This window comes from Achromobacter sp. 2789STDY5608621, assembly GCF_001299375.1.
Lineage (GTDB): Bacteria > Pseudomonadota > Gammaproteobacteria > Burkholderiales > Burkholderiaceae_B > Achromobacter > Achromobacter insuavis.
In genome coordinates this window covers 60,508-110,405 of record NZ_CYTU01000012.1, presented here as the reverse complement: position 1 = coordinate 110,405, position 49,898 = coordinate 60,508, and the positions used below count along the sequence as shown (strand labels likewise).

The window sequence follows — 49,898 nt, the reverse complement described above, 5'->3', positions numbered from 1 at the left end:
TGCCTGACCCTCCCACCACGCCAAGGATTTCCCCGCGCCGCACGTCCAGGTCTAGGTCCTGATGGACCTGCTGGGTTCCAAACCTGTTGTCCAGGCCGCGCACTTCAATAGCGTGTCGCACACCGTTGTCGGTGTCTTGCTTCACCGCGCTCACCAGCCCATCTCCATGAAGAACAGTGCAGCGATGGCGTCTATCAGGATCACCATGAAGATTGATTGCACGACACTAGACGTCGTGTGGTCGCCTACCGACTCAGCGCTACCGGCGACCTTGAACCCTTCATGGCAGCCGATAGCGGCGATCATCACCGCGAAGAGCGGGGACTTGCTCATTCCGACAAGAAAATGGCGCACCTCGATTTTTTCCTGCACGATGGCAAGGAACTGTGCGGGAGGAATTTCCAAGCTCAGTGCGCATACGGTGGCGCCGCCCGCAATGCCAGCCAAGATGCCTACTAAGGTGAGCAGTGGCAAGGACACAAGAAGCGCCAGCACGCGTGGCAGCACCAGTAACTCGATGGGGTCGAGCGCGTTGGAGCGAAGCGCATCGATCTCTTCATTTGCCTTCATCGAACCGATTTGGGCGGTGTACGCGCTTGCGGTACGGCCTGCAATCAATATGGCCGGGAGCAGCACTCCGAACTCGCGCATGAACGAGAAGGCGACCAGATGCACCGAGAAGATGCTCGCACCGAAGTTGGCCAGCACCGTTGCTCCCAGGAACGCCACCACCATTCCTACCATGAAGCTCAGTAGCGCCACGATGGGAATGGCGTCCACCGCTGATCGCTGGATTTGAGCGATCACCGAGGTCGCGCGCCAGCGACGCGGGTGACGAACGGTACGGCTCCATGTTTCGATGATCTGGCCCACGAACCCGGCCAGACCAAGACACGCACGACAGCCCTGTTCCAAGGTCAGGCCTATGCGTCCCAGACCGCGGAGCAGAGGATTCCCGCTCACCGCTGCTTTCTCCGTCTTCTGCTGATCGGTAGCAGCGGCGGCCAGCGCTCTCATTAGGGCGAGGCGATCCGAGGACAGATTTGGAGCTGCCTCCGGCCGGTCGAGTATCGAGTCTGGCCCGAGAATTTCCACCAGCAGAGCCGCGCCGGCGGTGTCCAGTCTCTGGACTTGCGTCCAGTCGAGTAAGGGAGTGGCGTACCCCTCGGCATGACTGATGCGGGCGGCGGACACGGATTTTGCCAGACTGGCGTAGTGCTCTATCGTCCAGTCGCCACCCGCCAGCCATTTGTGATCACCGCCGACCATGGCATCCTGCCGGAGCCAAGCCTGTGAAGCGTTGCTCATGGCTGCGTGTCCCGCCAAGCGCTGTCGATGCGCTCGATGCAGTTCGTGATCGCCGCTTTGGCATGACCCAGCAATGTGTACGAACCGGCGAACTCTTTAATGACGTTGCCGCGCTCGAAGCAACTGGCGGCAGCAACCCGGCGTCCCGTCCTTAAATCGACTGCTTCGAACTCTAGGCTGGCACCACCCGTCGTCACGGGTCCAACCAGCAGGGTCGTCATTGCATTGACTGCCCGATTCGGTGTCTGCAGTTCGGTGACCGCTACACGCACCCGAACCTGTCCCGCGCCACCTGGGGGGGCGGGACTTTTGCCTTCCTGGCGTTTCAGTTCGCTCGTCACATGGTCTAGCACTTCGCGCTGCTGCGCGTCATCGAGCCCATCGATGCGACCCGAGGCGGTCTTGATCTGCGCTTCTTCCACCACGACAGCGGCATAACGCTTGGGCTCGAATCCCGCTGCGCGGTACATCAGTACGTTCTCGTATCGTGTCGGCGATAACTTCTCGTAGTCGCCGAGAAATCCGGAGCGCGTCATGCTGTTGGTCGCGCATCCAGAGAGCGCGCCTGCTACGCAAAAAAAGATGCCGCCGCGGATCAATGCAGTTTTGCTCTTCATAATGGGTCTCCTTGATCAAACGAAACTAAGACAGGCAATGCCTGCTGCGATGAGGGCGGTGCCAGACCAGCGCGTTACCGATGCGACATCGCCTAGTAGGAGGGCGCCGACGCCCAAGTTTCCAAGTAGCCCGATTCCTGCCCAGGCTGCAGAGGCCGCGCTGATCGGAATCCGCTTGAGCGCGAACCACAAAAGTGCGCCGCTGGCCGCCATGCACGTCACTGCCACACAGAGGCCGACCCAGCGCATCGGACCGCCCGCCGTGATGGCCCGCAGGCCCAGTGGATAGCCCGCTCCTAGAACCCCTGCGGCAATGACAATCGACCAGGATTTCCAGATCAGCGGATGGGTGCTGAATCGCATAAGCCTAGCGAGACATACGCATGAAGCGTGGGTGCATACGAATTCTGAGAATGCGCAGCACGCGGCGGCTCGCAAGAGACTCATGAGCGATCTCCATGCGCGGTGGCGACACTCAGGTTCCACGGCCCAATTCGCTTGATTCCAAACAGGACTTCGTAAAGCAGCGGAATCAAGCCCAACGTCACCAGCGTTCCGAGTGCCAGCCCACCGATCATCGCGATCGCCATCCCTTTCCATAATGGTCCGGAGAAGAGCATGAGTGGCACCAGTCCCGAAATGCAGGTGACCTTGGTCATCACGATTGGACGAAGCCGTTGTATCGCGGCCCCAACCAAGGCTTCATGGCGTGGCAGGCCTTCCGCTAGCCCCTGGTCGATGCGTTCCAGCAAGAGCACGGCGTTGTTGACAATGATCCCGAACAGGGCCAGTACGCCGAAGGTCGCCATGAAGCTGAAAGGTGTGCCGGTCAGCTTCAGAGCCAATACCACGCCGATAAGCGTGAAAGGGATCGTCGCGAGGATCACACCGAGCTTGCGGAAAGAATTGAACTGCCATACGAACAGCATCAGCATCGCCAGAAATGCGAGGGGCATGTAGGTCGACAGCGCGGCGTTCGATTCGGCGGCTTCCTCGATCTCGCCGCCAAGTTCAACCGAGTAGCCCGCGGGCAGGTCCAGGGCAGCGACGCTAGGCGCCAGGCGGTTGATGATCTCCTGGGCGGTGTAAGAGGTGTTCTGTCCTTGCACGGTGATCGTGCGGATGAGATTGCGCCGTTGGATGACCGAGGGCTCGCTCGCGAGCGATACGTCTGCGACCTGAGCCAGCGTCACCGCTGGACCGCCGTTGGTGGGATAGATGAGCGTCGCGCCTACGTCTGCCGTGCTGCGACGCTCGCTTACGATACTGCGCAGGACGATCGGGACGGAGGTGTCACCGTCGCGAATAACCGAGATCGATCTGCCGCTGTAGCGGACATCCAGCCCGCCAGCGATGTCTTCAGTCGTCACGCCCGCCCGACGCGCGCGGTCCTGGTCGACCCGTACGTCGATGCGGCCAACGCGCGTATCCCAATCGTTCTTGACGTTGATGGTGCCGGGCAGCTTGCGCAGCGCTGCTTCGATTTTGGACGCGGCCCCCAACAATACCTCCTCATCCGGACCGCTGACGCGATAAATGGCAGTCCCTGACTCGGTCGCACCGAGCGAGAAACGCTTGGGCTCGGCGCGCACGTCGCCATGTGCTTGCGCAAAGTAGCTGCGGGTGCGGGCGAGGACGGCGTCGATGTCGCTCTTCGGCTTCAATGTGACAACGAAGTACGCGATGTTCGATGCCGGCAGTGGTGGATTCAGGCTAAGGATGAAGCGCGGGCCACCATCGGCGACGTAGCCGATGTGATCGGAGACTTCTGGATTGATGTTCGTGTCGCCCAGCCAACCACTGATCTGCTTCACGCGGGCGAGCGTTTCGCGCGAGTCGGTACCGGGGGCGAGCTGCACCGGAATCTGGAACTGAAGCCGGTCGGACTTGGGCATGAAATCGTACGGCAGGGTGGTGAAGCCATACAGCGCAATGGCAAGCGCCGCGATCATCGACGCTACATAGACCGCCTTATGGTGGAGCACCCACTCCAGTACGCGCCGGTAGCCACGGTAGAAGCGGGTGTCATAGGCGTCGCCCTGCTCCTGCTTGTGATGGGGTTTGGCGAAGTGGTAGCACAATAGGGGCGTGACAGTCAGGCACAGCAGCCACGAAGCGAACAACGTCAGTGCCAGCACGACCACGAGATTGTGCAGATACTCGCTCGTGGCGTTCTGGCCAAAAAAGAACGGCGAGAACACGATCACGATCACGAGCGAGGACGTGAGCAGCGGAATGGCGAGCGTGCGGCCCGCCTCGAGGCAGGCATGCTTACGATCTTCGCCACCGGCCAGGCGGCGTTCGATGTCTTCGGCAATCACAATGCCGTTGTCCACCAACAAGCCGAGCGCAATGATGATGGCGCCCATCGAGACGTTCTGAAGCTCGATGTTCATCGCGCGCATGACGATGAGTGCACTGAGGATCGTCAACGGCACGATCATGCCCACGATGATCCCGGTGCGCCAACCGAGAAATAGCACGACGACACCGAGGACGACGATGATCGTCTCCATCATGACGTGGTTCATTTTGCCCATCTCGTGCTTGACGACATCGGCCTGGAAAGTGACGTATGACAGATCGAAACCCGCCGGCAGCAGCTTCTCCTGGTCTGCAACCCGTGCTTTGAGCGCTTTTCCGAACTGCTCCACGTTCTGACCGGAGGCCATCGAAACCGCCATGACGACAGCGGGCTGGCCTTTGTAGATGGCAGCAGATTCCGGCGGATCGGCTGGCCGCACACTCACCTGCGCCAGTTCACCCAATGCGATCGTCGGCACGGGCGCCGTACTACTTTGCGGTCGTGGCAGCGCGATCGGCATTGCTCGCAGGGAGGGAGCGTCACGCACTTCGCCACTGACCGCCAAGGTTGCATTGATGCCGCCGACAACAATTTGTCCACCCGAAGCGACGACGTTCTGTTTGACGAGTTGGTCGATCACCCCCTGTGGTGTCAGCTCCAATCGCGCGAGCCTAGGCCGATCGAATTCGAGATAGACGCGCTCTTCCTGCAGGCCGTAGAAAGTGATGCGCTCAATACCAGGCACGGTGTACAGGCGGTCGCGCATCTGCTTGAGCGCGACGCGCATCTCGCTCATGGAGTAACCTGGTGCAGTGACCGCAATCGAGGCAACCGCGACGCGGCCGAAGTCTTCGTCGACGAAAGGCCCCATCGTGCTCTGTGGTAAGGCATCCTTCGAATCGGCGACCTTGGCCCGGACGCGCTGCCAGATCGGTGCCAAGTCGGTGTAGCGGTCCCAGATCGTGACCTGGATCATGGCGCTGCCTGCGCGCACGGTGCTCGTCACGCGCTTGACCTCTGCCAGTTCGCGCAAGCGCTCCTCGATCGGCCGGGCAATGAGTTGCTCAACGCGTTCGGCGGGCAGCCCCGGGTTCAACGCCGTGACCATCGCATCGCGGACCGTGACAGTCGGCTCCTCCTGAGAAGGAAAATTCAGGAAGGTCGCGATGCCGGCGACGAAAATGATGAGCGCTACAAAGTAGGTAAGTCGACTGGCGCGCAGCGCCATCTCGGTGATCTTCATGATGAAGTAACCTGGTGGATCGCGTTAGCGCTTGGTCAATTGAGTGGTGGCTTCCAGTGGTGTCACTGGCTGTCCATCGGTGAGCCATCCTCCTCCGGCGGCAACCACCGTCTCGCCGGGCTTGAGTCCAGCGAGGACGCGCGCGCTGTCTCCTTCCTGTACCGGCGTGAAGCGCACCGCGCGACGGTGCACCTTCTTATCTTCAGGGGTGTAGACGAAGACGGAAGCCTCGCCCGGCTTCGTGCCGAGCACCAGCGAGGCATAAGGTATGGATACAGTCTCGGGCCGAGAGGTCTTGGAGGTTGCCGCAGGTGCGTCGAGCACGACCTGTACGGGAATACCTGGCCGAAGTGCGCGCGCTTGCGCGTTATCTTCAGGCACTAGCACCACGGGTAGGAGCGAGCCATTTTCGGCGCGCAGACCGACACGACGTACCACCGCTCGGATTGGTTGTTCGGCTCCGCTCCAGCTCAGTTCTGCGCGTTGGCCGACATCTATGTGAGGTGCCTGTGTAGTAGACGCGTTCGCGATGATCTCAGTGCCACTGCGCACGCCGTCGACCTGAAATACCGGCGCACCAGCAGCAATGTCGGTGAACGCCAAAGCCAGCTTTTCCGCCACGACACCATCGAAAGGAGCGACGATCATCGTGCCACGTTGTGCTCGTTCGGCCAGGCCAAGCGCCGCCTTGGCAGTGCGCGCTTGACCCTCTGCGACCGCTAGCTGCGCCTTCGCGCTCTCGAACGCAGCAGGGGAGATGACTTCGCTTTCGAGCAACCGGCGCTGTTGATCTGTCTGTACACGTCGATCCATCAGGCCGGCTTCGGCGGCCGCCAGGGATGCTTGCGCTTGTGTCACGCGAAGCCGGTCAGGTTGCGCATCAAGTTCTGCCAGGACTTGGCCGCGGGAGAACCGTTCACCCACGTCGACGTTCAACTTGGCGATCCGTCCTCCTGTTTCAAATCCTAGGATGCTGCGCTCGGTTGCTCGCGCCGAGCCAGTCAATTCGATGCGAGAGCTATGCGGGAGATCCGACTGCGCGGCGGCGAGCTTCACTGCGCGCGGAGGCTCGGATACGGTGGATTGCGAGTTTCCGCACCCTGAGAGCAGAGTCGAAATGGATAGTGTGCAAGCAACCGCCAAGGAGCGCGGTGCGCACGCGGTCATGACACCGCTACGGACGCGACTCATGTGCGTCCTTTTGCCGGGACAAGTTCGAGATGGCCCGAGGCGAGATCCTGGAGCGCCCGAAAGAAATGCCGCCGCTCTGCGGGTGCGAGTATTGGCAAACCCAGAAGATCGGCGAACAGGGCGCCATCCAATGCCAGCATGATGAGTGCCGCGGTCTCGGTGCCACGCGGGGATCGACGCACGCGTTCGTACTGCACGCGGTACCACTCGCGCAGTGGGTCGAGAAGTGTTGGATCTTCCGCAGCTGCCGCGAGCAGCGCTGCGCCCATCTTCTGCATCTCGTCGTCGGGCATCGCTTCCACCTGGCTCGACAGCCAGGGGTCCGGATCTCCGGCAAACCTGCGCTCGTGATTGGCTTGTACCGCGTCGAACGCCCGGATCATCTCGTCGATCAGTGTCACGAACAAATCGCGTTTGGTCTTGAAGTGATAGAGAAACGCCCCTTTGCTCAACCCGGCCCGCACAACGACGGCGTCCAGTGTCAAGCGACTGGCACCTTCCTCCAGCACCAGTTCGCGGGCGGCCTGCAGGATGCGGTCGCGAGTTCGCTGGGCTCCTTGCTGGAGGCCGGGCTGCGCATCGGCGCTGCTATGGGCAGTGGACGGGGGGGGCAACTTTGTTTTCGCGCGGGGCGGCATGGTCGTGCTCCAAAAAAGCTTGAGTCATATACAGTCCAGACGGTATAGTAGAAGCCATACAACAGTCCGTCAAGACTTTTTCGGAACGCAAGGAGCTGCCATGTCTCAAATTCTTGAACGCTATCGCCTCATTGCCATGATTTCTCCGCTACTGCTTCTTGCGGCCTGCAGCCATGCCCCGCACTCTGCCGATCCACCTCGCCTGGATGTACCGGCCCATTTCTCAAATGAAGAGGGAGGTGAAGGCATCTTGGACAAATCGTCCCGCCGTACTCTTCCCGTCGATTGGTGGACGGCCTACGGCGATCCGCACCTCAATGCCTTGGTCCGGGCGGCGCTGGAGCGCAATACCGAACTGACGATTGCGCGAGCGCGCGTGGACGAGGCATCGGCCGCCACGCGGCGAGCACGGGCCTCCCTGCTCCCCTCGTTGTCCGCGGGCACGCAGGCAACTCGAGGACGCGACTATTCAGAGAACGTTGCAATCGGCAATGATGGCCGCGCCACGTTGTCCGCATCGTGGGAGGCAGACCTGTCGGGACGGCTTTCGCAGGCAGCAGAAGGTGCGCGCCTGGATGCGGTGGCAGCCGAACAAGCGTGGGTTGCCACGCGGTGGCAGGTCGCGTTTGAAACAGTGTCGGCGGCTGTGCAGCAGCGCCAAGCCAGTGAGCTCGAAGCGCTAGCCGCGGCGCGGCTGGCATCCGCAGAACGACTCGTCTTGCTGATGCAACGGAAGTTCGAGGCCGGACAAGCTACCGGCTTCGACATCGAGCGTACCCGCGCCGGCGTCGTCGCACTGCGCGTGGAGCAAGAGCAACTGCGGCGTGCGCGCGGCGAGGCGACGCATGCACTCGATGTACTAGTGGGACAAACGCCCGGAGCGCCTGCAGCTTCCCCAACTCTTGCGTCGCTCGCCGTCCCGGACTGGACACCGACACGCATACCTGCGGACCTGCTGAGTGAGCGGCCCGACGTGCGCGCCGCCGAAGCGAAGTTCGCCGCCGAAACCGCGCGCTGGAACGCAGCCGAAGGCGAACGCTTCCCCAGGCTGGTGTTGGACCTGAGCGGCGGACGGCAGCGCGTAGAGAGTGTGGGAACCCGCATCACTGGAAACATTTTTTCACTTGGGGCCGGGGTGTCGTTGCCGATCTTCGATGGTGGCGCGATCCGTGCCGGCATCGAGACCGGAGAGGCGCGCAGCCGAGCTGCCCGTGCGGAGTTCGAGCGCACTTTGTTGAGTGCTTTGCAGGACGTAGAGAACGCATATCTCGGTTGGCATACGCAGCACGCAGCACTGGAGCATCAGGCCGAGGGTGTCGCAGTCGCGGAGCGTCAGCTCGATCGCAGCCGACGTCTGTTCGAGGCGGGACAAGTGGACGCCACGGTGGTGGCCGAGGCTGAGGCCGGGGTGCTGTCAGCGCAGGCTTCGCTGATCCGCACGCGGGCCGAGACAGCCATGCAATGGGGCGTCCTGGCAAAAGCATTATCCGGCTCTCCTGTTTGATCGCAGAAACATGCTGGAGCAGCTTGCGAAGGCTAGCTAAATAGCGTGACGCAAGGCGAAGGTGGTGAGGCCTGAGTGATGAGGAATGCGAACATGGAAATTCGACACCTGCGCTACTTTCTGGCGGTGGCAGAGGAGCTGCACTTTGCCCGAGCCGCAGAGCGCCTCCACATAGAGACATCGCCGCTGTCGCGCGCCATCAAGGAACTTGAGGAAGAGTTGGGCGTAGCGCTATTTGCGAGAACCACTCGGAGCACCCGCTTGACTCGTGCGGGCAGGCTCTTCTTTGAGAGCGTGCCGCGTGTCTTCGCAGCTTTGCAGCAGGCGCGCGACAGTGTGAACGCCGCAGCCAATGGCTTTCATTGCCAGCTCCGTATTGCATTGTCTGATGGAATCACGCCATCGCGCCTGCCTGCGTTGTTGGCGCTCTGCCGGCAGGAAGAGCCGGAAGTGGAAGTTCGCTTCTTCGAGGTGCCTTTGGCACAGCAAATCAAGGGATTGTGTGGCGAACTGTACGATCTCGGCTTCGCTCAATCGGATGAAGTCGGCGAAGGCATCATCGCCGTGCCGGTGTGGAGTGACCCTCTGATGGTAGCTGTGCCCGCACGGCACCCCTTGCTATCCCACAAACAGATTCCCCTAGAAGAGCTGTTGCGGTATCCGCTGGTGCTCTGCGACGCGGTGGCGTGTGAGGGCCATGCTCGGCAAGTTGAACGGGTGCTACGTCGCGTGGACATAGAGCCACTGATTGCCGAACGCGTGACTTCCAGCGATCTAATGATGGTCCTGGTTTCGGCGGGACTTGCACTAGGCCTCACAGGAGGCGCGCATATCACAGCCAGCAGGGAACAGGGGGTGGTCGCACGGCCGCTGACTGGACGTTCGCCAATGCTCACGACCTATCTACTACGGCCGGCCAGCGAGCCGTCAGAAATGCTGACTCGCTTCATGGAACGCGTTCATTCGATCAAATCTCCAGATGCCAAAGGTCGGCGGTAAACCATCACACAATCTCCCAAAGAAAATTAACCATGAAGAAGATTGCTCTCATATTGCTTTCCTCGACATTGGCAGCCTGCAGCCCATCTGGGAAACCAGATAAAGCCAACCTTCCGACAGTCGATGAATTAGCGCTCAATCCTGAGCGTCTGAAAGAGTTGCGCAAGCAATGCAAGTTGGATCGACCAATGCTGGGCGACCAACTATGTAACCGGGTTGCCGAGGCTACGCGAAAGCGCTTTTACGAAGATGGCGATGTGCCCCACACCACGCCTAAAGAGCCGCCGAAGTTCTAAGCTGGTGGTCATGCCGGAGTATGTATGCCGGATATGAAAAATTTGAAGGAGAATCGCAATGGGTTGGATCTATCTTGTTTTGGCTGGATTGTTTGAAATCGGATGGCCGGTCGGGCTGAAAATGGCGCAAGAGCCAACATCGCGTTGGAGTGGGGTCGCAGTAGCCGTCTCTTTCATGACAATTAGCGGCGCCTTCCTATGGCTTGCTCAGCGTCAGATACCGATTGGGACTGCTTATGCGGTGTGGACGGGTATCGGAGCGGCGGGAACTTTCTTAGTCGGAATTCATTTCTATGGCGACCCAACCTCCCTGATGCGATACCTTGGCGTGGCGTTGATCATCCTGGGCGTTATCACGCTCAAGTTATCGAGTTGATCGCTAGCTCCATTGGTAGCGTAGTCGCTAGGCGACCCAGCTCCCAGAGTGGATCGGGCGCTGGGAACTCGTACGGTCACCTCCTCTCTCTAGTCGCTATGTGACGAGCTTGCCGGCGCCTCGGGAGAGTTCGAGCCAGTGCGCGTAAGGCGGTGGGAGCACCCATTCCGGGTGGCTCCACCTTCAGTGCCTGCGCCAAGGTGACCTGAGTACGAACTTTGTAGCCAGTCAGGCAGTGAGTTCGGAGGGGATGCTATCGGATTGGATCCAGTTGCGCCGGATCGTCGCCGGCGGTTTGTAAGCATGCGCGCTATGCGGCCGCTGCTCGTTGTAGAACTGTCGCCAACGTTCGATCAGCACCTTCGCTTCGGTCCGACTGCGGAACCATTCGCGGTTGAGCAGTTCGTCGCCCATCGTTGCCTGCGAAGTCAGGACCAGCAGAATCCTGAGGGGAGTTCTCATCATGGTTTTCTCCGTTCAGACGCTTGGGATCAAGCGGCCGGAGACCACTACGCCTGCTTGGCTTTGCGCGCTGCCTCGACCAAGCTGTCGAGCCAGTCCTGATGGCCGTTGATCATCGGGTTGGGTTTGGCGTTGTGCAGCTCCTCGGCCGGTTTGCCCTTCTGAGTTTCCTGCGTGAGGATGCGCACGCGCCTGCCGTCCAGGTTCTCAACCAGCCAGGCGTGATGCACATCCAGGCGCGTATCTGTGCCTTCCTCGCCGGACCAGCCGTGCCAGGCCACGCGGCCGGGTTGCCCATCCGCAGGTGGCACGTATTCGTTGCACTGCCCCTCTACCGGGAAGCCGAAGGTCTCGAAGTAAAACCGATCGCCGTCGGCCAGTACCGGGCCTTTGCCGTCATGAAAGCACACGTTAGCCGAGTTGGCGTAGTAGCTTGGCCACAGCGATGGTGTGACGAGTAGAGGCCATACGTCGGCCGCGCTCAAGCCGGCGGCGATGATCTCATTGGAGGCGAAATTCTCAGTAAAGCCCGGCGTGTAGCCTTCGGGCCAGAGGATGGCGTTCTGTTGCTTGCTCATATCGAAGCTCCTTCACAAAATGTCGATGACGCAACAGGGGTGGCTGCGTCATTCAAGTGGTCATGGAGCAAATCATGAGCCTCCATCTGCAATAAGTGAAATCCTAAGTTTCTATTTTTGATATCATAAAATATGATATCAAGGCCTAGGTTCTGCCATCCACCGACTAGGCTATCTCGCAGCGGCGCTACGAAAGGGCGCGTCTCCAATTGAGCCGACTGATTGCTTATTTGTAGTGCGAGGTAGAGTTGTGCTGAGCATGACGATAGGAGCGATCTTGCCTACTTGTTGTTAGCACAGGAAGTGAACAGCAGTGCTCGTATCCAGCGATGTGCTGGATCGTGATGGGTGCGTTCGTGCCAAGCAGCCGTCTTGGTGAACCCCGGTATCTTCACCGGCGGCAGGGAGATAGCCAGCTTGTCCATACCGGCGACCAAGCGGCTCGGCAAGATCGCAACCATGTCACTGGCACGCAGGATGTCTGGCAAGATCAGAAAGCTCTTGACCGACAGTGTGACGCTGCGTCGTTTGCCCAACTGTTCTAGCGCATCGTCGGTGACGCCGCGGAAACCTCCACCATCGTAGGAAACAAGCGCATGGTCGAGAGCACAGAACTGTTTAACGGTCAGCTTGCGCCCCATAGCCGCAGGATGGTCTTCCCGCAGGACACACACATAGTGTTCCTTGAACAGCTCTCGGGCATGCAGATTTGGCGGAGTGATCTCTGGCGTCAGGAGGGCTAAATCGATCTGACCGCGCTCAAGCTGGTTCTGTAGCTGCCCGCTCTCGACTGGCACTAATGAGACTCGTACACGCGGTGCGTGCCGTTTAAGTGCCGATAGAAATGGGACAGCAACGGCACGCAGCGCATAGTCCGTCGCGGCGATGGAGAAGGTCAGTTGTGCGGTGGCCGGATTGAAGGAAGGTGGCTGGAGCAGCGCGTCGATTTCGGCGAGCACCTGCTTGACAGGCATCCCTAGATCCAGCGCCCGCTGCGTTGGAACGATACCCCGCTGCGAGCGCGCGAAAAGCGGGTCACCGAAGCTCTCGCGCAACCGCGTCAGCATGCCACTCAAGGCCGGCTGGGTTAGTCCCAGACGGGCCGCCGCCCGTGTCACATTGCGTTCGTCTAACAATGCGTCCAGCGCCTTGAGCAAGTTGAGATCCATACTCTTGATATTTTTCATTTTTATTCCAATCTTAAATATCATCGTTTTTCATGATATCTAAATATTGCCTATGAGTGGAAGCAAGGCCCATTGACGGCTTTTTTTGGGTAACTTGCTTGGAACTCTGTATGCGCCGCAGTGCGCTTTCGCTTGCGGCGCTTTTCTTTGACTCGCCACCGCGCTCATTCTTTCTTTTCCCTCGACCATTGTGCTGCGAACGGTCTTTGACCGGCACTAGCCCAGAACCGATCCTGACGCCTGCGACACCCCCTGTGCAACGCTTTCAATGAGACACCAGCGCAGGAGAAATCGGAGGACAGGTCATGCAAGGGACGAACGTTCTGTTCGGCCAGATCGCTGTGGTAATCGGCATCGTGATCGCCGGCGTCTGGGGCGCCACACAATGGACAGCAGCGACCCTTGGCTATCAAGTACGCCTCGGATCGCCCTGGTTCGATCTTCTAGGTGTACCGGTTTATCACCCGTGGCGCTTGTTCGAATGGTGGTTCTTCTTTGATGCCTACGCGCCGCACGTCTTCGACACAGGCGGTGCGATTGCGGGTGGTAGCGGTTTGTTCGCTTTACTCGTCGCCATCGCCATGTCGGTATGGCGTTCTCGGCAGTCGCGGCTGGTTACGACTTATGGTTCGGCACGCTGGGCCGATGCCGTCGACATCCGCAAAGCTGGACTGACCCTCCCGGCGGGCGTCTTCCTCGGCCAACACGACGACCAATACCTCCGACATGAGGGGCCGGAACATGTCCTGAGCTTCGCACCCACGCGCTCGGGCAAGGGCGTGGGCTTGGTGGTGCCTACGTTGCTTTCGTGGCCGGCGTCCGCCGTCATTCACGACATTAAGGGAGAGAACTGGAAGATCACGGCGGGCTGGCGTTCGCGCTTTTCGCACTGCCTGCTTTTCAACCCCACCGATAGGCAGTCGGCCGCCTACAACCCGCTGCTTGAAGTCCGGCGCGGCGCACATGAAGTGCGCGACGTGCAGAACATCGCCGACATTCTGGTTGACCCTGAAGGTGCGTTAGAGAAGCGCAATCATTGGGAGAAGACCAGCCACGCGCTACTGGTCGGTGCAATCTTGCATGTTCTGTACGCAGGCGAGGACAAGACGCTGCGCGGCGTCGCCAACTTCCTCAGCGACCCGGCGTGTCCGTTCGAGCTGACGCTGCACCGGATGATGACGACGAAGCACCTGGGCGATGCGCCTCACCCGGTTGTCGCATCCGCTGCCCGCGAAGTGCTCAACAAGTCGGACAACGAGCGATCGGGCGTGCTCTCCACCGCCATGTCGTTTCTCGGCCTGTACCGCGACCCGACCGTGGCCGAAGTCACATCGCGCTGCGATTGGCGCATCGCCGACCTGATTTCCGCCGAGCACCCGGTATCGCTCTATCTGGTGGTGCCGCCCTCCGACATAAGCCGCACCAAGCCGCTGATCCGGCTCATCTTGAACCAGATCGGGCGGCGGCTGACCGAATCGCTCGACGGCAGCGATGGCATCGCGCGCCGGCACAAGCTGCTGCTGATGCTGGACGAGTTTCCGGCGCTGGGTCGCCTCGATTTTTTCGAGTCCGCGCTTGCCTTCATGGCCGGCTACGGCATCCGCAGCTTTCTCATCGCTCAAAGCCTGAACCAGATCGACAAGGCGTATGGGCAGAACCATTCCATCCTCGACAACTGCCATGTCCGGGTGACTTTCGCCACCAACGACGAAAGGACGGCGAAAAGGATTTCCGAAACCCTCGGCACCGCCACCGAGCTTCGCGCGCAGCGCAACTACGCGGGCCACCGCCTCGCTCCGTGGCTGGGGCACCTGATGGTGTCGCGTCAGGAAACTGCACGTCCGCTGCTGACGCCCGGCGAGGTGATGCAGCTTCCACCTGAGGACGCCGTAGTCATGGTGTCCAGCGTTGCCCCGATCCGCGCGAAGAAGCTGCGTTACTACGTCGACGCCAATTTCAAGGATCGCGTCCTGCCACCGCCCGTGCTCGCAGTCGGGAGGTACGCCGACGCGCCGCCAGCCCGCCCCGACGACTGGAGCGGCTTGGCGATCCCGGCCGTACCTACGGCGCCGACCTCGGTATCCGCCGATGGTCCGGGCGGCACCGATGACGGCGGCCCGCGCCGCCAGCTCGAACTCTCCGAAACCGTCGCCTACGAGCCCGAGTTGGACGCGTGTGCGAACGACCTGGAGCTGCTCGATGACGACGACCTGGCGCTCCCGCTTCCCGGCCAGCTCGACCCGGCCATGCAGCGCACGGCCCGGCTGGCTTCTCTCGACCCCAACGACGGAATCGACCTATGAGCCAATACCGCCTCAATCTTTTCATCCAGCCCGAGCACGCCAAGCGCCTGGATGAACTTGCCGCCAAGAAAGGCGTGTCCAAGTCCTCCATCGTCGCAGCGGCCTTGGCGTCCTGGCTGTCACCCGATGCGGGCGACCAGCGTGAGGCCGCCATTGCCAAGCGGCTGGATCGACTGTCGCGGCAGACCGAACGCATGGAGCGCGACCAGAACATCCAGATCGAAACGCTGGCGCTGTTCATCCGCTATTTCTTGACCATCAGCACGCCGGTGCCAGAAGCCCACAAGGACGCGGCCCGCGCCCAGGGCAAAGCGCGCTTCGAGCAGTTCGTCGAGCAGTTGGGTCGCCACCTGCTGCGTGGCCGCAGTCTGGTGCGCGACGTGGTGGAGGAACTGCACCCCGATCCGATGCGGATGGATGACGCAGCAGCGATGGCGTCCGCCGATGAGCGAGCTGCAGAGCGTGCGTCATGAGTGCCGTTCCGCAGATTCCGCCTGAATCTCGCTCATCCGCCGCGGCGTCCCAGGATCGCCGCATCCAGATGCTGCGCACGGCGATGGGGCCGCTGATCGCCGCTGCGCTCGAAGATCCGGATGTTGTGGAAATCATGCTCAACCCCGATCGCACCCTGTGGGTGGATCGGCTGTCGTCGGGTCGCTCGCCGCTGGGCGTGGAGATGCCCGAGGCCGATGGTGAACGCATCATCCGCCTGGTCGCCGCGCATGTCGGCGCGGAGGTGCATCGCGGCCAGCCGCTCTTGACCGCCGAGTTGCCGGAAACCGGCGAGCGTTTCGAGGGCATCCTGCCTCCGGCCGCCCCGGGGCCAGCCTTCGCGCTACGCAAGCGGGCCGTGAGCATCATCGGCCTGGATCGCTACGTGGCCGACGGCATCCTGACCGCCGGGCAGGCCGAGTTCCTGCGCCGCGCCGTGCGCGAGCGGCAGAACATCCTGATCGCCGGCGGCACCAGCACCGGCAAGACCACGCTGGCGAACGCGCTGCTGGCCGAGATCGCCGCCACAGGCGACCGCGTGCTGGTGCTCGAAGACACCATCGAGCTGCAATGCGCGGCCCGCGACCATGTGCCGCTGCGCACCCGCGCCGGCGTCGTCACAATGACCGAGCTGGTGCGGGCCACGATGCGCCTGCGGCCTGACCGCGTGATCGTCGGCGAAGTGCGTGGCGGCGAAGCCCTGGACTTGGTGAAGGTCTGGGGCACCGGCCACCCCGGCGGCATTGCCACCATCCATGCCGGCTCCGCCTTGGGCGCACTGCTGCGTCTGGAGCAACTGATCCTCGAAGTGGCAGTGAATCCGCCCCGCGCCCTGATCGCCGAGGCGGTCAACGTGGTGATTCACATCGCAGGCCGTGGCCGCAAACGTCACGTCGAAACCATCTCCCGTGTCGTCGGCTTCGACGGTGCGGGCTATCGCCTGACAGATGCGCTGGAAACGCCGTTTCCCGAGCTGCCGCCGGTTCCTCTTGCAGCCGCTGCCGCTGCGCCTTCCTCGACCCCTGACCAACCTGGAGAACTGCCATGACGCACGTTGATGCTTTCCGTCTTTCCGTAAATCCTATTTCTCGCCTGTCCAGCATGGCGCGGCTGCGCCACCTGGCCCGTCCCGCAGGGCAAGGGCTGCTGCTGGCCGCGCTGATGCTGTTGCTGGCGGGCACGGCGCAGGCCGCCGGTTCCTCGATGCCGTGGGAAGGGCCGCTGACCTCCATCCTCGAATCCATCCAAGGGCCAGTCGCCCGGATCGTGGCGGTGATCATCATCATCTCGACGGGGCTTGCGCTGGCGTTCGGTGATACCAGCGGCGGCTTTCGCAAGCTGATCCAGATCGTGTTCGGCCTGTCCATCGCGTTCGCCGCGTCCTCGTTCTTCCTGTCGTTCTTCAGCTTCTCCGGAGGGGCCGTCGTATGAGTAAGGCCACCGATCTTCCGGGCTTTGAAGTGCCGCTGCATCGCTCGCTGACCGAGCCGATCCTGCTGGGCGGTGCGCCGCGCACCGTGGCGATTGCCAACGGCACGCTAGCCGCCGCCGTCGGGCTGGGCCTGCAACTGTGGATTCCCGGCGTGGTGCTCTGGATCGTCGGCCACTCGCTGGCCGTATGGGGTGCGCGCGTCGATCCGCAGTTCATGCAGGTCTTCGCGCGGCATATCAAACACCGCCCGCTTCTGGACGTGTGAGGGGAGGACGCCATGCTGAACCTTGCCGAATATCGTCAGCGCCCGGCCTTGCTTGCCGACTGGCTGCCCTGGGCCGGGCTGGTCGCGCCGGGCGTTGTGCTGAACAAAGATGGTTCGTTTCAACGCACGTTCCAGTTTCGCGGCCCCGACTTGGACAGTGCGACACAGGGCGAGCTGATTGCCACGTCGGCGCGGCAGAACAACGCGCTTCGCCGTACCGGGTCTGGCTGGGCCTTCTATATCGAGGCCGAGCGGATGCGGGCATCGAGCTATCCGCAATCCTCCTTTCCCGAACCACTGTCCTGGCTGGTGGATGAGGAGCGACGCGCGGCGTTCGAGGAGTCGGATGGCCATTTCGAGAGCGTCTATCACTTCACGTTGCAACACCTACCGCCGCAAGAGTCTCGCGCCCGTGCGGCTGGGATGCTGTACGAGAACCGGCCCACTGAGGGTGTGGACTGGCGTGGTCGGCTTGATTCCTTCGTGGCAGAGACCGATCGCGTGTTCGACCTGCTCGATGGTGTGATGCCGGAGATTGCCTGGCTGGACGATAGCCAGACGCTGACCTACCTGCATGCCACAGTCTCCACGCGGCGCTATCGCGTCGGCGTGCCCGACGTGCCGTTCCATATCGACGCACTGCTGGCCGATGCCGCGCTGGTCGGCGGCCTGGCGCCCATGCTGGGCGATCAGCACCTGCGCGTGGTGTCGGTACGAGGCTTCCCGACCTCGACCTGGCCGGGGATCTTGGACGACCTCAACCGCCTGGGCTTTGCGTATCGCTGGAGTACGCGCTTCCTGTGCCTGGACAAAGCCGAGGCGGAACGGGAATTGGGGCGCTTGCGGCGCCAATGGTTCGCCAAGCGCAAGAACGTCATCGCGCTGCTGCGCGAAACGATCTTTCAGCAGGAAAGCCCGCTGGTCGATACCGATGCCAGCAACAAGGCCGCCGACGCCGATGCCGCCTTGCAGGAGCTGGGCAGCGATCAAGTCGCCTTCGGCTACCTCACCGCCACGGTGACGGTGCTCGACGCCGACCCGGCCGTGGCCGACGAGAAGCTGCGCATGGTGGAGCGCGTCATCCAGGGCCGGGGTTTCGTGACCATCCCCGAAACCCTCAACGCAGTCGATGCCTGGCTGTCGTCCGTCCCCGGCAACGCATACGCGAACGTGCGTCAGCCCATCGTTTCGACGCTGAACCTGGCGCACATGATGCCGATGTCAGCGGTATGGGCTGGGCCGGAGAAGAACGAACACCTCGATGGCCCGCCGCTGATCGTCACCCGCACCGATGGCGCGACGCCGTTCCGGCTGGTGACGCACATCGGCGACGTGGGGCACACCCTTGTCGCCGGGCCGACCGGCATGGGCAAGTCGGTGCTGCTCGCCATATTGGCCATGCAGTTCCGGCGCTACTTCGGCTCGCGGATCTTCGCCTTCGACATGGGGCGCTCGATGCGCGCCACCATCCTCGGCCTTGGCGGTGAGCACTACGACCTCGGTGCCGATGGCGGCATCGCCTTCCAGCCACTCGCGCGAATAGCCCACGAGGGCTACCGCACCTGGGCCGCCGAATGGGTGGAGGGCCGGCTGCTGCACGAAGGCGTGACGGTCGGCCCGGACGAGAAGGCTGCCATTTGGTCGGCGCTGCGAAGCCTTGCCGGTGCGCCAGTGGAGCAGCGCACCATGACCGGCTTGTCGGTGTTATTGCAGTCCAACGCGCTGCGCCAAGCGCTCGCGCCCTATGTGTTGGGCGGCGCCCACGGCAAGCTGCTGGACGCTGACCACGACCGGCTGGGCATGGCCGACGTGCAGGGCTTTGAGATGGAAGAACTGATGCACAGCCCCGCCGCCGTGCAAGCAGTGCTGCGCTACCTGTTCGCCCGCTTCGACGAACGTTTTGACGGCGCGCCCACGCTGCTGATCCTCGATGAAGCGTGGCTGTTCCTCGATGAGCCGTCCTTCGCGGCCCGCATCCGGCAATGGCTCAAGACGCTCAGAAAAAAGAACGTCAGCGTCATCTTTGCCACGCAGTCGCTGGCCGACATCAAGGACTCGACCATCGCGCCAGCCATCATCGAAAGCTGCGCGAGCAGGATCTTCTTACCTAACCCGCAGGCCACCGAGCCGCAGATTCGCACGATCTACGAAGGCTTCGGCTTGAACAGCCGCCAGATTGAGATCGTGGCGACCGCACAGCCCAAGCGCGATTACTACTACCAGTCGCGCCTCGGCAATCGCCTGTTCGACCTCGACCTGGGGCCTGTCGCGCTCGCATTCGCGGGCGCATCCACCCCTCAAGACCAACGCGATATTGACCGCGTGCTGACGCAGGCCGGCGCTCCCGGCTTCGCCGGCGCGTGGCTGCGCCATCGCGGCCTCGGCTGGGCCGCCGACCTGCTGCCGTCCGCTCCGGCGGCAGCTTCCTTTCTCGCTTCTCAACCGCTGGAGGTTTCACCATGAAGACCAAGCCCCGTTTGCTCTCTGTCTCACTCGCTGCCGTGCTGTCGGTATCGCTGCTGGCCGTGCAGCCCGCATCCGCGCTGACGGTGTTCGACCCGTCCAACTTCGTGCAGAACACGCTGACCGCCGTGCGCACGCTGGAACAGATCAACAACCAGATCAACCAGCTTCAGAACGAGGCGCAGATGTTGATGAACCAGGCCAGGAACCTGGCAAATCTCGACTTCAACATCGTCAACCGCCTGCGCTCGACGCTCGCCACCACCGAGCGCCTGATCGCCGAGGCGCGCGGCTTGGCCTACGACGTGCAGAGCATGGATGCCACGTTCGCCCGCCTGTACCCGGAACAGTACGCCGCCACCATCAGCGGCGACCGCATGGCACAGGACGCCCGCGAACGCTGGCAGAACACCTTGAACGGCTTGCACACCGCGATGCGGATGCAGGCGCAGGTGTCGCAGAACCTCGCCCAAGACGAAAGCGCGCTGGCCGATCTCGTGAGCCAGAGCCAGTCGGCCACCGGCGCGCTGCAAGCGATGCAGGCGACGAACCAGCTCCTGGCTTTGCAGGCCAAGCAGTCGATCCAGGCGCAGCAGCTCCAGATCACGCAAGACCGGGCCGCTTCACTGGAACTGGCGCGGCAAGCGGCGGCTATGGAGCGCGCCCGCGAAGTGCGGCGGCGCTTTCTGGGCACCGGCACGCCGTACACGCCGCAGTCCGTCAACTTCTATAACAACTGACCGGAGGCGGCCATGCGATGCGCTTCCGTCCTGATGGCCGTGCTGCTGACCGCGTGCGGCCAGCAGCCGGCCGAGAACCTGGCCGACGCCCTGGCCGCAGATCCGGTGCGGCTCAAGGCGTTGCGCGGGCAATGCGCGGCCGACCGGCAGGCCGTGGGCGAGGATGCCTGCCGCGCCGCCGCTGAAGCCTTCCGGCGGCGCTTCTTCGCCGGCCATACCGGGCCGGATGAATACAACTCGCTGGCTGAACTCCCGCCGATTCCGCCGAGCTTCGATACGCCCGCAGATGAATTGCCAGAGGGCGCCGTTCCGCTCACTCCGCCCGAGGATTCGCCATGAACGACGTGACCATCATCGACCGTTTCCTCGATACGTTCTCGCGCTACATCGACTCGGGCTTCGGCTTATTGCAGGGCGAAGTGGCATTTCTCACCGCCACGCTCATCGTCATCGACATGACGATCGCTGGCCTGTATTGGGCCATGAGCCACGCCACCGGCCAGGGCGACGACGTGATCGCCAAGCTGCTGCGCAAGGTGCTCTGTGTCGGCGCGTTCGCCTACATCATCGGCAACTTCAACTGGCTGGCGAGCATCGTGTTCCGCTCGTTCGCCGGCTTGGGAATTACCGCTACCGGCTCGGCCATCACGATGGAGAACTTCCTTCAGCCGGGCCGGCTGGCGAAGACCGGCATCGACGCAGCCGCGCCGATTCTGGAACAGATCGGGGACATGGCTGGGTTCCCCGAGGTGTTCGTGAACATCGACCCTATCGTGGTTCTGTTCATCGCCTGGCTGGTGGTGATCCTCTGCTTCTTCGTGCTGGCCGTACAGCTTTTCATCACGCTGATCGAGTTCAAACTGACTACGCTCGCCGGCTTCGTCTTGATCCCGTTTGCACTCTGGAACAAGACCTCGTTCCTCGCGGAAAAGGTGCTAGGCAACGTGGTGTCGTCAGGCATCAAGGTCTTGGTGCTGGCCGTCATCGTCGGCATCGGTTCAGGCCTGTTCGCCGAGTTCCAGGTGCATCCCGACGAACCATCCATCGACCACGCGCTGGTCGTGATGCTGGCCTCGCTCGCGCTGCTGGCGCTGGGCATTTTCGGCCCCGGTATCGCCACCGGCCTGGTGTCCGGTGCGCCACAGCTTGGTGCGGGCGCGATGGCTGGTGCTGCGGTCGGGGCTGTCGGCACCGGCGTTGCCATCGGCGCCGCCGTAACGGGCGTGGGCGGCGCCGTCATGGCCGGGGCACGAATGGCCCCGGCGGCCGCAAAGCTGGCCGGTGCCGGTGCGCGTGCCGCGACTTCGGCGGCCGGCAGTGCCCGATCGGCGTTCCAGGCCGGTTCCGCTGCGGCCGGCGGCGGTGCCAAGGGCGCGGCGGCTGGCCTCGGCAATGTCGCCAAGACTGGCGCACAAGCCGCAGGCCGCAGCGTCACCTCTGGTGCTTCCGCTGTTGGGCAGAAGGTGGCCGACTCCTTCCGCGCTGGCTGGAACGGCACAGAAGCCGGCAGCGACGGTGCTGGCCCCGGCCAGACCGCAGACGGCACCGCAGGCTCGCAGAAGCAAGAGCAACCGGCCTGGGCCAAGCGGATGCACCGCCGCCAGCAGGCTACCCATGCCGCGACCACTGCCGCCCACACGCTGCGCGGCGGCGACGGCGGCGGCTCCGGGCAAGGCCCGAGCCTGCGGGATTCCGATACCTAACCTTCAAGGAGAACACCCATGCGATTCAAACGACCGCAGGTGCGCTACGCCGATACGCCGCAGCCTGCCACCCCGTATCAAGCCGCCGCCCAGGTGTGGGACGACCGTATCGGCTCCGCCCGCGTGCAGGCGAAGAATTGGCGCCTGATGGCCTTCGGCTGCCTAGTGCTCGCGCTGTTGATGGCCGGCGGCCTGGTGTGGCGCTCGGCGCAGTCCATCGTGACGCCCTATGTCATCGAGGTCGATCAAGCCGGGCAGGTGCGCGCCGTGGGAGAGGCCGCCACGCCGTACCGGCCCGGCGACGCGCAGATCGCGCACCACCTGGCGCGCTTCGTGACGCTGGTTCGCTCGCTGTCCATCGACCCCATCGTGGTGCGGCAGAACTGGCTCGATGCCTACGACTACACCACCGACAAGGGCGCGGCGGTGCTCAACGACTACGCCCGCACCAATGACCCATTCGCCCGCATCGGCAAGGAATCGGTAACGGTGCAAATCACCAGCGTGGTTCGCGCGAGCGACACGTCTTTCAACGTGCGCTGGACAGAGCAGCGCTATGTCAACGGTGCGCCCGCCGGCACCGAACGCTGGAACGCCGTGCTTTCGACCGTCCTGCAAACCCCGCGTACTGAACAGCGCCTGCTCAAGAACCCATTGGGTATCTACGTCAACGGCCTGTCATGGAGCCGCGAACTGGATTCTTCCGAAGGAGCCAAACCATGAAACTTCGTTTCCGCCTTTACGTTGTTCCTTTGACGCTGCTGGCCCTCGCGGGCTGCGCCTCGCAGGGGAAGCCGCCGCCATCCATCTCGCTCGACGAGACGGTGCTGGCCCAGCCGTTGCCCGAACCGCCCAAGCCCGTCGAAGTCGTCGCCGTCCCTGAACCGCTGGCGCTGCCGGCGCAGTTGAAGCCCCTGCCGGAACTCGATGAGGCCCCCGTTGCGCCGGAGCCGGCCGACGAAAAGGTGCGCGTTTCCCGTGCCAATGCAGAAGCGCGTATCGCGCCTACCCGTGAGGGCTACGTCAACGCGATTCAGGTGTGGCCGTTCACCGATGGCGCGCTTTATCAGGTCTATGCGTCGCCGGGGCGCGTGACGGTGGTTTCGCTTCAACCGGGCGAGGAACTGGTAACGGTCGCCGCCGGCGATACCGTGCGCTGGATCGTGGGCGACACGTCCAGCGGCGGCGGGGCCGATCTGCGCGTCAATGTGCTGGTCAAGCCTATCCGCTCCGGTCTGAAAACCAATCTCGTCATCACCACCAGTCGGCGCACCTACCTGCTGGAGCTGACCTCGACCGAGAGGGCATGGATGGCGTCGGTGTCCTGGGACTATCCGAAAGACCGAATGCTCGCGTTGCAGCGCCAGGCGCAGGCAGCGCAGGCAACAACGCCTGTCGATACGGGCCTGTCGCTGGACAAGATCCGCTTCCGCTACGCGGTATCGGGCAGCAACCCGCCGTGGAAGCCTCTGCGCGCCTTCGATGATGGAGAGAAGGTCTATATCCAGTTCCCGCCGGGCATCGCCCAGGGCGAGCTGCCGCCGCTGTTTGTCATCGGCGCGCAGGGCGACGGGCAACTGGTGAACTACCGTTTTCGCTCGCCGTACTACGTCGTGGATCGCCTGTTCGGCGCGGCCGAACTGCGGCTGGGCGGCGATGGCGGCGACGTGGTGCGGATCGAGCGCACCGATGGTGTTGCACGGAGGAACTGACCATGAGCCAGGATGACACTCCCGACCTTGCCGCGCCGCAGGCGGACAAGGTGGCGCCGGAGGCAGTGGCGCTGCGCGCCCAGCCGCGTCCAGTCACACGCCTGAACCGGCGCTCGCTGGCCATCCTTGCCGGCGTCCTAGCGGTCGCCGTGCTCGGCGCGCTGATGTGGTCGCTGCAACCTCATCGACGCAGCACAGGCGAGCAGACCGAGCTTTACAACGTCGATCGCGTGTCAAAGTCGGAAGGACTGGATGCGCTGCCGACGGACTATTCCAAGCTGCCGCCGGCGTTGCTGCCTGCCGTTCCCGAACTAGGGCCACCGCTGCCGGGCGATCTTGGCCCGGCTATCGTGAAGTCGCAGCAACCGGCGACGGCTGCCTACGCGGCCCCCGGTCACGACCCGAACGATGCCCTGCGAAAAGAAGCCGAGGCGGCCGCGGCCTCGTCCGTGTTCTTCCGCTCGGGTGGGCAGAATGCGGCGCCGGTAGCGCAGACACAGGTGGCCGCTGCGCCGGGCTTCGCCGCCAATGCGGCGTTTGACCCGCTGGCGGCCGGGCCGGCCTCCACGGCGGCCCAACCTGCTGACCCGACAGCGGTGCAAAACCGGCAAGACCAGAAAGAGGCTTTCATGAAAGCTGGCCCCACTGAAACCCGTAATTCCGGCAATCTGACTCTGCCAATTTCGCCGTATCAGGTTATGGCCGGAACAGTGGTCGCAGGTGCCTTGGTGACGGGCATCAAGTCGGACTTGCCCGGCGACGTGATCGCCACGGTGACGGAGCCGGTCTATGACACAGCCACCGGGCGCTTCCTGCTGATTCCGCAGGGTTCGCGCATCCTGGGCAAATACAACAGCCAGGTCAGCTACGGGCAGAGCCGCGTTCAAGTCGTCTGGAACCGGATCATCCTGCCGGACACGTCTTCGCTCACGCTCGACAACCTGGCCGGCACCGACCCAGCCGGCTATGCCGGGCTGGAGGACGATGTGGACTACCACTGGGGCCGCATCTTTGCCGGTGCGGCACTCACCACGCTGCTGGGCGTCGGTGCCGAGCTGGCCGCGCCGGAGAACCGGCAGGATGGTGATCGCGTCATCATCGCTGGGCGCGACAGCGCGCAGGACAGCATCAATCAGGTCGGCCAGGAGATGACCCGGCGCAACCTCAACATCCAGCCGACCTTAACGCAACGGCCGGGCCTGCCGGTTCGCATCATCGTCAACCGGGATCTGGTGCTGCGGCCGTACCAGCCGCTGTTCTTCAACCGGGGGACTTCACGATGAGCACGACCAAGAAGCTGCGGCTCGGCCCGCTGCCGAAGACCGAGAGCACCAAGCTGACTTTCGTTTGCCCGACCAGCTTGAAAGTCGACCTCGACCGCTACGCCGCGCTACACGCGCAGGCGTATGGCGAGGCCGTTGATGCGGCGACGCTGATCCCGCATATGCTGGAAGCGTTCATGGCGGGGGATCGAGGATTCAGGAAGGGCACGGCGACCCGCAGCACACCACCGAAGCCGCCATGATTGCACCGCATGCTATTCAACGGCATCCATCGAACGCGCAGCCCAGGCTGCGCGTTCTTCATTCTGGATGCCGCCGAGCCTGTTGGGCTATGATGATGCGACAGGCCCGCCGTTCCTCGGCAATCCAGCACTACACAGTGCGATGCGGCTTTCTCTCCCAACGCTCCTATGTCGCTCCTAGCCGACAACGCCGCTCTTCTTCTAAGCGGCCCCGAAAGGAGCTAACCTACTGTCCCATATACGGTTTCAAGTCCTTCTTGATTTGCGCGAAAGAATTGACACCGGCACTTTTTTGTTGGCCCGCCCATTGGTCTTTTCCAGAGGCAGTCCATGCAATCGAACGCGTCTTCCGTGTCATCCCCCGCCGAACCGGTGCTGCATTTCCTGTGCGGCAAGATAGGCGCCGGCAAGTCCACCCTGGCGGCGCAACTGGCGTCGCGACCGCGCACCGTGCTGATCAGCGAGGATGCCTGGCTGGCGGCGTTGTATCCGGGCGAGATCCGCGAGGTGGCCGACTATGCCCGCTGCGCCGGCCGCCTGCGTCAGGCGATGGGCGGCCACGTCGCCGCGCTGGCGGCGGCGGGGCTGTCTGTAGTGCTGGATTTTCCGGCCAATACCCGCGCCAGCCGGGCCTGGCTGCGCGAGGCGGCGCAGGCCGCCGGCTGCCGCCATCAGCTGCATTTCCTGGACCTGCCCGACGCGGTCTGCAAGGCGCGGCTGCGCGCGCGCAACGAATCCGGCACGCATCCCTTCACGACCAGCGAGGCGCAGTACGACGCGATCACGGCGTATTTCGTGGCGCCGCAGGACGATGAGGGGTTCGAGATCGTGCGTCACGCATAGGTATAAGCCGAGGGGGGCGGCAGGCGAGTCGGCCTGCTATGATTACTGGATAAATACCCAGTCATTCGTTCCGGCCGATGTTGCCCCCGCACCGTTACTACTACCTGCACAATTTCCAGCGCGCCCTGGCGTGGGTCGGCGAACGCTACGCCGACCTGCTGGATGACCGCGAACGCCGTTTCATGGCGGACTTCGCGGCCTTGCCGCAAGCTTCGCAGGCGTTGCTGGTGCGCATGCTGATGCGCCGCGGGCCGTGGTTCCGCGCCAGCCGGCTGGTCTACGAGGAAATCCCCGACACGGCCGAGGCCGCCGCGCCGCTGCTGGCGCTGGGCTGGCTGGACGCCGACGCGCCGATGACGCTGGACGAACTGTTCGGGCTGCATACGCGGCCCGAACTCGACCGGCTGTTCGCCGCCGCCCGCCCCAAGGGCGTGGCGCGCAAGGCCGATCTGCTGGCGGGCCTGCGGGCCAGCCAGCCCGAGGCGCAGCCCTATGCGGGCTGGAATCCCGCCGCTGCTCCCGGCGGCGCAGGCTTGGATGGCGCGCCCGCGCTTGTGGCTGGCCGCGGCGCCGCCGGGCCCTCCGATCCGGCCTGGCGCGTCGCGGTGGCCGACCTGTGCGAGCGCCTGCGCCTGATGTTCTTCGGCAACCTGCACCAGGACTGGTCAGAGTTCGTCCTGGCCGACCTGGGCGTGTTCCAGTACGAGGCGGTGCCATTCGAGCCTTCCTCGCGGGCCTTCCAGGCGCGGGCAGACGTCGACCGCTACCTGGCCCTGCACGCCTGCCGCCAGGCGCTGGACGACGGCCCCGATGTCGATGCGCTGCTGCAGGCAGTGGCCGACTGCGCCAGCGGCAATGCCTGGCTCGAAAAGCGCCGCGCCAAGGTGCTGCTGCGCCTGGGCCAGGCCTGCGAGCGGGCCCAGGATTGGGAGGCCGCGCAGCGGGTGTACACGCTCTGCGCCTACCCCGGCGCGCGTCATCGCCGCATCCGCGTGTACGAACGCATGGCGCGCTTCGACGCGGCGCTGGCGCTGGCCCTGCAGGCCGAGGCCCGGCCCGAAAGCGAGGAAGAATCCCAGCGCCTGGCGCGCATGCTGCCGCGCCTGCGCCGCAAGCTGGGGCAGGGCGCGCCGCGCGGCGCGGCCGCCCCGGTCACGCGTTTCGACCTGGCGCTCGAGCGGCCCGCGCCGCCGGCGCCGGTCGAGTTCGCCGCGCGCGATCACCTGCACCGCGACGACGCGCCGGTCCATTACGTCGAGAACACGCTGATCAATTCGCTGTTCGGCCTGCTGTGCTGGCCGGCCGTATTCGCGCCGCTGCCGGGCGCGTTTTTCCATCCGTTCCAGCGCGGGCCGGCCGACCTGGACGCGCCCGATTTCCACGCGCGGCGCGAGGCGCTGTTCGCCGCCTGCCTGGCGCAGCTGGACACGGGCGAATACCGCGCCACCATCCGCCAGCGCTACGCCGACAAACAGGGCGTGCAGTCGCCGTTCGTCTTCTGGGGCGCGCTGGACGAACCGCTGCTGGAGCGGGCGCTGGACCATCTGCCGGCGGCGCACCTGAAGCTGTTCTTCCTGCGGCTGCTGCGCGACGTCAAGGCCAACCGCTCGGGCCTGCCCGACCTGATCCGCTTCCAGCCGGACGCGCCTGGCTATGAACTCATCGAGATCAAGGGGCCGGGCGACAAGCTGCAGGACAACCAGATTCGCTGGCTGGCGTACTGCGCCGAACACGGCATGCCGGTGCGCGTCTGCCATGTCAGCTGGCGCGAGCCGGCGTCCGCGCAGCCGCCGCCGGCCCCGGCGCCGCGCGCGGCCTCGAGCGAGCCGGCGCCATGAGCTACGCCGTGGCGGTGCGCGCGCTCTGCGAATTCACGGCCCGCGCGGGCGACCTGGACTTGCGCTTCACGCCCGCGCCCAGCGGCCTGGAAGGCATGGCCGGCCACGCCGCCGTGACGGGCCGGCGCGGGCCCGCCTACGAAACCGAGGTGGCGCTCTCCGGGCAATACGACAACCTGCTGGTGCGCGGCCGCGCCGACGGCTACGACCCGGTCGCCAACCAGCTCGAAGAGATCAAGACCTACCGCGGCCGGCTCGACAGCGTGCGCGACAACCACCGCGCCGCCCATTGGGCCCAGGCGCGGGTCTACGGCCACCTGCTGTGCCAGGCGCGCGGCCTGGCGCAGATCCGCGTGGCGCTGGTGTACTTCAACGTCGCCACCGAAGAGGAAACCGTGCTGGCCGAGACCCGCGACGCGGCCTGGCTGGCGGCCTTCTTCCATGAACAGTGCGACCGCTTCCTGGCGTGGTCGCGCACCGAACTGGCGCACCGCCAGGCGCGCGACGCGGCGCTGGAACAGCTGGCGTTTCCGCATGGCGAGTTCCGCAGCGGCCAGCGTGAGCTGGCGGTGTCGGTGTACCGCACGGCACGCGATGGCCGCTGCCTGATGGCGCAGGCGCCCACCGGCATCGGCAAGACGCTGGGCACGCTGTTCCCGCTGCTCAAGGCCGGTCCGGGCGCCGGGCTCGACAAGGTCTTCTTCCTGGCGGCCAAGGGCTCGGGGCGCGGGCTGGCGCTGGCCGCGCTGGATACGCTGAACGCGCAGCCGGCCGCGCCCGGCCTGCGGGTGCTGGACCTGCAGGCGCGCGACAAGACCTGCGAGCATCCCGACAAGGCCTGCCACGGCGATTCCTGCCCGCTGGCGCAGGGCTTCTACGACCGCCTGCCGGCCGCGCGCGAGACGGCGCTGGCCCAGCCACGGCTGGATGCGCCGGCGGTGCGCGCCGCCGCCCGCGCCCACCAGGTCTGCCCGTACTACCTGTCGCAGGAATTGATCCGCTGGAGCGACGTGGTGGTGGGCGACTACAACTACTACTACGACGCCACCGCCATGCTGCACGCGCTGACGCAGGCGCACCAATGGAAGGTGGCGGTGCTGGTGGACGAGGCGCACAACCTGGTCGACCGCGCGCGCCGCATGTACACCGGCGAACTGAACCAGCTCGGGCTGGCGGCGGCGCGCCAGGCCGCGCCCAAGGCGCTGAAAAAGCCGCTGGACGGCCTGCAGCGGTCCTGGACCGCGCTCAACAAGAAGCAGGCCGAGGCCTACCAGGCCTACGACGAGGCGCCGGCCGGCGTGCTGGCGGCGGTGCAGAAGGCGGTGGCCGCCATCACCGACTACCTCGGCGAGGCGCCGCTGGCGCAGGACGATCCGGTGCTGGCGTTCTATTTCGAGGCGCTGCATTTCATGCGGCTGGCCGAGCAGTTCGGGCCGCACGCGCTGTTCGACGTGACGCGGGCCGAGGGCAGCGCGCGCGGCGCCAAGACGCCGCCGTCCACGCTGTGCGTGCGCAACGTGGTGCCGGCGCCGTACCTGGCGGCGCGGCACGCGGCGGCCCACGCGACCGTGCTGTTTTCCGGCACGCTGAGTCCGCAGCAGTTCTACCGCGACACCCTGGGCCTGCCGGCCGAGGCGGCCTGGATCGACGTGGCCGCGCCGTTCCAGGCCGAGCAGCTGGCGGTCAAGGTGGTCGGCCATGTGTCGACCCGCTACCGCGACCGCGAACGCTCGCTGGCGCCGATCGCCGACCTGATCGCCGACCAGTACGCGCGCCGGCCGGGCAACTACCTGGGCTTCCTGAGCAGTTTCGATTATCTGCGGCAAGTGGCCGACCTGATGCGCGCGCGCCATCCGCAGGTGCCGATCTGGCTGCAGACGCCGGGCATGGACGAAGCCGGCCGCGCCGCCTTCCTGGGGCGTTTCACCGAAAGCGGGCAGGGCGTGGGCTTCGCGGTCCTGGGCGGGGCGTTCTCCGAGGGCGTCGACCTGCCCGGCAAGCGCCTGATCGGCGCCTTCATCGCCACGCTGGGGCTGCCGCAGGTCAATGCGGTCAACGAGAACATCAAGCGCGCCATGGAGCGGCGCTACGGCGAGGCACAGGGCTACGACTACACCTATCTCTATCCCGGCATGCAGAAGGTGGTGCAGGCCGCGGGCCGCGTCATCCGCACCGAGCACGACGTGGGCACGGTGCACCTGATCGACGACCGCTACCGCCGCGCCAAGGTGCGCAACCTGCTGCCGAGCTGGTGGCGGGTGGACTAGACGGGGGGCGGCGCCGGCGCCCGCATTCGCGCGAGACGCCTCTGGATGCAGGCCGAGGCGCTAGGCGGTGGCCGAGCGCAGTTCCGTCAGCGGCTGGTTCGGATCGCGGCTGAGCTGGTAGCCGTACCACAGGCTGCGCGCCATGCGCTTGGCCATCTCGCCGGCGGCGTCGGCCAGCGCGCGGTTGGGCAGGGCCGCCAGGGTCTCGCCCCACAGGACCAGCCAGCGCTCGAACAGCTCGGCGCTCAGGTGCGGCATCGCGGCGTGCTTGGGCATGGGCATGCCGGTGAAGCGCCGCGTGCCCAGCAGCACGGCCGACCAGAAATCCGACAGCGTGGCCAGGTGTTCGTCCCAGTCGTGCACCTGGGCCGCGAACACCGGGCCGAGCGCGGCGTCGGCGCGGGCCTTGGCGTAGAACGTATGCACCAGGTCGCGGATTTCGGCTTCGGTGCAGATGTCGGGTTCGGGCAGGTCTGGTTCGGACAACAGGGTCTCCTGGCGGCGTGGAACGGCAGCGCGAATAGTAGGGCGCGGCGGCCTGGGGACGGATTGATCTGGCGCAAACCGCCGCATGGCCCGGACGCCCGCGCGCGCCCGGTCCATGCGGCTGGCGATCAATGCGTCCGGGCCCCGCGGCGGGTAATCAATGCGCCCGGGCCATGCGAGCCATGCGGCCGGCGTTCAATGCGCCTGGGTCCGCACGCGCGCCATCGGCGCCGTCTCGGGCCGCGCCAGCAAGGCGTAGACCAGCACGGCCAGCGCCAGCGCGAAGCCCGCCAGCGCATACAGCACCTGGCCGAAGGCCAGGTCGTAGGCGTGGTGCAGCAGGTTGCCGGCGCCGGGCAGCAACGCGCCCGCCTCGTCCAGCTGGCCCAGCGCCGCGCGGTTGGCGGCCTGCAGCAGCGCCTGGGCGCCCGCGTCGGGCAGGGCGGTGGCGGCCTGGGCATGGATCAGCGTGGCCAGCAGGGCGCTGATGGCGGCGATGGCCACGCCATCGGCGGACACGCGCACGGTGTTGAAGATGCCGGTGGCCATGCCGACCCGTTCATGTTCCACCACGCTGACCGCCATGGCGTCCATCAGGCCCCAGGGCAGGCCGATGCCGATGCCGATCAGGCTCATCGGCAGCCACAGCCGGTCGGCGTCGCCGCCCAGGTCGCGGGCCAGCCAGGCCAGGCCGAGGGCCGCCAGCACCAGGCCGGTGCTGGACAGCGCGGCGGGGCTGAAGCGGCGCGTCAGCAGCGCCGCCAGAAACGGCACCACCAGCAGCGGCGTGGCCAGGCCCATCATCAATTGGCCGGCGCGCAGCGCGCTGTGGCCGTCGATGCCGATGAAGCGGCTGGGCAGGAGGGCGATCAGCGCGATGAACAGAAATGCCGGCGACGCCGCCAGCGCCTGCACGCCGACAAAGCGCGGGCGGCGGAACAGCGACAGGTCCAGCATCGGGTGCGTGGCGCGAAGCTCGGTGCGGATGAAGGCGATGCCCAGCAGCGCCGAGGCCAGCAGCGAGCCGGCCACCGCTGTGTCGGTCCAGCCGTTTTCGGGGGCGAGCAGCATGCCGTAGGTGAACAGCCCCAGCGCGCCCGTGAAACTGAGCGCGCCGCGCCAGTCGAAGCGGCCGCCGGCCGCGCCCGCGGTGGCGCGCACGCTGGCGGCGACCAGCGCCAGCCCGGCCAGCCCCACCAGTCCGGTGCCGTGGAACACCCAGCGCCAGCCGGCGGTCTGCACCAGCCAGCCGGAGATCAGCGGTCCGAACGACAGGCCGATGCCGAAGGTGGTGCCCAGCAGGCTGAAAGCGCGGGCGCGCGCCGCGCCGTGGAACAGCGGCGCCAGCGACGACATGGCCGCGGCGAACGCGGCCGCGCCGCCCACGCCCTGCATCAGGCGCAGGAAGTCGATCCAGCCGGCCGACGGCGCCCAGGCGATGGGGAAGGTGAAGGCGCAGAACCAGGCCAGTCCGCCGAGCCAGACGCGGCGCGGGCCATACAGGTCGGTGAGGCTGCCGGACACCATGATGACGCTGCCGTAGGCCAGGATGTAGCCGTTGAGGATCCAGTTCAGCTGCACCGGCGTGCCGCCCAGCGCCTGGCTGATCGACGGCAGGACCACCGCCGGACCGGTGAAGCACAGGGGAATGAGCACGGCCGTGAGGCAGGCCGCCAGCAGTTGCAGCCAGCGGTTGGAGGCGGGTGAGGGATGCGATGGGGTCATGTCGGTAGAGCGGCGCGAAGCCGGGTTGGCAAACAGAAAAAGGGCGAGGGCGGCGCCTGGACGGCGCGCCATGGAACGCAATGCCGGCAGGATAGTGAGCCGCCGATAAAAGAAAAATAGGCTAGGATTCCGAATATTCCGGACATGGATGTCCGTATTGAAGGAAATGGGATGGACAGCCTGAGCGGTATCGGCGTTTTCGTGCTGGTGGCGGACACGCGCAGCTTTGCCGAGGCGGGGCGGGTGCTGGGCGTGTCGCCGTCGGCGGTGGGCAAGAGCGTGGCGCGGATGGAGGCGCACCTGAAGGTGCGGCTGTTCCATCGCAGCACGCGCCACATCACCCTGACTCCGGAGGGCGAGAAATTCCTGGAGCGCTGCCGCCGCATCCTGTGCGAAGTGGAAGCCGCCGAGCTGGAGCTGTCCGAGGCCGCGGGCACGCCCAGCGGCCGGCTGCGCGTCAGCCTGCCGCGCTACAGCCGGCTGTTCGAGCCGGCCATCGCCACCTTCATGAAGCAGTATCCGCAGGTGCGGCTGGACCTGGATTTCACCGATCGCATGGTCGACGTGATCGGCGAGGGCTATGACGCCGTGGTGCGCTCCGGCGAGATGCAGGATTCCGGCCTGAAGCGCCGCCGCCTGGGGCCGTTCCGCCGCATCCTGGCGGCCTCGCCCGATTACCTGGCGCGGCACGGCACCCCGCGCCGCGCCAGCGACCTGCTGCGCCACTGCTGCCTGCACTATCGCTATCCCAGCACCGGCAAGCTGGAGCAATGGCCGCTGAAGACGGCGGCCGGCGCGCCGCCGCCCGAGTTGCCGCTGACGCTGGTCTGCAACAGCGTCGAGACCCGCATCTTCCTGGCGGTGGGCGGGCTGGGGATCGTCTGCCTGCCGGATTTCACCGTCCGGGAAGAGCTGGCCGCGGGCAAGCTGGTGTCGGTGCTGGACGAACGCACCCGGGGCAATGCGACCATGTGGGCGGTGTGGCCCGCCAGCCGCCACCCCTCGCCCAAGCTGCGCGTGTTCGTCGATCACCTGGCGCAGCAGTTGTTCCCCTGAAACGGGGAAGCCTGGCCTGATATATGATGTTCGTCATATAACTCCCCAGACGATGTTTCCCCTTCAGGAGGACCGCGCATGACTTCCGTTTCGACTCCCGCCGGCAGCGCCGCCCCGCAACGCGAGCCCAGCCTGGTCGAACAGACCGGCGCCGGCCTGGACGGCCTGGCGCAACTGCGCGCCTTGCTGGCCTCGGGCCGCAAGCCGGGCATCCTGGTGTCGCTGGATTTCGATTTCGTCGAGGCCGAGGAAGGCCTGGCGGTGTTCGCCGGCACGCCCGGCCCGCACGCCTACAACCCGATCGGCACGGTGCATGGCGGCTATGCCGCGACCCTGCTGGATTCCGCTTGCGGCTGCGCGGTGCATTCGCGCCTGTCGGCCGAACAGGCCTACACCACGCTGGAACTCAAGGTGGCCTATCACAAGGCCATCACCCGTCACAGCGGCCGGCTGCGGGCGGAAGGCCGGGTGCTGTCGTTCGGCCAGCGGGTGGCGTACGCCGAAGCCAAGCTGACCGACGCCGAGGGCCGCCTGCTGGCGTCGGCGACCTCGACGCTGCTGGTGTTCGCGCGGCCGGCGGCCTGACACGGGGGCGCGGCGCGCTGTGGCGCAGGTTGGTGCTGCGCTCCGCTTGTGCGCGGGGCTGGCGTAGTATCGTCGGCCTGCAACACAAAAAAGAGGAGACAACACCATGAATGCAGCCATCCCGGCGGCCCCCGGCCGCCTGGACGATATCGTCGCCATGCCCGCCCATGCGCTGTCGGACGCGATCCGGCAACGGCGCGTGTCCTGCCGCGAAGTGATGACGGCCTATCTGGGCCACATCGACGCGGTCAACCCCAAGCTCAATGCGCTGGTGGCGCGGCGCGAGCCGCCGGAACTGCTGCGCGAGGCCGATGAACGCGACGCGCAATTGGCGGCGGGGCAGTGGCTGGGCTGGCTGCACGGCATGCCGCAGGCGCCCAAGGACCTGACCGCGGTGCGCGGCATGGTGACCTCGATGGGCTCGCTGGTGTTCAAGGACCAGGTGACGGCCCACGACTCCATCCTGGTCGAGCGCATGCGCGCGGCCGGCGCCATTTTCATCGGCCGCACCAACGTGCCGGAGTTCGGCCTGGGCTCGCATACCTACAACCAGGTGTACGGCACCACGGTCAACCCCTACGACGCTTCCAAGAGCGCCGGCGGCAGCAGCGGCGGCGCGGCGGCGGCCCTGGCCGCGCGCATGCTGCCGGTGGCCGACGGCAGCGATTTCGGCGGCTCGCTGCGCAATCCGGCGGCGTTCTGCAACGTGTACGGCATGCGGCCGTCGGCGGGGCGGGTGCCGTATGGCCCGTCCAACGAGGTGTTCCTCAAGCAGCTGTCGTACGAAGGCCCGATGGGCCGCACGCCGCGCGACGTGGCGCGGATGCTGTCGGTGATGGCGGGGCCCGATGCGCGCGTGCCGCTGTCGCTGGGCGACGATCCGACCGTGTTCGCGCAGTCGCTGGAGGCCGATCTGCGCGGTCGGCGCATCGGCTGGCTGGGCGACTGGGACGGCTATCTGGCGATGGAGCCGGGCATCCTGGACCTGTGCGTCCAGGCGCTGGCCGACCTGGGGGCGGCCGGCTGCCAGGTGGACGATTACCGCGTGCCGTTCGACGGCGAGCGGCTGTGGCGCATCTGGCTGGCCCACCGCCACCTGATGGTGGGCGGACAGTTCCATGCGCTGGTGAACGATCCGCGGACCCGCAAACTGGTCAAGCCGGCGCTGATCTGGGAGGTCGAGGGGCTGGACGGCATGACGGCGCGCCAGGTCTACCAGGCCACCGAGGAGCGCAGCGCCTGGTACCAGGCCGTGCTCGGCATCTTCAAGGAGGTGGACTACCTGGCGGTGCCGTCGGCGCAGGTGTTCCCGTTCGATGCGCAGCTGGACTGGCCCAGGGAGATCGCCGGGCGCGCCATGGACACCTACCACCGCTGGATGGAGACCGTCACGCCCTGGACGCTGGCCGGCTGCCCGGTCATCAGCGTGCCGGTGGGCTTCGGCGCCGCCGGACTGCCGATGGGCATGCAGCTGATCGGCCCGCCGCGCGGCGACCTGGCGGTGCTGCAGCTGGCGCACGCCCACGAACAGGTGCGCGACTGGGTCCAGGCCCGCCCGCCGCAGGGTTTGTGGGGCTAGGGCCGAAATTGACCGCAGGCTTGCGGCCGTTCGCTACGCGTTGTCACACGAAAACACAAGCCCGTGTAACCGGGCTTGGCTTTTTCCCGACGAAGCGGGCACGGAATTGCGGGTTTGCCCTGTTTTTCCGTAGCTGACAGCGCCCGCGTTTGCAATAATTGTCGATTATTTCCACATCCGGTCATGAATGGGGCGTCCCGGTATGAAGAATCTGACATTACGCGAGCGCATCATCGCCAGCTTCCTGGTGATCCTGGCCATCATGGGCTTGATGGTGGTGGTCGATTACCAGCGGCTGCTGCAGGTCGAGGCCGAGGCCAAGTCGATCAACACCGACGCCGTGCCGGGCATCTACTACAGCACCTCGATCCGGGCCTCCTGGTTCGCCGGCTTCGTGGCGGTGCAGGACGCCTTCAATACCGACACCGAGCAGGAGCGCCGCGCCGCGCTGGCGGCGCTGCCGCGCAGCGACCAGCAGCTGCAGGAGAACATCGACCAGTACCGCCGCACGGTGCTGCGCGGCGAAGACCAGCGCATGTTCGAGGAATTCGAGAAGACGCTGCAGGCCTACATGCGCATCCGCGCGGAGATCCTGGACCCGGCCGTGTCGACCGATCCGGCGCGGGCCCAGGCCAAGATCAAGGCCGATCTGCGTCCGGCGTTCTACCTCGGCCGCGACGTGCTGGCCAACATGGTGGCGGCCAACAAGCAGCAGGCCGATGAATCGGCCATCAGCATCCAGCGGGCGGTGGACAAGGCCGAGGTCGGCATGCTGGCGTCGCTGGCGCTGGCGATCATCGCCGCGATCATCTGCGGCATTCTGCTGATGCGCGCCATCGTCAACCCGATGAACAGCATCGTCAAGACGCTGGAAGCCACCGGCGGCGGCGACCTGACGCGCCGCCTGACGCTGTCGCGCAAGGATGAATTCAACGCCATCGAGGGCGGCTTCAACGGCATGGTCGACGAGCTGACCGGGCTGGTCGGCAAGACCCAGCGTTCGGCGGTGCAGGTGGCCACGTCGGTGACCGAGATCGCGGCCACCTCCAAGCAGCAGCAGGCCACCGCGTCGGAAGTGGCGGCCACCACCACCGAGATCGGCGCCACTTCGCGCGAGATCTCGGCGACTTCGCGCGAGCTGGTGCGCACCATGACCGAGGTGTCGAACGCGGCCGAGCAGACCGCGTCGCTGGCCGGCAGCGGCCAGGTCGGCCTGGCGCGCATGGAAGACACCATGCGCAACGTGGTCGGCGCGGCCGGCTCGGTCAACGCCAAGCTGGCCATCCTGAATGAGAAGGCCGGCAATATCACGCAAGTGGTCACCACGATCACGAAGGTGGCCGACCAGACCAACCTGCTGTCGCTGAACGCCGCCATCGAGGCCGAGAAGGCCGGCGAGTACGGCCGCGGCTTCGTGGTGGTGGCGACCGAGATCCGGCGCCTGGCGGACCAGACCGCCGTGGCCACCTACGACATCGAGCAGATGGTGCGCGAGATCCAGTCGTCGGTGTCGGCCGGCGTGATGGGCATGGACAAGTTTTCGGAAGAAGTGCGCCGCGGCATGGCCGACATGCAGCAGGTGGGCGACCAGCTGTCGCAGATCATCCAGCAGGTGCAGACGCTGGCGCCGCGCGTGCTGATGGTCAACGAGGGCATGCAGGCGCAGGCCACGGGCGCCGAGCAGATCAACCAGGCGCTGCAGCAGCTGAGCGACGCGGCCCAGCAGACGGTGGAATCGCTGCGCCAGTCGAGCCTGGCGATCGAGGAGCTGACGCTGGTGGCCAACGACCTGCGCAGCGGCGTGTCGCGCTTCAAGGTCTGACGTTCCATGCCCGACCAGGCCCCGATCCCGTCCGCGGCCGCCGGCGCCACCGCCCGGCGCCGGCTGTACCTGCTGTTCCGCATCGCCGCGGACCGCTATGCGCTGGACGCGGCCGACGTGATCGAAGTGCTGGGCATGCGCACGTTCAAGCAGGTGCCGGGCACGCCGCCCTGGGTGGCGGGCATGTTCGATTGCCGCGGCGCGGCCGTGCCGGCCATCGACCTGAGCGCGCTGGCCGGCGCCGGCGCCGCGACGCTGGTGACCAGCACGCGGCTGGCGCTGGTGCGCTACCGGCCGGCGGGCGCCCACGAGGAACGCCTGCTGGGGCTGATCCTGGAGCAGGCCACCGAGACCGCGCACTATGATCCGGCGGCGTTCCAGCCGGTCGGGCTGGAGACGCCGCAGGCGCGCTACCTGGGGCCGGTGCTGAGCGACGGCCGCGGCATGGTGCAGGCGGTCAAGGTGGCCGACCTGTTGCCCGAGGCGGTGCGGGCGCTGCTGTTTCCGGCCGCGATGGCGTCGGACGAAGGAGCCCGGGCATGACAAGGGTGGATGACTTCAGCGCGGCGCTCAAGCGCAAGATGGGGCTGGACAGCGGCTCCATCGGCAGCGCCGCGATCGAGCGCGCGGTGCGCCACCGCATGCAGGCGGCGGGCAGCGACGACGAGCAGGATTACCTGGCGCTGCTGCAGACCTCGCCGGCCGAGATGCAGCAGCTGATCGAGGCGGTGATCGTGCCGGAGACCTGGTTTTTCCGCTATCCGGAATCGCAGGCGGCGATGGCCTCGCTGGCGCGCGAGCGCCTGTTCGCGCCGGGCGCCGAGGCGCGCGTGCTGCGGGTGCTGAGCGTGCCCTGTTCCAGCGGCGAGGAGCCGTATTCCATCGCCATGGCGCTGCTCGATGCCGGGGTGCCGCCCGCGCGCTTCCAGATCGACGCGGTGGACATCAGCGAGCGCATGGTCGAGTTCGCCCGGCGCGCCTGTTATGGCCGCAATTCGTTCCGCGGCGACAACCTGTCGTACCGCGACCGCTATTTCACCGAGACCGCCGACGGCCATCAACTGGCCGACGTGGTGATGGCGCGGGTGCGCTTCCTGGCGGGCAATCTGTTCGATGCGCATCTGCTGCCGAACGTGCTGCCCTATGACTTCGTGTTCTGCCGCAACCTGCTGATCTATTTCGACGCCGCCACGCAGGAGCGGGCGGTGGCGCTGCTCAAGGGCTTCGCGCGCCGCGACGGCGTGCTGTTCGTGGGGCCGGCCGAGACCAGCCTGATGACTGGGCGGCGCCTGCCGGCGCTGCCCCTGGCGCGCGCCTTCGCCTTCCACGCCGAAGCGGCCAAGCCGGCCGAGCCGGTGGCGCCCGCTGCCTGGACGCCGCCCGCGCCGCGGCCGCTGGCGATGCATCTGTCGGCCCAGCGGCCGGTCCGGATGCCGGCCGCGCCGGCGCCAGGCGCGCGGCCATCCACGCTGGCCCCCTCGCCGCGCCCGTCGCCCGCCGCCGCGCCCGCCAGGCCGGCGGACAGCGGAAACGATGCCGCCTTGCGCGCCATCGCCGTGCTGGCCGACCAGGGCCGGGTGCAGGAGGCCATGGCTCAATGCCGCATCCACCTGGCCGAGCATGGCGCCAGCGCCGACGCGCTGTATCTGCTGGGCCTGCTGCAGGATGCCGGCGGCGACACGCGCCAGGCGCAGGCCGCCTACCGCAAGGCGCTGTACCTGGATCCGACCCACCGCGAGGCGCTGCTGCACCTGGCGGCGCTGGTCGAATCCGAGGGCGACGCGGAAGGCGCCCGCCGACTGCAGGCGCGCGCCGCGCGCCAGGAGGCCCGCCGTGAGTGATTTCCTGGCCAGCCTGGCGGAAGTGGACGATTGCTGGAACCGCATCGGCAGCCGCGGCGACAAGCGCTGCGAGCGCCTGCCCGAGTACGTGCATTGCCGCAATTGCCCGGTGTATGCGGGCGCCGCCAAGCGCATCCTCGACCGCCTGCCGCCGCAGATCGCCGCGCCGGTCGACGGCGCCGCGCGCAAGGTCCAGGCGCGGCTCTCGTCGCTGCTGGTGTTCCGGCTGCAGGGCGAATGGCTGGGCCTGCCGACCAAGGCGCTGGACGAGGTGGCCGGCACCCGCGCCATCCTGTCGCTGCCGCACCGGCGCGATCCGGCGGTGCTGGGCGTGACCAACGTGCGCGGCACGCTCACCGTCTGCGTGTCGCTGGGCCGGCTGCTGGGCCTGGACGGCGCGGCGGTCGACAACGGCCGCGAGCGGCCCGCCGCGGCGCGCATGCTGATCTTCGGCGGCGCGGGCCGCGCGGTGGTGTTGCCGGTCGACGAAGTGGAAGGCATCCACAGCGTGGACCTGGACGCGCTCGAAGCGCTGCCGGCCACGGTCGAAGGGGCCAGCCTGAAGTATTCGCGCGGGGTGGTCCGCTGCGGCGCCCGCAGTGTCGGCGTGCTGGACGAGACCCTGTTGATGCAAGCCTTGGAACGGAGCCTGGCGTGAACCCGGACCAGATGCGCGACGCCTCGCTGCTGGAGCTGTTCCAGCTGGAAACCCGCAATCAGGTGCAGGTGCTCAACAACGGCCTGCTGGCGCTGGAGCACGATCCGACCTCGGCGGCGCAGCTCGAGGCCTGCATGCGCGCGGCGCATTCGCTCAAGGGCGCGGCCCGCATCGTCGACCTGCATCCGGCGGTGCGCATCGCGCACGCCATGGAAGACTGCCTGGTGGCGGCGCAGGAAGGGCGCCTGCGGCTGCAGGCGGCCGACATCGACGCGCTGCTGCAGGGCACGGATCTGCTGCAACGGGTGGCGACGCCGGGCGCCGACCTGGGCGATGCCATCGACGACCTGGTGGCGCGCCTGTCCAATGCCCCCAACGCGCCGCCGGCCGCGCCGGTGGTCGAGCGTGCGCCCAAACCCTCGGACTTCCTGCCGCCGATCCACCAGCCCGACGATCCGCCGCCGGCCCCGCCGCCCGCGCGCCGCAGTTCCGACCAGACGCTGGGCGAGGGCGAGCGGGTGCTGCGGGTCACGGCCGACACGCTCAACAAGCTGCTGGGCCTGTCCAGCGAAACGCTGGTCGAATCGCACTGGATCGCGCCGTTCAGCGCCTCGATGCTGCGCCTGCGGCGCCTGCAATCGGGCGCCGGGCAGGCGCTGGACAGCCTGCGCGCGGCGCTGGCCGGTGTGCAGGTGGACGCCCGCGGCCAGGCGGCGCTGGACGATGCCCAGCGCATCGTCGAGGCCTGCCAGCAGGAATTGATCCAGCGCGCCGGCGAGGTCGACGAGTTCGGCTGGCGCATGGGCCATCTGGCGCAGCGCCTGTACGACACCGCGCTGGCCTGCCGCATGCGGCCGTTCGGCGACGGCCTGGGCGGCATGGCGCGCATGGTGCGCGACCTGGGCCGCTCGCTGGGCAAGCAGGTGCGCCTGGAGATCGAGGGCGATTCGACCCAGGTCGACCGCGACATCCTCGACAAGCTGGACGCGCCCCTGATGCACCTGCTGCGCAACGCGGTGGACCACGGCATCGAGATGCCGATGGACCGGCTCGACGCCGGCAAGCCCGCCGAGGGCCGCATCCGGCTGTCGGCGCGCCACGCGGCCGGCATGCTGCTGATCGAATTGAGCGACGACGGCGGCGGCATTTCGCTGGACCGCCTGCGGGTCGAGGTGGTGCAGCGCAAGCTGACCAACGCCGAGACCGCCGCCCGCCTGAGCGAGGCCGAACTGCTGGAATTCCTGTTCCTGTCCGGCTTCAGCACGCGCGGCGAGGTCACCGAGATCTCGGGCCGCGGCGTCGGGCTGGACGTGGTGCAGACCATGGTGCGGCAGCTGCGCGGCGCGGTGCGCATCCACCAGCAGACCGGGCAGGGCACGCGTTTCGTGCTGGAGATGCCGCTGTCGCTGTCGGTGGTGCGCAGCCTGCTGGTCGAGGTGCAGGGCGACATCTACGCGTTCCCGCTGGCCTACGTCAGCCATGCGCTGCAGGTGCGGGCGCAGGACATCGAGCAGCTCGAAGGGCACCAGCATTTCCGCTTCATGGACCGCCAGATCGGCCTGGTGTCGGCGCGCCAGATCCTGCGCTCGGGCGAGCCGGCGCCGGCCGCCGAGACCCTGTCGGTGGTGGTGGTCGGCGATCACGACCGCCTTTACGGCATCGCCGTGGACCGCTACGTGGGCGAGCGCACGCTGGTGGTGCAGCCGCTCGATCCGCGCCTGGGCAAGGTGCAGGACGTGATGGCCGGTTCGCTGATGGACGACGGCACGCCGCTCCTGATCCTGGACGTCGAGGACATGCTGCTGTCGGTGCAGAAGCTGGTCGAGGGCGGCCGCCTGGCCCGGGTCGACGGCGGCGGCCCGGTGGCGCAGGCGCGGCGCCGCAAGCGCGTGCTGGTGGTGGACGATTCGCTGACGGTGCGGGAACTGGAACGCAAGCTGCTGCTGAACCGGGGTTTCGAGGTGGCGGTGGCGGTGGACGGCATGGACGGCTGGAACATGCTGCGCAACGAGGCCTTTGACCTGGTCGTGACCGATGTCGACATGCCGCGCATGGACGGCATCGAACTGGTGTCGCGCATCAAGGCAGATCCCAAGTTGCAAAGCCTGCCGGTGATGGTAGTGTCTTACAAGGATCGCGAAGAGGACCGGCGACGCGGGCTGGACGCGGGCGCCGACTATTATCTGGCCAAGGGTAGTTTCCACGACGATGCCTTGCTGGACGCCGTGGAAGACCTGATCGGAAAGGCGCGGACGTGAGAATCGGAATCGTCAACGATCTTCAGATGGCGGTGGAAACCCTCAGGCGCGTCATCGCGCTGGAGCCGGGGCTGGAAGTGGCCTGGGTCGCGTCCAACGGCCAGGAGGCCGTCGAGCAATGCGCCCTGGACCGGCCCGACGTGGTGCTGATGGACCTCATCATGCCCGTCATGGACGGCGTCGAGGCCACCCGCCGCATCATGGCTGAATCGCCTTGCGCCATCGTGGTGGTCACGGTCGACGTGGCGCGCCACACCGCGCGGGTGTTCGACGCCATGGGCTACGGCGCCCTGGATGCCGCCGACACGCCGGTGGTCGGCAGCGCCGACCTGCGCAGCGCGGCGGCGCCGCTCTTGCGCAAGATCCGCAACATCGGCTGGCTGATCGGGCGCTACGGCAGCAATCGCACCGCGCTCAGCCCGGTGGCCCGCACCGCGCCCCAGGCCGATCCGTCGCAGGGCTTGCTGGTGATCGGCGCCTCGGCCGGCGGCCCGTCCACGCTGGCGCAGCTGCTGCGCGACATTCCGTTGAGCTTTCCCGCCGGCATCGTGCTGGTGCAGCACGTGGACGCATCCTTCGCGGCCGGCATGGCCGACTGGCTCAATGACCAGATCGCGCTGCCGGTGCGGCTGGTGCGCGAAGGTGAACGGCCGGCGCCCGGACAGGTGCTGCTGGCCGGCACCGACGACCATCTGCACCTGCTGGCCGATGGTACGCTGCGTTACACCGAGAATCCGAAAGAAAGCCTGTACCGGCCCTCTATTGATGTATTTTTCCATAGCGTCGCGCAGCATTGGCGCGGCCTGGTCGTTGGCGTGCTGCTGACGGGCATGGGGCAGGACGGGGCGCGCGGCCTGAAGGCGCTGCGCGAACGTGGCTGCCTGACCATCGCCCAGGACCAGGCCACCAGCGCGGTCTATGGCATGCCCAAGGCGGCCGCCGCGATGCAGGCCGCCGTTGAAATCCGTGCGCTGGACAAGATCGCACCCCGCTTGATCCAGGCGTTTGCCTGATCCGGCGGATATCGCTAGAAATCAAGGAACGAGACTATGCACCCCCCCTTTGACAGCCCGGCCTCGGCCGACCTGAACTCGCACGCGGCCATGGTGCTGCTGGTCGACGATCAGGTCATGGTCGGCGAGGCCATCCGCCGGGCCCTGGCCACGGAGGGCAATATCGACTTCCATTACTGCTCGGACCCCTACAAGGCGCTGACCGTGGCGGTGCAGACGCGGCCCACGGTGATCCTGCAGGACCTGGTGCTGCCGGGCGTGGACGGCCTGAGCCTGGTGCAGGAATACCGCAGCCATCCGGTCACGCGCGACATCCCCATCATCGTGCTGTCGACCAAGGAAGACCCGGCCATCAAGAGCGCGGCCTTCGCGGCCGGCGCCAACGACTATCTGGTGAAGCTGCCGGATTCGATCGAGCTGGTGGCGCGCATTCGCTATCACTCGCGCTCGTATCTGGCGCTGGTGCAGCGCGACGAGGCCTACCAGGCGCTGCGCCAGAGCCAGCAGCAGCTGCTGGAAAGCAATATGGAGCTGCGCCGCCTGACCAATTCCGACGGCCTGACGGGCCTGGGCAACCGCCGCTATTTCGACGAGTATCTGAACGCCGAATGGCTGCGGGCGCGCCGCGATGGCCGCGAGATCAGCATGCTGATGATCGACGTGGACCATTTCAAGTCCTACAACGACACCTACGGCCACATCGCCGGCGACGAGGCGCTCAAGCGCGTCGCCAACACCATCTTCGCCAGCTGCGACCGCTCCACCGACCTGGCCGCGCGCTTCGGCGGCGAGGAATTCGCGCTGGTGCTGCCGGGCACGCCGTCGGGCAGCGCCCGGCTGGCCGCCGAGAAGCTGCGCCGCGCCGTCGAGGCCATGCAGATTCCGCAGAAGGACACCAACGGCGGCCCCTGGCTGACCGTCAGCATCGGCACCGCCACCGCCGTGCCGGCCGCCGACCAGCCGTGCACCGACCTGATCCAGGTGGCCGACCGCGGCCTCTATCAGGCCAAGAACCAGGGCCGCAACCGCGTGGTGCAGGGCCAGATGTAAAACGCCGCCAGGCCGCTAGGCCGACCGGCCGCGCCGGATCGAGGTGGCGGCCAGCATCAGCGTCAGGCTGACGCCGACCGCCACCGCGGCCATGGCCATGCCTTCGCCCACCGAACCCTGCTCGAACTGCCGCCAGACGAACACCGACACTGTCTGCACGCCGGCGGGCGCCAGCAGCAGCGAGGTGACCAGTTCGCGCGAGGCCACGGCGAACACCATCAGCATCGCGGCCGCCAGGCCGGGCAGCACCAGCGGCAGCACGATGCGGCGCAAGGCCGCCGCGGCGCTGGCGCCATGCACCCGCGCCGCCGCCTCCAGGTTGGCGCCGATCTGCGCCAGCGCGGCGCTGACGTAGCGCACCGGGTAGGGCAGCAGCAGGCAGGTGTACGACAGCAGCAGGATGCCCCAGGTGCCATACGGCGAGGCCGGCCAGAACGGCTGGTTCCAGGCCAGGATCAGGCCGACCCCCACCACCACGCCGGGCAGCGCCGCGGGCAGCAGCGCCAGCGTGTCGATGACGGCCGCGCCCGGCACGTGGCGGCCGGCCACGCACCAGGCCGCCAGCAGGCCCACGGCGCCCGCGGCCAGCGCGGTGCCGGTGGCCAGCAGCAGGCTGGTCGAAAGCGCCTGCCAGGCCTCGCCGCCGGCCTGGAACAGGGCCGCGAAGTTGGCCAGGGTCAGGTTGTCCAGCGACAGCCCGGCGGAGACGTGGCGCGTCAGGGCCGCGGCCAGCATCGATGCCAGCGGCGCCGCCACCGCCACCAGCGCGACCGCCGCGAACAGGCCCAGCACCGGCCAGCGCCAGGCGCCGAGCCGGCCGCGCGCCAGCGGCGCGGGCTTGCCGGTGGTGGTCTCGAAGCCGCGTCCGGCGACCAGCGCGCGCTGCACCGCGTAGGCCGTCAGCGCCAGCGCCACCAGCACCAGCGACAGCAGCGCCGCGCCCGGCAGGTCGATGGGCCAGTCCGCCAGGCGCCGCTCGATGGCGGTGGTCATGACGGCGACGCCGGCCTGCGAGCCCAGCGCGGCGGGCACGCCGTATTCCTCGATCGCCAGCGTGAAGGCCAGCAGCAGGCTGGCGGCGATGGCCGGCAGGGCCAGCGGCAAGGTCACGCGCAGGAATGCGCGCCACGGGCCGGCGCCGAACACGCGCGCGACGTCGGCCAGGCGCGCGCCGGTGGCGGCCATGCTGCGCGAGACGGCGAAATACACCACCGGAAAGATCGCCAGCCCCATTGCCAGCGTCACGCCGGCGGGCGAGAACAGCAGCGGTCCGAGATGCAAGCCCGTCAGTTGCTCCAGGTAGCCGCGCGGTTGCAGCGCCATGGTCCACGACAGCGCGGCGATGTAGGGCGGCAGCAGGAACGGCACCAGGAACAGCAGGTCCCAGAGCCGCGCCAGCGGCACCTGGAACAGGCCGCGCAGCGCACCCAGCGGAATGCCGATGAGGGCGCTGACGGCGGCCACGCCCAGGCCCAGCTTGAGCGTGCCGCCCACCAGCGTCAGCGCCGCCGGCGTGGCCAGGGTGGCGGCCCAGGCGCCGAAGGGATTGCGCAGCGAGCCTTCGGCCAGATGGGGAAAGACGGCCTGCAGCGCGACGAAGGCCATCGGCAGGGCGACGAGCACGCCCAGGGCGGCCACGGTGATGGCCGCCAGGAGAAAGACGCTTTTCATGGTCGGGGTGGGGATGCCGGACGCGCCGGCATCCCGGCCTGTCAGTGTTGGCCGAACAGGCGCGCGAAACGCGCCAGCACCTCGGCGCGCGAGGCGCCGGGCGCGGTCTCGGGCAGCAGCGCCAGGTCCTTGAACAGCGGCCGCTTGCCGGCCACGTCCTGGCGCGCCGGCATCAGCCAGGCGTCGGCGACGGCGCGCTGGCCGTCCTCGGACAGCACGTAGTCGATGAACTGGCGCGCCTGGTCGGGCGCCTTGGTGGTCTTCAGGATCATCATCGGGCGCGGCGCGATGGCGGTGCCGCTGGACGGGAAGATCACCTTGATCGATTCGCCTTTCTCGACGCTGGCGTACGACACGTAGTCGACCGCGCCGAACACCGCCGCCTTGGCGCCCTGCAGCACTGGCGTCAGCGCCTGGGCGTTGGGGCCGGAGATGGTCATGCCGTTGTCGCGCAGCGTCTCGAACAGCTTCCAGGCCGCTTCGCCCTGGGCGCTTTGCAGGCCCAGCAGCAGGTCGAGCGAGGCGCCCGACAGGGCCGGGTCGGGGGTGGTGACCTTCTGCTTGAACTGCGGGCCGGTCAGGTCTGACCAGTCGCGCGGTTCGGGCGTGCCGCTGCGCGAATTCCAGACGATGCCCAGCGCCGAGATGCCCTGCGCCACGTAGGTCGGGGTCTTGAAGCGGGCCGGCACCTGGGCCGCGTTGGGGCTGTCATAGGCCAGCAGCCAGCCGCGCTGGTCGAGGTCCTGCGCGGTGTCCCACGAGGCCGAGATCAGCACGTCGGCGCGCGGGTTGGCGGCCTCGGCTTCGAGCCGGGCCATGACCTTGCCGGTGGTGGCCTGGAACACGTCGACCTTGATGCCGGTCTTCTCCTGGAAGCCGGCGGCCAGCTGCTTGATCAGGCCGCCGGGGCCCGCGGTGTAAACGGTCAGCGCCTTGGCCTGGCCCGAGGCCAATCCGAACGAAAGCGTCATAAAGAACGTGGCAAGTAGTTTGGAAAGAGGTACGTGGGGCATTTTAGGCAGAGTCCTGGGGTTTGGACATCACGAGGTCGGCGATGCGGCCGTGTTCCATGCGGGCGATCGTGTGCGCCAGGGCATGGGCTTCCTCGTGGTCGTGGGTGACGTAGACGGCGGTGGTGCCGAGCCGGCGCAACAAGGCGCCGATTTCGACGCAGAGCGATTCGCGCAGGGCCCGGTCCAGGTTGGACAGCGGTTCGTCGAACAGCAGCACGCGCGGCCGCGCCACGATGGCGCGGGCCAGCGCGACGCGCTGCTGCTGGCCGCCCGACAGTTCCGAGGGCCGGCGCGCGGCGTGCTCGCCCAGGCCGACCAGGGCCAGGGCTTCCCGCACCCGCGCCGGCCGCTCGCGCCGGGCGACGCCGCGCATTTCCAGCGGAAAGGCGACGTTGCCGGCCACGCTCATGTGCGGCCACAGCGCGTAGTCCTGGAACACCATGCCGAGGCCGCGGCGTTCGGGCGGTTCGTGGCGCTGCGCGTCGCAGACGACGGCATCGCCGAAGGCGATGCTGCCGCCCTGCGGCCGCAGCAGGCCGGCGAGCGACTTGAGCAGGGTGCTCTTGCCGCAGCCCGACGGACCCAGCAGCGCCAGGACAGTGCCCGCGGGCACGTCCAGGTCGACGCCATCCAGCACGGTGTGGCCGTTGAAGGCGTGGCGCAGGCCGCGCACGGCGATCGCCGTGCCGCCCGCGGAAGGTTCAAGCGCGTTCAAAACCGGTGCCGCAGGCCAAGGTTCAGGCCGAACTGGTTCTTGCCCGGCTCGACGTTGGCGCCGTACTTGCCGCCGATCAGGCTCTGCGCCGACTTGTCGTCGTTCACCGCGTAGGCCGCGACGGCATAGACGGTGGTGCGCTTGGACAGGTCATATTCGTTGCCCAGGACGAACATGGTGGACTTCTGGCCGGTGCCGGCGGCCTGCGCGGCCGGGCAGACGGCGTTGTTCATGTCGTCGCAGACCGAGTCGTTCAGGTGGTACACGGCGAACGACAGGCGGTTGTTCGACACCGGCAGGTAAGTCACGCCCAGCCAGGTCAGGTTGTTCTTGTAGTTGCGCTGCGTCAGCTTCTGTTCCAGCCAGCGGTAGCCGGCATAGACCTTGACGCCTTCGAAGTCGTACGACAGGCCCGCGACGATGCGGTCTTCGCGGTTGTCGCTGTTGGCGCCCTTGGCCGGCTTGTCGGCGTTCTTCGAGTGATACAGCACGCCGGCGTCCAGGCCGCCGGACTGGTAGCGCACGCCGCCGCCGATCATGCGGCCCAGCGTCTTGTCGTCGAACGACTGCTCGTTGTTCCAGCCGAAGCTGTAGTAGCCGCCGACGGACACGGGGCCGAACTTGCCGACGTACATCACCGCGTTGTCGGTGCGGTCGGAGAAGGCGGCGTCGGGGCGCTTGATCGAGAAGTTGGCGTTGTCGAACGGGTTGTACTTGCTCATCCAGTCGATCATGAGCGTGTTGTGGCGGCCCAGCGTCAGGCGGCCCAGGCTCTTGCTCGACAGGCCCACGTAGGCCTGGCGGCCGAACAGGCGGCCGCCCTGCATGGTCTGGCCGTTGTCGGAGTCGAAGCCGTTTTCCAGCACGAACACGGTCGACAGGCCGTCGCCCAGGTCTTCGGTGCCGCGCAGGCCCCAGCGCGAACCGCTGAGATTGCCCGTGCTCATGCCCGTCTTGCTGTTGCCGCCGGGACCGTTGCTGAGGTATTGCAGACCGGTGTCGATCAGGCCGTAGAGCTGGACCGAACTGGAGGTGGCCGTCGCCGCGAGGGCGGGGGAGAAGCTGAAGACGGACAGGCAGGCGCCAGCCGCCGCGATGCGGAGAGTCGATTTCATAACAGGAAGTCCTCTTTGGGATTCAATCGGAATCGACACTCTAGGTACGGGTCGCTACAGCTTCGTGACACTCCTTGCGGTTGTGGTTTTTCGGCGATGGGCGCGGATCACAGGTGCAGCTTGGTCGACGACTTCACTTCGTGCATCGACAGCGTGCTCAGCAGTTCCTTCACGCCGGGCAGCGTGCGCAGCCGGTTGCGCACGAATTCGGAGTAGGCGTCGAAGTCGCGCGCCACGATGTGCAGCAGGTAGTCGTGCTGGCCGGTGGTGTTGTGGCAGGCCAGCACTTCGGGCATGGCGGCCACGGCGGCCTCGAACGCGTGGCAGGTCTTCTCGGTGTGGTTTTCCAGCGAGATGCTGACGAACGCCACCACCCCCATGCCGAGCGCGCGGCGGTCCAGGATGGCCTGGTAGCCGCGGATGACGCCCGAGCTTTCCAGGCGCTTGAGGCGCTTCCAGCAGGGCGAGGCCGACAGCGACACGCGCTCGGCCAGTTCGGCGTTGGAAAGCCGGCCATCTTCTTGAAGGATTTTCATGATTTTCCAATCGATCGCGTCAAGTTGATGTAACAAGGCAGTCTCTTTCATGGTTTCAAGGCTATGGGAAACGATATTTCCCATTATCAGGTTCCTGAAGCATAAATGGAAAGAATATTGTGGCCGGACGCGCCCATACTCCCTGCATCCCCCGGCCGGCGGCGCTATCGTGTCCGAACCCGTGATACCGCCGTCCGGTAGGCCGTCATTCCCCCTTGAGAGGCACACCATGAGTTATTCCAGCTATCACAAGAAAGACATCTCAGGCCGTCCCCTGCACGCCGAAACGCAGATGATGTCGTACGGCTTCGACCCGTTCCTGTCCGAGGGCGCGGTCAAGCCGCCGGTGTTCCTCACCTCGACCTTCGCCTTCCGTTCGGCCGAGGACGGCGCCGAGTTCTTCGACCTGGTGTCGGGCCGCAAGCCGCTGCCGCAGGGCGAGTCGGCCGGGCTGGTGTACAGCCGCTTCAACCATCCCAACCTGGAGA

45 protein-coding genes and 3 pseudogenes are annotated in these 49,898 nt (G+C 66.5%); 31 read left to right on the top strand and 17 right to left on the bottom strand.

Annotated elements, in window-relative coordinates; translation table 11 throughout:
• The 7 genes and pseudogenes from AOZ53_RS14350 to AOZ53_RS14330 all read right to left on the bottom strand — a co-directional run.
• A pseudogene (locus AOZ53_RS14350) lies at positions 1 to 154 on the bottom strand (ABC transporter ATP-binding protein); the annotation flags it as partial.
• A complete protein-coding gene (locus AOZ53_RS14345; RefSeq protein WP_000063629.1) occupies positions 151 to 1,308 on the bottom strand; it encodes an MlaE family ABC transporter permease in 1,158 nt (385 codons plus the stop codon). The gene AOZ53_RS14345 and the pseudogene AOZ53_RS14350, both read right to left, overlap by 4 nt.
• The gene (locus tag AOZ53_RS14340; protein WP_000837791.1) at positions 1,305 to 1,925 is read right to left on the bottom strand and encodes a DUF3313 family protein; all 621 of its coding nucleotides are present in this window, start codon (positions 1,923 to 1,925) and stop codon (positions 1,305 to 1,307) included. The genes AOZ53_RS14345 and AOZ53_RS14340 overlap by 4 nt, the downstream gene beginning before the upstream one ends.
• Positions 1,926 to 1,940: 15 nt before the next feature.
• The gene (locus AOZ53_RS33425; RefSeq protein ID WP_038421338.1) at positions 1,941 to 2,288 is read right to left on the bottom strand and encodes a DMT family transporter; all 348 of its coding nucleotides are present in this window, start codon (positions 2,286 to 2,288) and stop codon (positions 1,941 to 1,943) included.
• An 80-nt stretch (positions 2,289 to 2,368) separates the two neighbouring features.
• Positions 2,369 to 5,473, bottom strand: a complete 3,105-nt coding sequence (locus AOZ53_RS14335; protein ID WP_003092293.1) for an efflux RND transporter permease subunit — start codon at positions 5,471 to 5,473, stop codon at positions 2,369 to 2,371.
• A 24-nt stretch (positions 5,474 to 5,497) separates the two neighbouring features.
• The gene (locus tag AOZ53_RS33420; RefSeq protein WP_225984323.1) at positions 5,498 to 6,529 is read right to left on the bottom strand and encodes an efflux RND transporter periplasmic adaptor subunit; all 1,032 of its coding nucleotides are present in this window, start codon (positions 6,527 to 6,529) and stop codon (positions 5,498 to 5,500) included.
• A gap of 131 nt (positions 6,530 to 6,660) precedes the next feature.
• Positions 6,661 to 7,302 (bottom strand): TetR/AcrR family transcriptional regulator, encoded by a 642-nt coding sequence (locus tag AOZ53_RS14330; RefSeq protein WP_023093369.1) that lies wholly within the window; start codon positions 7,300 to 7,302, stop codon positions 6,661 to 6,663.
• A 100-nt stretch (positions 7,303 to 7,402) separates the two neighbouring features.
• Between AOZ53_RS14330 and AOZ53_RS14325 the strand changes: the two genes are divergently transcribed.
• From AOZ53_RS14325 to AOZ53_RS14315, 4 genes are all read left to right on the top strand, one after another.
• On the top strand, positions 7,403 to 8,806 hold the full coding sequence (locus AOZ53_RS14325; protein ID WP_000078291.1) for an efflux transporter outer membrane subunit: 1,404 nt from the start codon (positions 7,403 to 7,405) through the stop codon (positions 8,804 to 8,806).
• A gap of 93 nt (positions 8,807 to 8,899) precedes the next feature.
• Positions 8,900 to 9,805: a LysR family transcriptional regulator gene (locus tag AOZ53_RS14320; RefSeq protein ID WP_000405670.1), complete on the top strand. Its 906-nt coding sequence runs from the start codon at positions 8,900 to 8,902 to the stop codon at positions 9,803 to 9,805.
• A 32-nt stretch (positions 9,806 to 9,837) separates the two neighbouring features.
• Entirely contained in the window at positions 9,838 to 10,101 is a 264-nt protein-coding gene (locus AOZ53_RS33415) for an EexN family lipoprotein (RefSeq protein WP_000717310.1), read from the top strand.
• Positions 10,102 to 10,159: 58 nt separating this feature from the next.
• Positions 10,160 to 10,477, top strand: coding sequence for a DMT family transporter (locus AOZ53_RS14315; RefSeq protein WP_000539741.1), 318 nt, complete (start codon positions 10,160 to 10,162; stop codon positions 10,475 to 10,477).
• Between the two features lie 228 nt (positions 10,478 to 10,705).
• Here AOZ53_RS14315 and AOZ53_RS14310 read toward each other — a convergent pair.
• From AOZ53_RS14310 to AOZ53_RS14300, 3 genes and pseudogenes are all read right to left on the bottom strand, one after another.
• Positions 10,706 to 10,885, bottom strand: a pseudogene (locus AOZ53_RS14310) (integrase core domain-containing protein); the annotation flags it as partial.
• 101 nt (positions 10,886 to 10,986) lie between these two features.
• The gene (locus AOZ53_RS14305; RefSeq protein WP_000043569.1) at positions 10,987 to 11,517 is read right to left on the bottom strand and encodes an SRPBCC family protein; all 531 of its coding nucleotides are present in this window, start codon (positions 11,515 to 11,517) and stop codon (positions 10,987 to 10,989) included.
• Positions 11,518 to 11,798: 281 nt separating this feature from the next.
• Positions 11,799 to 12,704: a LysR family transcriptional regulator gene (locus tag AOZ53_RS14300; RefSeq protein ID WP_023093368.1), complete on the bottom strand. Its 906-nt coding sequence runs from the start codon at positions 12,702 to 12,704 to the stop codon at positions 11,799 to 11,801.
• Between the two features lie 305 nt (positions 12,705 to 13,009).
• Between AOZ53_RS14300 and AOZ53_RS14295 the strand changes: the two genes are divergently transcribed.
• The 16 genes from AOZ53_RS14295 (at position 13,010) to AOZ53_RS14220 (ending at position 30,287) form a co-directional block, all read left to right on the top strand.
• Positions 13,010 to 15,007, top strand: coding sequence for a conjugal transfer protein TraG (locus tag AOZ53_RS14295; protein WP_001163195.1), 1,998 nt, complete (start codon positions 13,010 to 13,012; stop codon positions 15,005 to 15,007).
• Positions 15,004 to 15,480 carry a ribbon-helix-helix protein, CopG family gene (locus AOZ53_RS14290; protein WP_000085131.1) on the top strand — a complete coding sequence of 159 codons (477 nt, stop codon included), beginning with the start codon at positions 15,004 to 15,006 and terminating at the stop codon, positions 15,478 to 15,480. The genes AOZ53_RS14295 and AOZ53_RS14290 overlap by 4 nt, the downstream gene beginning before the upstream one ends.
• The gene (gene trbB / locus AOZ53_RS14285) at positions 15,477 to 16,547 is read left to right on the top strand and encodes a P-type conjugative transfer ATPase TrbB (RefSeq protein WP_023093367.1); all 1,071 of its coding nucleotides are present in this window, start codon (positions 15,477 to 15,479) and stop codon (positions 16,545 to 16,547) included. The genes AOZ53_RS14290 and trbB overlap by 4 nt, the downstream gene beginning before the upstream one ends.
• Positions 16,544 to 16,930, top strand: a complete 387-nt coding sequence (locus AOZ53_RS14280) for a TrbC/VirB2 family type IV secretion system protein (protein ID WP_000150010.1) — start codon at positions 16,544 to 16,546, stop codon at positions 16,928 to 16,930. The genes trbB and AOZ53_RS14280 overlap by 4 nt, the downstream gene beginning before the upstream one ends.
• Positions 16,927 to 17,196, top strand: coding sequence for a VirB3 family type IV secretion system protein (locus AOZ53_RS14275; protein ID WP_003092280.1), 270 nt, complete (start codon positions 16,927 to 16,929; stop codon positions 17,194 to 17,196). The genes AOZ53_RS14280 and AOZ53_RS14275 overlap by 4 nt, the downstream gene beginning before the upstream one ends.
• Positions 17,197 to 17,208: 12 nt before the next feature.
• On the top strand, positions 17,209 to 19,659 hold the full coding sequence (gene trbE, locus AOZ53_RS14270) for a conjugal transfer protein TrbE (protein WP_000933135.1): 2,451 nt from the start codon (positions 17,209 to 17,211) through the stop codon (positions 19,657 to 19,659).
• Complete coding sequence (gene trbJ / locus AOZ53_RS14265) at positions 19,656 to 20,399, top strand: P-type conjugative transfer protein TrbJ (RefSeq protein ID WP_003092277.1); 744 nt, start codon at positions 19,656 to 19,658, stop codon at positions 20,397 to 20,399. The genes trbE and trbJ overlap by 4 nt, the downstream gene beginning before the upstream one ends.
• 12 nt (positions 20,400 to 20,411) lie before the next feature.
• Positions 20,412 to 20,738 carry a hypothetical protein gene (locus AOZ53_RS14260; RefSeq protein WP_014603538.1) on the top strand — a complete coding sequence of 109 codons (327 nt, stop codon included), beginning with the start codon at positions 20,412 to 20,414 and terminating at the stop codon, positions 20,736 to 20,738.
• A complete protein-coding gene (trbL, locus tag AOZ53_RS14255) occupies positions 20,735 to 22,102 on the top strand; it encodes a P-type conjugative transfer protein TrbL (RefSeq protein WP_001000746.1) in 1,368 nt (455 codons plus the stop codon). Before AOZ53_RS14260 ends, trbL begins: the two co-directional genes overlap by 4 nt.
• Before the next feature lie 18 nt (positions 22,103 to 22,120).
• Positions 22,121 to 22,825 carry a conjugal transfer protein TrbF gene (gene trbF / locus AOZ53_RS14250; protein WP_001211312.1) on the top strand — a complete coding sequence of 235 codons (705 nt, stop codon included), beginning with the start codon at positions 22,121 to 22,123 and terminating at the stop codon, positions 22,823 to 22,825.
• The gene (trbG, locus tag AOZ53_RS14245; RefSeq protein ID WP_000776560.1) at positions 22,822 to 23,814 is read left to right on the top strand and encodes a P-type conjugative transfer protein TrbG; all 993 of its coding nucleotides are present in this window, start codon (positions 22,822 to 22,824) and stop codon (positions 23,812 to 23,814) included. The genes trbF and trbG overlap by 4 nt, the downstream gene beginning before the upstream one ends.
• Before the next feature lie 2 nt (positions 23,815 to 23,816).
• Positions 23,817 to 25,097 carry a TraB/TrbI/VirB10 family type IV secretion system protein gene (locus tag AOZ53_RS14240; RefSeq protein ID WP_003092274.1) on the top strand — a complete coding sequence of 427 codons (1,281 nt, stop codon included), beginning with the start codon at positions 23,817 to 23,819 and terminating at the stop codon, positions 25,095 to 25,097.
• A complete protein-coding gene (locus AOZ53_RS14235) occupies positions 25,094 to 25,339 on the top strand; it encodes a DUF2274 domain-containing protein (protein WP_000108283.1) in 246 nt (81 codons plus the stop codon). Before AOZ53_RS14240 ends, AOZ53_RS14235 begins: the two co-directional genes overlap by 4 nt.
• 330 nt (positions 25,340 to 25,669) lie before the next feature.
• Positions 25,670 to 26,182 (top strand): P-loop nucleotide/nucleoside kinase family protein, encoded by a 513-nt coding sequence (locus tag AOZ53_RS14230; RefSeq protein WP_054434692.1) that lies wholly within the window; start codon positions 25,670 to 25,672, stop codon positions 26,180 to 26,182.
• A 77-nt stretch (positions 26,183 to 26,259) separates the two neighbouring features.
• Positions 26,260 to 28,020 (top strand): VRR-NUC domain-containing protein, encoded by a 1,761-nt coding sequence (locus AOZ53_RS14225; RefSeq protein ID WP_054488280.1) that lies wholly within the window; start codon positions 26,260 to 26,262, stop codon positions 28,018 to 28,020.
• Complete coding sequence (locus AOZ53_RS14220) at positions 28,017 to 30,287, top strand: ATP-dependent DNA helicase (RefSeq protein WP_054488278.1); 2,271 nt, start codon at positions 28,017 to 28,019, stop codon at positions 30,285 to 30,287. The genes AOZ53_RS14225 and AOZ53_RS14220 overlap by 4 nt, the downstream gene beginning before the upstream one ends.
• Positions 30,288 to 30,347: 60 nt before the next feature.
• On the opposite strand, the gene AOZ53_RS14215 is transcribed toward AOZ53_RS14220, so the two are convergent.
• Positions 30,348 to 30,758 carry a group III truncated hemoglobin gene (locus AOZ53_RS14215; RefSeq protein ID WP_054434737.1) on the bottom strand — a complete coding sequence of 137 codons (411 nt, stop codon included), beginning with the start codon at positions 30,756 to 30,758 and terminating at the stop codon, positions 30,348 to 30,350.
• A 210-nt stretch (positions 30,759 to 30,968) separates the two neighbouring features.
• Positions 30,969 to 32,498, bottom strand: a complete 1,530-nt coding sequence (locus AOZ53_RS14210; protein ID WP_054434697.1) for an MFS transporter — start codon at positions 32,496 to 32,498, stop codon at positions 30,969 to 30,971.
• 171 nt (positions 32,499 to 32,669) lie between these two features.
• Here AOZ53_RS14210 and AOZ53_RS14205 point away from each other — a divergent pair, with 171 nt between their 5' ends.
• The 10 genes from AOZ53_RS14205 (at position 32,670) to AOZ53_RS14160 (ending at position 44,360) form a co-directional block, all read left to right on the top strand.
• On the top strand, positions 32,670 to 33,554 hold the full coding sequence (locus AOZ53_RS14205) for a LysR family transcriptional regulator (RefSeq protein WP_054434699.1): 885 nt from the start codon (positions 32,670 to 32,672) through the stop codon (positions 33,552 to 33,554).
• A 78-nt stretch (positions 33,555 to 33,632) separates the two neighbouring features.
• Positions 33,633 to 34,139 carry a PaaI family thioesterase gene (locus tag AOZ53_RS14200; RefSeq protein WP_054434701.1) on the top strand — a complete coding sequence of 169 codons (507 nt, stop codon included), beginning with the start codon at positions 33,633 to 33,635 and terminating at the stop codon, positions 34,137 to 34,139.
• 106 nt (positions 34,140 to 34,245) lie between these two features.
• Positions 34,246 to 35,718: an amidase gene (locus tag AOZ53_RS14195; protein WP_054488276.1), complete on the top strand. Its 1,473-nt coding sequence runs from the start codon at positions 34,246 to 34,248 to the stop codon at positions 35,716 to 35,718.
• 202 nt (positions 35,719 to 35,920) lie between these two features.
• Positions 35,921 to 37,540, top strand: coding sequence for a methyl-accepting chemotaxis protein (locus AOZ53_RS14190; protein WP_054434705.1), 1,620 nt, complete (start codon positions 35,921 to 35,923; stop codon positions 37,538 to 37,540).
• A gap of 6 nt (positions 37,541 to 37,546) precedes the next feature.
• Positions 37,547 to 38,083 carry a chemotaxis protein CheW gene (locus AOZ53_RS14185; protein WP_054434707.1) on the top strand — a complete coding sequence of 179 codons (537 nt, stop codon included), beginning with the start codon at positions 37,547 to 37,549 and terminating at the stop codon, positions 38,081 to 38,083.
• Positions 38,080 to 39,381 (top strand): CheR family methyltransferase, encoded by a 1,302-nt coding sequence (locus AOZ53_RS14180; protein WP_054488274.1) that lies wholly within the window; start codon positions 38,080 to 38,082, stop codon positions 39,379 to 39,381. Before AOZ53_RS14185 ends, AOZ53_RS14180 begins: the two co-directional genes overlap by 4 nt.
• The gene (locus AOZ53_RS14175; RefSeq protein WP_054434712.1) at positions 39,374 to 40,039 is read left to right on the top strand and encodes a chemotaxis protein CheW; all 666 of its coding nucleotides are present in this window, start codon (positions 39,374 to 39,376) and stop codon (positions 40,037 to 40,039) included. Before AOZ53_RS14180 ends, AOZ53_RS14175 begins: the two co-directional genes overlap by 8 nt.
• Positions 40,036 to 42,297, top strand: a complete 2,262-nt coding sequence (locus tag AOZ53_RS14170; protein WP_054488272.1) for a hybrid sensor histidine kinase/response regulator — start codon at positions 40,036 to 40,038, stop codon at positions 42,295 to 42,297. The genes AOZ53_RS14175 and AOZ53_RS14170 overlap by 4 nt, the downstream gene beginning before the upstream one ends.
• Complete coding sequence (locus AOZ53_RS14165; RefSeq protein WP_054434715.1) at positions 42,294 to 43,310, top strand: chemotaxis response regulator protein-glutamate methylesterase; 1,017 nt, start codon at positions 42,294 to 42,296, stop codon at positions 43,308 to 43,310. The genes AOZ53_RS14170 and AOZ53_RS14165 overlap by 4 nt, the downstream gene beginning before the upstream one ends.
• A gap of 36 nt (positions 43,311 to 43,346) precedes the next feature.
• The gene (locus AOZ53_RS14160; protein WP_054434717.1) at positions 43,347 to 44,360 is read left to right on the top strand and encodes a response regulator; all 1,014 of its coding nucleotides are present in this window, start codon (positions 43,347 to 43,349) and stop codon (positions 44,358 to 44,360) included.
• 15 nt (positions 44,361 to 44,375) lie between these two features.
• Here the strand turns inward: AOZ53_RS14160 and AOZ53_RS14155 are convergent, their stop codons facing one another.
• From AOZ53_RS14155 to AOZ53_RS14135, 5 genes are all read right to left on the bottom strand, one after another.
• Positions 44,376 to 46,031, bottom strand: coding sequence for an ABC transporter permease (locus AOZ53_RS14155; protein ID WP_054488270.1), 1,656 nt, complete (start codon positions 46,029 to 46,031; stop codon positions 44,376 to 44,378).
• Positions 46,032 to 46,072: 41 nt separating this feature from the next.
• A complete protein-coding gene (locus AOZ53_RS14150; protein ID WP_197286489.1) occupies positions 46,073 to 47,002 on the bottom strand; it encodes an ABC transporter substrate-binding protein in 930 nt (309 codons plus the stop codon).
• 43 nt (positions 47,003 to 47,045) lie between these two features.
• Positions 47,046 to 47,759 (bottom strand): ABC transporter ATP-binding protein, encoded by a 714-nt coding sequence (locus AOZ53_RS14145; protein ID WP_054434723.1) that lies wholly within the window; start codon positions 47,757 to 47,759, stop codon positions 47,046 to 47,048.
• A complete protein-coding gene (locus AOZ53_RS14140) occupies positions 47,756 to 48,874 on the bottom strand; it encodes a porin (protein WP_054434725.1) in 1,119 nt (372 codons plus the stop codon). The genes AOZ53_RS14145 and AOZ53_RS14140 overlap by 4 nt, the downstream gene beginning before the upstream one ends.
• A gap of 107 nt (positions 48,875 to 48,981) precedes the next feature.
• Positions 48,982 to 49,461 carry an Lrp/AsnC family transcriptional regulator gene (locus AOZ53_RS14135; RefSeq protein WP_082380495.1) on the bottom strand — a complete coding sequence of 160 codons (480 nt, stop codon included), beginning with the start codon at positions 49,459 to 49,461 and terminating at the stop codon, positions 48,982 to 48,984.
• Positions 49,462 to 49,639: 178 nt separating this feature from the next.
• Here AOZ53_RS14135 and AOZ53_RS14130 point away from each other — a divergent pair.
• Positions 49,640 to 49,898: pseudogene (locus AOZ53_RS14130) on the top strand (methionine gamma-lyase); the annotation flags it as partial.

Coding starts and splice junctions, on each gene's coding strand:
- AOZ53_RS14240 (WP_003092274.1), top strand. CDS start 23,817: ATGAGCCAGGATGACACTCCCGACCTTGCCGCGCCGCAGGCGGACAAG.
- AOZ53_RS14135 (WP_082380495.1), bottom strand. CDS start 49,461: ATGAAAGAGACTGCCTTGTTACATCAACTTGACGCGATCGATTGGAAA.
- AOZ53_RS14300 (WP_023093368.1), bottom strand. CDS start 12,704: ATGAAAAATATCAAGAGTATGGATCTCAACTTGCTCAAGGCGCTGGAC.
- AOZ53_RS14150 (WP_197286489.1), bottom strand. CDS start 47,002: ATGACGCTTTCGTTCGGATTGGCCTCGGGCCAGGCCAAGGCGCTGACC.
- AOZ53_RS14155 (WP_054488270.1), bottom strand. CDS start 46,031: ATGAAAAGCGTCTTTCTCCTGGCGGCCATCACCGTGGCCGCCCTGGGC.
- AOZ53_RS14315 (WP_000539741.1), top strand. CDS start 10,160: ATGGGTTGGATCTATCTTGTTTTGGCTGGATTGTTTGAAATCGGATGG.
- AOZ53_RS14275 (WP_003092280.1), top strand. CDS start 16,927: ATGAGTAAGGCCACCGATCTTCCGGGCTTTGAAGTGCCGCTGCATCGC.
- AOZ53_RS14330 (WP_023093369.1), bottom strand. CDS start 7,302: ATGCCGCCCCGCGCGAAAACAAAGTTGCCCCCCCCGTCCACTGCCCAT.
- AOZ53_RS14180 (WP_054488274.1), top strand. CDS start 38,080: ATGACAAGGGTGGATGACTTCAGCGCGGCGCTCAAGCGCAAGATGGGG.
- AOZ53_RS14320 (WP_000405670.1), top strand. CDS start 8,900: ATGGAAATTCGACACCTGCGCTACTTTCTGGCGGTGGCAGAGGAGCTG.
- AOZ53_RS14260 (WP_014603538.1), top strand. CDS start 20,412: ATGCGATGCGCTTCCGTCCTGATGGCCGTGCTGCTGACCGCGTGCGGC.
- AOZ53_RS14160 (WP_054434717.1), top strand. CDS start 43,347: ATGCACCCCCCCTTTGACAGCCCGGCCTCGGCCGACCTGAACTCGCAC.
- AOZ53_RS14280 (WP_000150010.1), top strand. CDS start 16,544: ATGACGCACGTTGATGCTTTCCGTCTTTCCGTAAATCCTATTTCTCGC.
- trbF (WP_001211312.1), top strand. CDS start 22,121: ATGCGATTCAAACGACCGCAGGTGCGCTACGCCGATACGCCGCAGCCT.
- trbJ (WP_003092277.1), top strand. CDS start 19,656: ATGAAGACCAAGCCCCGTTTGCTCTCTGTCTCACTCGCTGCCGTGCTG.
- AOZ53_RS14200 (WP_054434701.1), top strand. CDS start 33,633: ATGACTTCCGTTTCGACTCCCGCCGGCAGCGCCGCCCCGCAACGCGAG.
- AOZ53_RS14305 (WP_000043569.1), bottom strand. CDS start 11,517: ATGAGCAAGCAACAGAACGCCATCCTCTGGCCCGAAGGCTACACGCCG.
- AOZ53_RS14220 (WP_054488278.1), top strand. CDS start 28,017: ATGAGCTACGCCGTGGCGGTGCGCGCGCTCTGCGAATTCACGGCCCGC.
- trbG (WP_000776560.1), top strand. CDS start 22,822: ATGAAACTTCGTTTCCGCCTTTACGTTGTTCCTTTGACGCTGCTGGCC.
- AOZ53_RS14140 (WP_054434725.1), bottom strand. CDS start 48,874: ATGAAATCGACTCTCCGCATCGCGGCGGCTGGCGCCTGCCTGTCCGTC.
- AOZ53_RS14345 (WP_000063629.1), bottom strand. CDS start 1,308: ATGAGCAACGCTTCACAGGCTTGGCTCCGGCAGGATGCCATGGTCGGC.
- AOZ53_RS14225 (WP_054488280.1), top strand. CDS start 26,260: ATGTTGCCCCCGCACCGTTACTACTACCTGCACAATTTCCAGCGCGCC.
- AOZ53_RS14295 (WP_001163195.1), top strand. CDS start 13,010: ATGCAAGGGACGAACGTTCTGTTCGGCCAGATCGCTGTGGTAATCGGC.
- AOZ53_RS14340 (WP_000837791.1), bottom strand. CDS start 1,925: ATGAAGAGCAAAACTGCATTGATCCGCGGCGGCATCTTTTTTTGCGTA.
- trbE (WP_000933135.1), top strand. CDS start 17,209: ATGCTGAACCTTGCCGAATATCGTCAGCGCCCGGCCTTGCTTGCCGAC.
- AOZ53_RS14185 (WP_054434707.1), top strand. CDS start 37,547: ATGCCCGACCAGGCCCCGATCCCGTCCGCGGCCGCCGGCGCCACCGCC.
- AOZ53_RS14195 (WP_054488276.1), top strand. CDS start 34,246: ATGAATGCAGCCATCCCGGCGGCCCCCGGCCGCCTGGACGATATCGTC.
- AOZ53_RS14290 (WP_000085131.1), top strand. CDS start 15,004: ATGAGCCAATACCGCCTCAATCTTTTCATCCAGCCCGAGCACGCCAAG.
- AOZ53_RS14235 (WP_000108283.1), top strand. CDS start 25,094: ATGAGCACGACCAAGAAGCTGCGGCTCGGCCCGCTGCCGAAGACCGAG.
- AOZ53_RS33425 (WP_038421338.1), bottom strand. CDS start 2,288: ATGCGATTCAGCACCCATCCGCTGATCTGGAAATCCTGGTCGATTGTC.
- AOZ53_RS14230 (WP_054434692.1), top strand. CDS start 25,670: ATGCAATCGAACGCGTCTTCCGTGTCATCCCCCGCCGAACCGGTGCTG.
- trbB (WP_023093367.1), top strand. CDS start 15,477: ATGAGTGCCGTTCCGCAGATTCCGCCTGAATCTCGCTCATCCGCCGCG.
- AOZ53_RS33415 (WP_000717310.1), top strand. CDS start 9,838: ATGAAGAAGATTGCTCTCATATTGCTTTCCTCGACATTGGCAGCCTGC.
- AOZ53_RS14335 (WP_003092293.1), bottom strand. CDS start 5,473: ATGAAGATCACCGAGATGGCGCTGCGCGCCAGTCGACTTACCTACTTT.
- AOZ53_RS14205 (WP_054434699.1), top strand. CDS start 32,670: ATGGACAGCCTGAGCGGTATCGGCGTTTTCGTGCTGGTGGCGGACACG.
- AOZ53_RS14190 (WP_054434705.1), top strand. CDS start 35,921: ATGAAGAATCTGACATTACGCGAGCGCATCATCGCCAGCTTCCTGGTG.
- trbL (WP_001000746.1), top strand. CDS start 20,735: ATGAACGACGTGACCATCATCGACCGTTTCCTCGATACGTTCTCGCGC.
- AOZ53_RS14210 (WP_054434697.1), bottom strand. CDS start 32,498: ATGACCCCATCGCATCCCTCACCCGCCTCCAACCGCTGGCTGCAACTG.
- AOZ53_RS14325 (WP_000078291.1), top strand. CDS start 7,403: ATGTCTCAAATTCTTGAACGCTATCGCCTCATTGCCATGATTTCTCCG.